Source organism: Caballeronia sp. 11_S32, assembly GCF_056930355.1.
Genome location: NZ_JBXOWH010000003.1, coordinates 1 through 57170 on the forward strand (window position 1 = coordinate 1; position 57170 = coordinate 57170).

General features: G+C 62.3%; 48 protein-coding genes, 2 tRNA genes and 5 rRNA genes (1 of these 55 running past the window's edge). 30 read left to right on the top strand and 25 right to left on the bottom strand.

Annotated elements, in window-relative coordinates; genetic code table 11:
• Positions 1-56: 56 nt before the first annotated feature.
• The 6 genes from rrf (AC1Z32_RS11435) to AC1Z32_RS11460 form a co-directional block, all read right to left on the bottom strand.
• Positions 57-170 (bottom strand): 5S ribosomal RNA (gene rrf / locus AC1Z32_RS11435).
• 172 nt (positions 171-342) lie between these two features.
• A 23S ribosomal RNA gene (locus AC1Z32_RS11440) occupies positions 343-3229 on the bottom strand.
• A gap of 287 nt (positions 3230-3516) precedes the next feature.
• A tRNA-Ala gene (locus AC1Z32_RS11445) sits at positions 3517-3592 on the bottom strand.
• A gap of 45 nt (positions 3593-3637) precedes the next feature.
• A tRNA-Ile gene (locus AC1Z32_RS11450) sits at positions 3638-3714 on the bottom strand.
• A gap of 62 nt (positions 3715-3776) precedes the next feature.
• Positions 3777-5308, bottom strand: a 16S ribosomal RNA gene (locus AC1Z32_RS11455).
• The 16S, 23S and 5S rRNA genes sit together here with 2 tRNA genes alongside, the layout of an rRNA operon.
• 469 nt (positions 5309-5777) lie before the next feature.
• Positions 5778-6554, bottom strand: a complete 777-nt coding sequence (locus AC1Z32_RS11460; RefSeq protein ID WP_483478827.1) for an enoyl-CoA hydratase — start codon at positions 6552-6554, stop codon at positions 5778-5780.
• Between the two features lie 139 nt (positions 6555-6693).
• Between AC1Z32_RS11460 and paaN the strand changes: the two genes are divergently transcribed.
• The 4 genes from paaN to paaK all read left to right on the top strand — a co-directional run bounded on the left by paaN (position 6694) and on the right by paaK (position 11179).
• Positions 6694-8403, top strand: coding sequence for a phenylacetic acid degradation protein PaaN (gene paaN, locus AC1Z32_RS11465; RefSeq protein ID WP_483478828.1), 1710 nt, complete (start codon positions 6694-6696; stop codon positions 8401-8403).
• Between the two features lie 159 nt (positions 8404-8562).
• A complete protein-coding gene (gene paaG, locus AC1Z32_RS11470) occupies positions 8563-9354 on the top strand; it encodes a 2-(1,2-epoxy-1,2-dihydrophenyl)acetyl-CoA isomerase PaaG (protein ID WP_483478829.1) in 792 nt (263 codons plus the stop codon).
• A gap of 64 nt (positions 9355-9418) precedes the next feature.
• A complete protein-coding gene (gene paaI / locus AC1Z32_RS11475) occupies positions 9419-9805 on the top strand; it encodes a hydroxyphenylacetyl-CoA thioesterase PaaI (RefSeq protein ID WP_483481609.1) in 387 nt (128 codons plus the stop codon).
• Positions 9806-9874: 69 nt separating this feature from the next.
• Entirely contained in the window at positions 9875-11179 is a 1305-nt protein-coding gene (gene paaK / locus AC1Z32_RS11480; protein ID WP_483478830.1) for a phenylacetate--CoA ligase PaaK, read from the top strand.
• A gap of 70 nt (positions 11180-11249) precedes the next feature.
• Here paaK and mltA read toward each other — a convergent pair whose 3' ends face one another.
• Positions 11250-12491 carry a murein transglycosylase A gene (gene mltA, locus AC1Z32_RS11485; RefSeq protein ID WP_483478831.1) on the bottom strand — a complete coding sequence of 414 codons (1242 nt, stop codon included), beginning with the start codon at positions 12489-12491 and terminating at the stop codon, positions 11250-11252.
• A gap of 97 nt (positions 12492-12588) precedes the next feature.
• Positions 12589-12963 (bottom strand): Co2+/Mg2+ efflux protein ApaG, encoded by a 375-nt coding sequence (gene apaG / locus AC1Z32_RS11490; protein ID WP_062610650.1) that lies wholly within the window; start codon positions 12961-12963, stop codon positions 12589-12591.
• Between the two features lie 220 nt (positions 12964-13183).
• Here apaG and rpe point away from each other — a divergent pair, with 220 nt between their 5' ends.
• The 8 genes from rpe to AC1Z32_RS11530 all read left to right on the top strand — a co-directional run bounded on the left by rpe (position 13184) and on the right by AC1Z32_RS11530 (position 20374).
• Positions 13184-13879 (top strand): ribulose-phosphate 3-epimerase, encoded by a 696-nt coding sequence (rpe, locus tag AC1Z32_RS11495; RefSeq protein ID WP_483478832.1) that lies wholly within the window; start codon positions 13184-13186, stop codon positions 13877-13879.
• Entirely contained in the window at positions 13876-14616 is a 741-nt protein-coding gene (locus AC1Z32_RS11500) for a phosphoglycolate phosphatase (RefSeq protein WP_483478833.1), read from the top strand. The genes rpe and AC1Z32_RS11500 overlap by 4 nt, the downstream gene beginning before the upstream one ends.
• Before the next feature lie 372 nt (positions 14617-14988).
• On the top strand, positions 14989-16485 hold the full coding sequence (trpE, locus tag AC1Z32_RS11505; RefSeq protein ID WP_483478834.1) for an anthranilate synthase component I: 1497 nt from the start codon (positions 14989-14991) through the stop codon (positions 16483-16485).
• A 12-nt stretch (positions 16486-16497) separates the two neighbouring features.
• The gene (locus AC1Z32_RS11510; RefSeq protein WP_483478835.1) at positions 16498-17082 is read left to right on the top strand and encodes an aminodeoxychorismate/anthranilate synthase component II; all 585 of its coding nucleotides are present in this window, start codon (positions 16498-16500) and stop codon (positions 17080-17082) included.
• A 4-nt stretch (positions 17083-17086) separates the two neighbouring features.
• Entirely contained in the window at positions 17087-18121 is a 1035-nt protein-coding gene (gene trpD / locus AC1Z32_RS11515; protein ID WP_062610655.1) for an anthranilate phosphoribosyltransferase, read from the top strand.
• Positions 18122-18132: 11 nt separating this feature from the next.
• Positions 18133-18918 carry an indole-3-glycerol phosphate synthase TrpC gene (trpC, locus tag AC1Z32_RS11520; RefSeq protein WP_483478836.1) on the top strand — a complete coding sequence of 262 codons (786 nt, stop codon included), beginning with the start codon at positions 18133-18135 and terminating at the stop codon, positions 18916-18918.
• 20 nt (positions 18919-18938) lie between these two features.
• Positions 18939-19586 carry a CYTH domain-containing protein gene (locus AC1Z32_RS11525; protein WP_483478837.1) on the top strand — a complete coding sequence of 216 codons (648 nt, stop codon included), beginning with the start codon at positions 18939-18941 and terminating at the stop codon, positions 19584-19586.
• A 2-nt stretch (positions 19587-19588) separates the two neighbouring features.
• Complete coding sequence (locus AC1Z32_RS11530; protein WP_483478838.1) at positions 19589-20374, top strand: uracil-DNA glycosylase; 786 nt, start codon at positions 19589-19591, stop codon at positions 20372-20374.
• A gap of 54 nt (positions 20375-20428) precedes the next feature.
• On the opposite strand, the gene AC1Z32_RS11535 is transcribed toward AC1Z32_RS11530, so the two are convergent.
• The 4 genes from AC1Z32_RS11535 to AC1Z32_RS11550 all read right to left on the bottom strand — a co-directional run bounded on the left by AC1Z32_RS11535 (position 20429) and on the right by AC1Z32_RS11550 (position 25110).
• The gene (locus AC1Z32_RS11535; RefSeq protein WP_483478839.1) at positions 20429-21025 is read right to left on the bottom strand and encodes an FMN-dependent NADH-azoreductase; all 597 of its coding nucleotides are present in this window, start codon (positions 21023-21025) and stop codon (positions 20429-20431) included.
• A gap of 154 nt (positions 21026-21179) precedes the next feature.
• A complete protein-coding gene (locus AC1Z32_RS11540; RefSeq protein ID WP_483481610.1) occupies positions 21180-22979 on the bottom strand; it encodes a M61 family metallopeptidase in 1800 nt (599 codons plus the stop codon).
• 161 nt (positions 22980-23140) lie between these two features.
• Positions 23141-23872, bottom strand: coding sequence for a DsbC family protein (locus tag AC1Z32_RS11545; RefSeq protein WP_483478840.1), 732 nt, complete (start codon positions 23870-23872; stop codon positions 23141-23143).
• A gap of 65 nt (positions 23873-23937) precedes the next feature.
• A complete protein-coding gene (locus tag AC1Z32_RS11550; RefSeq protein WP_483478841.1) occupies positions 23938-25110 on the bottom strand; it encodes a UbiH/UbiF family hydroxylase in 1173 nt (390 codons plus the stop codon).
• A 199-nt stretch (positions 25111-25309) separates the two neighbouring features.
• Between AC1Z32_RS11550 and ychF the strand changes: the two genes are divergently transcribed.
• From ychF to AC1Z32_RS11570, 4 genes are all read left to right on the top strand, one after another.
• Positions 25310-26404, top strand: a complete 1095-nt coding sequence (gene ychF, locus AC1Z32_RS11555; RefSeq protein WP_483478842.1) for a redox-regulated ATPase YchF — start codon at positions 25310-25312, stop codon at positions 26402-26404.
• A 167-nt stretch (positions 26405-26571) separates the two neighbouring features.
• Positions 26572-26868 (top strand): DUF3761 domain-containing protein, encoded by a 297-nt coding sequence (locus tag AC1Z32_RS11560; RefSeq protein WP_483478843.1) that lies wholly within the window; start codon positions 26572-26574, stop codon positions 26866-26868.
• 134 nt (positions 26869-27002) lie between these two features.
• Positions 27003-28670: an energy-dependent translational throttle protein EttA gene (ettA, locus tag AC1Z32_RS11565; protein WP_483478844.1), complete on the top strand. Its 1668-nt coding sequence runs from the start codon at positions 27003-27005 to the stop codon at positions 28668-28670.
• Between the two features lie 151 nt (positions 28671-28821).
• Entirely contained in the window at positions 28822-29949 is a 1128-nt protein-coding gene (locus tag AC1Z32_RS11570) for a DUF748 domain-containing protein (RefSeq protein ID WP_483478845.1), read from the top strand.
• A 24-nt stretch (positions 29950-29973) separates the two neighbouring features.
• Here the strand turns inward: AC1Z32_RS11570 and AC1Z32_RS11575 are convergent, their stop codons facing one another.
• The 4 genes from AC1Z32_RS11575 to AC1Z32_RS11590 all read right to left on the bottom strand — a co-directional run bounded on the left by AC1Z32_RS11575 (position 29974) and on the right by AC1Z32_RS11590 (position 33351).
• The gene (locus AC1Z32_RS11575) at positions 29974-30597 is read right to left on the bottom strand and encodes an HAD family hydrolase (protein WP_483478846.1); all 624 of its coding nucleotides are present in this window, start codon (positions 30595-30597) and stop codon (positions 29974-29976) included.
• Entirely contained in the window at positions 30594-31145 is a 552-nt protein-coding gene (locus tag AC1Z32_RS11580) for an isochorismatase family protein (protein WP_483478847.1), read from the bottom strand. Before AC1Z32_RS11580 ends, AC1Z32_RS11575 begins: the two co-directional genes overlap by 4 nt.
• A 10-nt stretch (positions 31146-31155) precedes the next feature.
• Positions 31156-32943 (bottom strand): aminopeptidase P family protein, encoded by a 1788-nt coding sequence (locus AC1Z32_RS11585; RefSeq protein ID WP_483481611.1) that lies wholly within the window; start codon positions 32941-32943, stop codon positions 31156-31158.
• Positions 32944-33078: 135 nt separating this feature from the next.
• Complete coding sequence (locus tag AC1Z32_RS11590) at positions 33079-33351, bottom strand: hypothetical protein (RefSeq protein WP_483478848.1); 273 nt, start codon at positions 33349-33351, stop codon at positions 33079-33081.
• 374 nt (positions 33352-33725) lie between these two features.
• On the opposite strand from AC1Z32_RS11590, the gene hemA reads away from it, so the two are divergent.
• The 6 genes from hemA to AC1Z32_RS11620 all read left to right on the top strand — a co-directional run bounded on the left by hemA (position 33726) and on the right by AC1Z32_RS11620 (position 38937).
• Entirely contained in the window at positions 33726-35021 is a 1296-nt protein-coding gene (gene hemA / locus AC1Z32_RS11595) for a glutamyl-tRNA reductase (protein ID WP_483478849.1), read from the top strand.
• A gap of 97 nt (positions 35022-35118) precedes the next feature.
• The gene (gene prfA / locus AC1Z32_RS11600; protein WP_483478850.1) at positions 35119-36201 is read left to right on the top strand and encodes a peptide chain release factor 1; all 1083 of its coding nucleotides are present in this window, start codon (positions 35119-35121) and stop codon (positions 36199-36201) included.
• Positions 36198-37034 (top strand): peptide chain release factor N(5)-glutamine methyltransferase, encoded by an 837-nt coding sequence (gene prmC / locus AC1Z32_RS11605; protein ID WP_483478851.1) that lies wholly within the window; start codon positions 36198-36200, stop codon positions 37032-37034. The genes prfA and prmC overlap by 4 nt, the downstream gene beginning before the upstream one ends.
• 86 nt (positions 37035-37120) lie before the next feature.
• A complete protein-coding gene (gene grxD, locus AC1Z32_RS11610; protein ID WP_062610670.1) occupies positions 37121-37432 on the top strand; it encodes a Grx4 family monothiol glutaredoxin in 312 nt (103 codons plus the stop codon).
• Between the two features lie 10 nt (positions 37433-37442).
• A complete protein-coding gene (locus AC1Z32_RS11615) occupies positions 37443-38042 on the top strand; it encodes a UbiX family flavin prenyltransferase (protein WP_483478852.1) in 600 nt (199 codons plus the stop codon).
• A 109-nt stretch (positions 38043-38151) separates the two neighbouring features.
• The gene (locus AC1Z32_RS11620; protein ID WP_483478853.1) at positions 38152-38937 is read left to right on the top strand and encodes a DODA-type extradiol aromatic ring-opening family dioxygenase; all 786 of its coding nucleotides are present in this window, start codon (positions 38152-38154) and stop codon (positions 38935-38937) included.
• 57 nt (positions 38938-38994) lie between these two features.
• On the opposite strand, the gene AC1Z32_RS11625 is transcribed toward AC1Z32_RS11620, so the two are convergent.
• The gene (locus tag AC1Z32_RS11625; RefSeq protein WP_483478854.1) at positions 38995-40587 is read right to left on the bottom strand and encodes an APC family permease; all 1593 of its coding nucleotides are present in this window, start codon (positions 40585-40587) and stop codon (positions 38995-38997) included.
• 450 nt (positions 40588-41037) lie between these two features.
• Between AC1Z32_RS11625 and AC1Z32_RS11630 the strand changes: the two genes are divergently transcribed.
• Positions 41038-41241 carry a cold-shock protein gene (locus AC1Z32_RS11630; RefSeq protein WP_016346375.1) on the top strand — a complete coding sequence of 68 codons (204 nt, stop codon included), beginning with the start codon at positions 41038-41040 and terminating at the stop codon, positions 41239-41241.
• 71 nt (positions 41242-41312) lie between these two features.
• Here the strand turns inward: AC1Z32_RS11630 and AC1Z32_RS11635 are convergent, their stop codons facing one another.
• The gene (locus AC1Z32_RS11635; protein WP_483481612.1) at positions 41313-42563 is read right to left on the bottom strand and encodes an Hsp70 family protein; all 1251 of its coding nucleotides are present in this window, start codon (positions 42561-42563) and stop codon (positions 41313-41315) included.
• 205 nt (positions 42564-42768) lie between these two features.
• Between AC1Z32_RS11635 and AC1Z32_RS11640 the strand changes: the two genes are divergently transcribed.
• On the top strand, positions 42769-44256 hold the full coding sequence (locus tag AC1Z32_RS11640) for an MFS transporter (protein ID WP_483478855.1): 1488 nt from the start codon (positions 42769-42771) through the stop codon (positions 44254-44256).
• Positions 44257-44259: 3 nt separating this feature from the next.
• Here the strand turns inward: AC1Z32_RS11640 and AC1Z32_RS11645 are convergent, their stop codons facing one another.
• Together AC1Z32_RS11645 and AC1Z32_RS11650 are read right to left on the bottom strand one after the other, a co-directional pair.
• Positions 44260-44856, bottom strand: coding sequence for a nitroreductase family protein (locus tag AC1Z32_RS11645; protein ID WP_483478856.1), 597 nt, complete (start codon positions 44854-44856; stop codon positions 44260-44262).
• Between the two features lie 67 nt (positions 44857-44923).
• Complete coding sequence (locus tag AC1Z32_RS11650) at positions 44924-46207, bottom strand: MFS transporter (RefSeq protein WP_483478857.1); 1284 nt, start codon at positions 46205-46207, stop codon at positions 44924-44926.
• Positions 46208-46338: 131 nt separating this feature from the next.
• Between AC1Z32_RS11650 and AC1Z32_RS11655 the strand changes: the two genes are divergently transcribed.
• Both AC1Z32_RS11655 and AC1Z32_RS11660 read left to right on the top strand, forming a co-directional pair.
• Positions 46339-46986: a TetR/AcrR family transcriptional regulator gene (locus AC1Z32_RS11655; protein WP_483478858.1), complete on the top strand. Its 648-nt coding sequence runs from the start codon at positions 46339-46341 to the stop codon at positions 46984-46986.
• Positions 46983-47537 (top strand): DUF1415 domain-containing protein, encoded by a 555-nt coding sequence (locus tag AC1Z32_RS11660; RefSeq protein ID WP_483478859.1) that lies wholly within the window; start codon positions 46983-46985, stop codon positions 47535-47537. Before AC1Z32_RS11655 ends, AC1Z32_RS11660 begins: the two co-directional genes overlap by 4 nt.
• On the opposite strand, the gene AC1Z32_RS11665 is transcribed toward AC1Z32_RS11660, so the two are convergent.
• The gene (locus tag AC1Z32_RS11665; RefSeq protein WP_483478860.1) at positions 47538-48413 is read right to left on the bottom strand and encodes a class I SAM-dependent methyltransferase; all 876 of its coding nucleotides are present in this window, start codon (positions 48411-48413) and stop codon (positions 47538-47540) included.
• Between the two features lie 375 nt (positions 48414-48788).
• Here AC1Z32_RS11665 and AC1Z32_RS11670 point away from each other — a divergent pair, with 375 nt between their 5' ends.
• Positions 48789-49109: a hypothetical protein gene (locus AC1Z32_RS11670; RefSeq protein ID WP_061125643.1), complete on the top strand. Its 321-nt coding sequence runs from the start codon at positions 48789-48791 to the stop codon at positions 49107-49109.
• Between the two features lie 48 nt (positions 49110-49157).
• On the opposite strand, the gene AC1Z32_RS11675 is transcribed toward AC1Z32_RS11670, so the two are convergent.
• Complete coding sequence (locus AC1Z32_RS11675) at positions 49158-49856, bottom strand: FadR/GntR family transcriptional regulator (RefSeq protein ID WP_483478861.1); 699 nt, start codon at positions 49854-49856, stop codon at positions 49158-49160.
• A gap of 244 nt (positions 49857-50100) precedes the next feature.
• On the opposite strand from AC1Z32_RS11675, the gene AC1Z32_RS11680 reads away from it, so the two are divergent.
• The 3 genes from AC1Z32_RS11680 to AC1Z32_RS11690 all read left to right on the top strand — a co-directional run bounded on the left by AC1Z32_RS11680 (position 50101) and on the right by AC1Z32_RS11690 (position 54191).
• The gene (locus AC1Z32_RS11680; RefSeq protein WP_483478862.1) at positions 50101-51225 is read left to right on the top strand and encodes a mannitol dehydrogenase family protein; all 1125 of its coding nucleotides are present in this window, start codon (positions 50101-50103) and stop codon (positions 51223-51225) included.
• Positions 51226-51351: 126 nt separating this feature from the next.
• Positions 51352-52635, top strand: a complete 1284-nt coding sequence (locus tag AC1Z32_RS11685) for an MFS transporter (RefSeq protein WP_483478863.1) — start codon at positions 51352-51354, stop codon at positions 52633-52635.
• Positions 52636-52649: 14 nt separating this feature from the next.
• Complete coding sequence (locus AC1Z32_RS11690; protein ID WP_483478864.1) at positions 52650-54191, top strand: UxaA family hydrolase; 1542 nt, start codon at positions 52650-52652, stop codon at positions 54189-54191.
• A 61-nt stretch (positions 54192-54252) separates the two neighbouring features.
• Here the strand turns inward: AC1Z32_RS11690 and AC1Z32_RS11695 are convergent, their stop codons facing one another.
• From AC1Z32_RS11695 to AC1Z32_RS11705, 3 genes are all read right to left on the bottom strand, one after another.
• Positions 54253-55887 (bottom strand): NAD(P)/FAD-dependent oxidoreductase, encoded by a 1635-nt coding sequence (locus AC1Z32_RS11695; RefSeq protein ID WP_483478865.1) that lies wholly within the window; start codon positions 55885-55887, stop codon positions 54253-54255.
• 144 nt (positions 55888-56031) lie between these two features.
• A 5S ribosomal RNA gene (gene rrf, locus AC1Z32_RS11700) occupies positions 56032-56145 on the bottom strand.
• Positions 56146-56317: 172 nt separating this feature from the next.
• Positions 56318-57170, bottom strand: a 23S ribosomal RNA gene (locus AC1Z32_RS11705) (it continues 2034 nt past the right edge of the window).

Consider the following 57170-nt stretch of genomic DNA (forward strand, 5'->3'; position numbering starts at 1 on the left):
CCCCAAACGCAAAAACCCCACCTTTATGGGGTGGGGTTTTTGTTTCAGCATGAGGAGCCTGACGATTACCTACTTTCACACGGGTGATCCGCACTATCATCGGCGTGGAGTCGTTTCACGGTCCTGTTCGGGATGGGAAGGGGTGGTACCGACTCGCTATGGTCATCAGGCATGACTTGTTGCTGTGTCGCGGGTTCGCGCTACAGCCAATCTGGGAAGAAGTAGAAGTGTTTGGGCAGTGACTGCGGGCACAGGCGTCACTCAACCAGCGTTCCCCTACGGGGACTTGTCCCAGTCAGCGCTAAAGCGCTAACTTGAGACTGACGCAAACACACTGGTTATAGGATCAAGCCTTACGGGCAATTAGTATCAGTTAGCTCAATGCATTACTGCACTTACACACCTGACCTATCAACGTCCTGGTCTGGAACGACCCTTCAAGGGGCTCGAAGCCCCGGGGATATCTCATCTTAAGGCGAGTTTCCCGCTTAGATGCTTTCAGCGGTTATCTCTTCCGAACATAGCTACCCGGCGATGCGACTGGCGTCACAACCGGTACACCAGAGGTTCGTCCACTCCGGTCCTCTCGTACTAGGAGCAGCCCCCTTCAAATATCCAACGCCCACGGCAGATAGGGACCAAACTGTCTCACGACGTTTTAAACCCAGCTCACGTACCTCTTTAAATGGCGAACAGCCATACCCTTGGGACCGGCTACAGCCCCAGGATGAGATGAGCCGACATCGAGGTGCCAAACACCGCCGTCGATATGAACTCTTGGGCGGTATCAGCCTGTTATCCCCAGAGTACCTTTTATCCGTTGAGCGATGGCCCTTCCATACAGAACCACCGGATCACTATGACCTGCTTTCGCACCTGCTCGACTTGTCGGTCTCGCAGTTAAGCACGCTTATGCCATTGCACTATCAGCACGATTTCCGACCGTACCTAGCGTACCTTCGTACTCCTCCGTTACACTTTGGGAGGAGACCGCCCCAGTCAAACTGCCTACCATGCACTGTCCCCGACCCGGATCACGGGCCAAGGTTAGAACCTCAAACAAACCAGGGTGGTATTTCAAGGACGGCTCCACCAAGACTAGCGTCCTGGCTTCATAGCCTCCCACCTATCCTACACAGATCGGTTCAAAGTCCAATGCAAAGCTACAGTAAAGGTTCATGGGGTCTTTCCGTCTAGCCGCGGGGAGATTGCATCATCACAAACACTTCAACTTCGCTGAGTCTCGGGAGGAGACAGTGTGGCCATCGTTACGCCATTCGTGCAGGTCGGAACTTACCCGACAAGGAATTTCGCTACCTTAGGACCGTTATAGTTACGGCCGCCGTTTACCGGGACTTCAATCAAGAGCTTGCACCCCATCATTTAATCTTCCGGCACCGGGCAGGCGTCACACCCTATACGTCCACTTTCGTGTTTGCAGAGTGCTGTGTTTTTATTAAACAGTCGCAGCCACCAGTTTATTGCAACCCTTTCACCCTCCTGGCGCAGGCCAGTCAAGCTACAAGGGCGTACCTTATCCCGAAGTTACGGTACCAATTTGCCGAGTTCCTTCTCCCGAGTTCTCTCAAGCGCCTTAGAATACTCATCTCGCCCACCTGTGTCGGTTTGCGGTACGGTCATTATTAGACTGAAGCTTAGAGGCTTTTCTTGGAACCACTTCCAATTGCTTCGCTTCCGAAGAAGCTCGCGCCACACCCTTGAATTACGTGCCCGGATTTGCCTAAGCACCTTCTCCAATGCAGCGACCGGGACGTCCAACACCCGGACAACCTTCCGCGATCCGTCCCCCCATCGCATCTAACAATGGTGCAGGAATATTGACCTGCTTCCCATCAGCTACGCATTTCTGCCTCGCCTTAGGGGCCGACTCACCCTACGCCGATGAACGTTGCGTAGGAAACCTTGGGCTTACGGCGAGGGGGCTTTTCACCCCCTTTATCGCTACTCATGTCAGCATTCGCACTTCCGATACCTCCAGCATGCCTTTCGACACACCTTCGCAGGCTTACGGAACGCTCTCCTACCACACACGTATCTTTCAACGTGTATCCGCAGCTTCGGTGACTGGCTTGAGCCCCGTTACATCTTCCGCGCAGGACGACTCGATCAGTGAGCTATTACGCTTTCTTTAAAGGGTGGCTGCTTCTAAGCCAACCTCCTGACTGTTTTAGCCTTCCCACTTCGTTTCCCACTTAGCCAATCTTTGGGACCTTAGCTGGCGGTCTGGGTTGTTTCCCTCTTGACACCGGACGTTAGCACCCGATGTCTGTCTCCCGTGATTGCACTCTTCGGTATTCGGAGTTTGCTATGGCGTAGTAATCCGCAATGGACCCCACAACCATGACAGTGCTCTACCCCCGAAGGTGATACACGAGGCACTACCTAAATAGTTTTCGGAGAGAACCAGCTATTTCCAAGTTTGTTTAGCCTTTCACCCCTATCCACAGCTCATCCCCTAACTTTTCAACGTTAGTGGGTTCGGTCCTCCAGTACGTGTTACCGCACCTTCAACCTGGCCATGGATAGATCACTTGGTTTCGGGTCTACGCCCAGCAACTGATCGCCCTATTCGGACTCGCTTTCGCTACGCCTGCCTTAATCAGTTAAGCTCGCTACTGAACGTAAGTCGCTGACCCATTATACAAAAGGTACGCCGTCACCCCTTACGAGGCTCCGACTGTTTGTATGCATGCGGTTTCAGGATCTATTTCACTCCCCTCCCGGGGTTCTTTTCGCCTTTCCCTCACGGTACTGGTTCACTATCGGTCGATCACGAGTATTTAGCCTTGGAGGATGGTCCCCCCATCTTCAGACAGGATTTCACGTGTCCCGCCCTACTTGTCGTACCCCTAGTTCTTTCATACTGTTTTCGCTTACAGGGCTATCACCTGCTATGGCCGCACTTTCCAGAGCGTTCAGCTAACAATACAAATAAAGAGTACAGGCTGCTCCCATTTCGCTCGCCACTACTTTGGGAATCTCGGTTGATTTCTGTTCCTGCGGTTACTTAGATGTTTCAGTTCACCGCGTTCGCTTCACATAGCCTATGTATTCAGCTATGGATACTCCATTAGGAGTGGGTTTCCCCATTCGGACATTTGTGGATCAAAGCTCGTTTGCCAGCTCCCCACAACTTTTCGCAGGCTACCGCGTCCTTCATCGCCTGTGATCGCCAAGGCATCCACCACATGCACTTGTTCGCTTGACCCTATAACGAGTGTGTCTGCTTGCGCGTCTTCACCACGTCATAGGCTGAGTATTCGCGTTGTGCCGTATTCCAAGTCATCATTAAGATCACTTTTCATACTTGATACAATCACTACCCTGAATCGTTAATCACGCCCATCTCTAAGCGCTTTCGCGATTCTCTTTACTACTTCTTCCAGATTGTTAAAGAACGTTTAGCCGATAGGTGCACTTCTATACCTACAGCATCAACTGGCTTCAATCGCCAATGCACAGGATTCAATGATTTGAACACTGTGCATTGAGGATTGGTGGAGGATGACGGGATCGAACCGACGACCCCCTGCTTGCAAAGCAGGTGCTCTCCCAGCTGAGCTAATCCCCCGTGTATGCCTGACTTCGACTCCGTCTCTCATCAGCACGCCCCGGGTGGTGGGTCTGGTTGGATTCGAACCAACGACCCCCGCCTTATCAAGACGGTGCTCTAACCGACTGAGCTACAGACCCTTAGCCTGTCTTAACCACAGCCGATAAGCGTGAGCACTTGATAGTGTCGTGCGAAGCTCGAGAAAGGAGGTGATCCAGCCGCACCTTCCGATACGGCTACCTTGTTACGACTTCACCCCAGTCATGAATCCCACCGTGGTAAGCGCCCTCCTTGCGGTTAGGCTACCTACTTCTGGTGAAACCCACTCCCATGGTGTGACGGGCGGTGTGTACAAGACCCGGGAACGTATTCACCGCGGCATGCTGATCCGCGATTACTAGCGATTCCAGCTTCACGCAGTCGAGTTGCAGACTGCGATCCGGACTACGATCGGTTTTCTGGGATTGGCTCCACCTCGCGGCTTGGCAACCCTCTGTTCCGACCATTGTATGACGTGTGAAGCCCTACCCATAAGGGCCATGAGGACTTGACGTCATCCCCACCTTCCTCCGGTTTGTCACCGGCAGTCTCCTTAGAGTGCTCTTGCGTAGCAACTAAGGACAAGGGTTGCGCTCGTTGCGGGACTTAACCCAACATCTCACGACACGAGCTGACGACAGCCATGCAGCACCTGTGCGCCGGTTCTCTTTCGAGCACGTCCACCTCTCAGCAGACTTCCGGCCATGTCAAGGGTAGGTAAGGTTTTTCGCGTTGCATCGAATTAATCCACATCATCCACCGCTTGTGCGGGTCCCCGTCAATTCCTTTGAGTTTTAATCTTGCGACCGTACTCCCCAGGCGGTCAACTTCACGCGTTAGCTACGTTACTAAGGAAATGAATCCCCAACAACTAGTTGACATCGTTTAGGGCGTGGACTACCAGGGTATCTAATCCTGTTTGCTCCCCACGCTTTCGTGCATGAGCGTCAGTATTGGCCCAGGGGGCTGCCTTCGCCATCGGTATTCCTCCACATCTCTACGCATTTCACTGCTACACGTGGAATTCTACCCCCCTCTGCCATACTCAAAGCCTGCCAGTCACCAATGCAGTTCCCAGGTTAAGCCCGGGGATTTCACATCGGTCTTAACAGACCGCCTGCGCACGCTTTACGCCCAGTAATTCCGATTAACGCTCGCACCCTACGTATTACCGCGGCTGCTGGCACGTAGTTAGCCGGTGCTTATTCTTCCGGTACCGTCATCCTCCACCGATATTAGCGGCGAAGTTTTCTTTCCGGACAAAAGTGCTTTACAACCCGAAGGCCTTCTTCACACACGCGGCATTGCTGGATCAGGGTTGCCCCCATTGTCCAAAATTCCCCACTGCTGCCTCCCGTAGGAGTCTGGGCCGTGTCTCAGTCCCAGTGTGGCTGGTCGTCCTCTCAGACCAGCTACAGATCGTCGCCTTGGTAGGCCTTTACCCCACCAACTAGCTAATCTGCCATCGGCCGCCCCTATAGCGCGAGGTCCGAAGATCCCCCGCTTTCTCCCTTAGGTCGTATGCGGTATTAATCCGGCTTTCGCCGGGCTATCCCCCACTACAGGACACGTTCCGATGTATTACTCACCCGTTCGCCACTCGCCACCAGGGTTGCCCCCGTGCTGCCGTTCGACTTGCATGTGTAAGGCATGCCGCCAGCGTTCAATCTGAGCCAGGATCAAACTCTTCAGTTCAAACCTGTTACTGTTTTCGGGTTCCATGAACCCGGTCGCTCACTCAACGTACTGACGATGATTAATCTGTCAAAAGACAGAAAAACCTTCCTCTGATACTTCGTGTGAGACTCTTGATTACTTTTGCTATCGCCTCAGCCCCGAAAGACTGAAACCGCACTCGCCATCAAGCGCCCACACTTATCGGCTGTTAGTTTTTAAAGAGCACATCGCAAGGGCTTGACTACCTGCCGTCTTGCGTCGCTGCGTTATCAGCAGCAGAGAAACGAGATTATGAAGAACGTTTCCAGATCTGTCAACAAGAATTTGAAGCCTTCGTTTCTTGTCGAGCGCGCCAGGAGCCTTCTACAACCTTCTCCAAGCACATGCCGAAACTATCTTTCCCGCTTCCTTCGCGTTCATCGAATCGCGAAGGAACGGAATTCTAGTCAGTGAGATCGCGAACCGCAAGCGCTTTCTCGAATAAAGATCACCGATGTTTGAAGACTGGCTTGCGCTTCTCGACGAACGCCGCCATTCCCTCCTTCTGATCCTCCGTGGCGAACAGTGAATGGAACAGGCGTCTCTCGAAATGCACGCCTTCCGCGAGCGTCGTTTCGTACGCACGGTTGACCGCCTCTTTGGCCATCATGACAGCCGGCAAGGAAAAGCCGGCGATGATCGTCGCCGCCTCGATGGCCTCATCGAGAAGACGCTCCGCTCCGACGACGCGCGACACCAGTCCAGCGCGCTCGGCCTCGGCCGCATCCATCATGCGCGCGGTCAGGCACATATCCATCGCCTTGGCCTTCGAAACTGCGCGCGGCAAGCGCTGAGTGCCGCCCGCGCCTGGGATCACGCCGAGCTTGATCTCCGGTTGACCGAATTTGGCCGTATCGGCGGCGATGACGATGTCGCACATCATCGCGAGTTCACAACCGCCGCCGAGGGCAAAGCCGCCCACCGCCGCGATGATCGGCTTGCGAATCGTCCGAATCGTCTCCCAGTTGCGCGTGATGTAGTCGCCCTTGTAGACATCCATATAAGAGTAGCTGGCCATCATGCCGATGTCCGCCCCCGCGGCGAACGCCTTTTCGCTGCCGGTCAGCACGATCGCGCCGATGTTCTCGTCGGCGTCGAAAGCCTTGAGCGCGACGCCCAGCTCATCCATCAACGCGTCGTTCAGCGCGTTGAGCGCCTTCGGACGGTTCAGCGTGATAAGTCCGACCCGACCGCGCGTTTCCACCAGCAAATTCTCGTAAGCCATCCACTCCTCCCTTTCCTATCCTCAGGTAAGCCCTAATGAAAAGACGTCGTCACAGCATCTCGATAATGCTACCATCACCAACCAACCGGTCGGTTAATTATTCGGCCCGGCACTTTCCTTTCGTTCTCTTCTCGCGACCATGACACATCCGCTATTCACGAAGCACGAAGCGACGCTCGACAAAGCGCTCGCAGCCATCGAAACGCGCGGCTACTGGAGCCCGTTTGTCGAAATGCCGAGTCCCAAAGTGTACGGGGAAACGGCCAATGCCGACGGCGAGGCCGCGTTCAAGGCACATCTCGGCAAGACGTTCGAACTAGATCAGCCGACCACCGGCGAAACCGTCGGCAAGGAACGCTCGCCGTTCGGCATCGCGCTGGACATCCGCTATCCGAAGGCCGATCCCGACGCGCTCATCCGGGCCGCCGCCGATGCGCAGGCCGGATGGCGCGCCGCCGGGCCGCAGGCGTGGGTCGGGGTGAGCCTCGAGATCCTGGCGCGGCTGAATCGCGCGAGCTTCGAAATCGGCTACAGCGTGATGCATACGACCGGCCAGGCCTTCATGATGGCCTTCCAGGCGGGCGGCCCGCACGCGCAGGACCGCGCACTCGAAGCCGTGGTTTACGCATGGGATCAACTGCGCCGCATTCCCGCCGAAGCCCACTGGGAAAAGCCGCAGGGTAAAAATCCGCCGCTTGCGATGCAAAAACGCTTCTCCATCGTTCCGCGTGGCACGGGACTCGTGCTCGGCTGCTGCACGTTCCCGACGTGGAATGGCTATCCCGGCATGTTCGCCGATCTCGCAACGGGCAACGCCGTGATCGTGAAGCCGCACCCCGGCGCGATCCTGCCGCTCGCGATCACAGTGCGCATCGCGCGCGAAGTGCTCCGCGAAGCTGGTTTCGACCCGAACGTCGTCACCCTGCTCGCCACCGAACCCAATGACGGCGCGCTGGTCCAGGACCTGGCCGTGCGCCCGGAAATCAAGCTGATCGACTTCACCGGAAGCACGCAAAACGGCACCTGGCTCGAACGCAATGCGCATCAGGCGCAGGTCTACACCGAAAAGGCGGGCGTGAATCAGATCGTCATCGATTCCGTGGACGACATGAAGGCCGCCGCGCGCAACATCGCCTTTTCGCTGGCCCTGTATTCCGGCCAGATGTGCACGGCGCCGCAGAACCTCTACGTTCCGCGCGACGGCATTCGCACCGCCGAAGGTCAACTGAGCTTCGACGACGTCGCGAAAGCGCTCGCGGGCGCCGTCCAGAAGCTGGCGTCCGATCCGGCACGCGCCGTCGAACTCACGGGCGCGATCCAGAACGAGGCTGTCGTGGAACGCGTCGCCGAAGCGCGCAAACTCGGCGAAGTACTGGTCGACAGCCAGTCCCTCGCCCACCCGGCATTTCCTGGCGCTCGCGTGCAGAGCCCCCTCATGCTCAAGCTCGATGCGCGCACCGATGAAGCCAAATTCACCAAGGAATGGTTCGGCCCGATCTCGTTCATCGTCGCGACCGATTCGACTGAGCAATCGCTCGAACTCGCCGGCTCGATCGCAAACAAGCACGGGGCTCTGACGCTCTCGGTCTACAGCACCGACGACAAGGTGATCGAAGCCGCGCACGAAGCAGCCATTCGAGGCGGCGTCGCGCTCTCGATCAACCTCACGGGCGGCGTATTCGTCAATCAGACGGCTGCGTTCTCGGACTTCCACGGCACGGGCGCGAATCCGGCCGCCAATGCTGCGCTCTCCGATGCCGCTTTCGTAGCGAACCGCTTCCGTGTGGTCCAGAGCCGGGTCCATGTTGCACCGAAGGCCGCGCCCGCGGAAGCCGGCCAAACGGCATAAGCCAATCGACACAAAAAGGTGCGGGGCCGAATCGCCGTGCAAACGGCTTATGCCATTCGGCCTAATGGAAAGCAGCCGGGCGCGCGACTAGTATCGGAATGTAAGGAAAGCAGGCCGACACCAGCCGTCGCGGCCGAATTCGGCGACAGAGGAGAAGCAATGACAGAGAAGTCCGTGTTGTTCCGCGTCGACGGCGAGACGCGCGTCGCGACGTTGACGCTCAATCGTCCTGACAAGCTGAACAGCTTTACGCGCGAGATGCATCGCGAGTTGAACCAGGCGCTCACCGAGATCGAGGCGGGCAACGCGCGCGCGCTGGTCATAACCGGCGCCGGCCGCGGATTTTGCGCGGGTCAGGATCTGGCGGACCTGGACTTCACGCCCGGTTCAATGTCGGATCTCGGCAGTCTGATCGATGAATACTTCAATCCGCTCGTGCGCAGGCTTCAGGCCATGCGGCTGCCGGTGATCGCCGCTGTGAACGGGACGGCGGCAGGCGCCGGGGCGAACCTGGCGATGGCGTGCGATCTCGTCATCGCGGCGCGTTCGGCGAGCTTCATTCAGGCGTTCGTGAAGATCGGGCTCGTGCCGGATTCGGGCGGCACATGGCTTTTGCCACGCCGCGTCGGTGAAGCGCGCGCACTTGGCCTCGCGCTGACCGGCGAGAAACTCGGTGCGGAGAAGGCGGAGGCCTGGGGAATCGTATGGCGCGTCGTCGAGGACAGCGAGTTGCAGCAGGCCGCCGCGCAACTTGCCGCGCAACTGGCGCAGCAGCCGGCACGTGCGGTCGTCGCGATCAAACAGGCGATCCGCGCGAGCGCCAACAAGACGTTCGACCAGCAACTCGATCTCGAACGCGATCTGCAGCGCGAGTTGGGCGCGTCGCACGACTATATCGAGGGTGTTGCCGCGTTCAAGGAAAAGCGCGCGCCGCGCTTCGAAGGTCTGTAAAAACCGAATCACTCTGGAGAGACCTGTGACGCCACAACAACTGGCGGAAGCTACCGCCAAGGCCATGTATGAAGCGGACGCGTGCTCGCGCGCGCTCGGCATCGAGTTGATCGAAGTGCGGCCGGGTTACGCGCGGCTGCAAATGGACGTGCGCCCTGATTTCCTCAACGGCCATGCGATCTGCCACGGCGGCCTGATGTTCACGCTGGCAGACTCCGCGTTCGCTTTCGCCTGCAACTCGTACAACATCAGCACGGTCGCGGCGGGCTGCTCGATCGAGTTCCTGCGCCCGGTGCAAGGCGGCGACCGATTGACCGCGGAGGCGATCGAGCAGACGTTGAGCGGCCGAACCGGCATCTATGATATTCGCCTGACGAATCGCGAGGGCGAGCCGGTCGCGATGTTCCGCGGCAAGTCCGCACAGATCAGGGGCACCGTGATCCCCGCGTGACGGAACGCGCATATGTAACGGACGCGGCATGAAAAAGCCGCGCCGCACATCAGCATCAAGGAGACAGCAATGACCACACCGCTGCCGCTCGAACCAATCGAGAAGGCAAGCCGCGATGAACTCGCGGCTCTGCAGCTCGAGCGCCTCAAATGGTCGCTCAAACACGCCTACGAGAACTCGCCCGTGTATCGGCGCAAGTTCGACGAAGCCGGCGTCCATCCGGACGAAGTCAAGTCGCTTGCCGATCTCGCGCGCTTCCCGTTCACGACCAAGAAGGATCTGCGCGACAACTACCCGTTCGGCATGTTCGCCGTGCCTCAGGAGCGCGTCTCGCGCATCCACGCGTCGTCGGGCACGACGGGAAAGCCCACGGTCGTCGGTTATACGGCGCAGGATATCGACAACTGGGCGAACCTCGTCGCGCGCTCGATCCGCGCGGCCGGCGCGCGGCGCGGCGACAAGGTCCACGTGAGCTACGGCTACGGACTCTTCACCGGCGGGCTCGGCGCCCACTACGGCGCGGAGCGCGCGGGACTCACGGTCATTCCCTTCGGCGGCGGCCAGACCGAGAAGCAGGTGCAACTGATTCAGGACTTCCGGCCTGACATCATCATGGTCACGCCGAGCTACATGCTGTCGATCGCCGACGAGCTCGAGCGACAAGGCGTCGATCCGGCGAGCTGTTCGCTGCGCATCGGCATTTTTGGCGCGGAGCCGTGGACGAACGACATGCGCCGCGCCATCGAGGTGCGCATGGGGATCGACGCGGTCGACATCTACGGGCTCTCGGAAGTAATGGGGCCGGGAGTCGCATCGGAATGCGCGGAGACCAAGGACGGCCCGACGATCTGGGAAGACCACTTCTATCCCGAGATCATCGATCCCGAGACGGGAGAAGTCATGCCCGATGGCGAATTCGGTGAGCTCGTGTTCACCTCGCTCACAAAGGAAGCGCTGCCGATCATCCGCTATCGCACGCGCGATCTGACGCGTCTTCTCCCCGGAACCGCCCGCACGATGCGGCGCATGGAGAAGATCACCGGCCGCTCCGACGACATGATGATCGTGCGCGGCGTCAACGTTTTCCCGACGCAGATCGAAGAACTGCTGTTGAAGCGCCCCGTGCTCGCCCCGCACTATCAGATCGTGCTGACGAAGGAAGGACCGCTCGACGTCCTGACGCTGAACGTCGAACCGTGCCCGGAGTCGGCGACCGATGGCGCCGCGCTGGAAAGCGCGAAGGCAGCGCTCGCTTATGACATCAAGGCGCTGATCGGCGTGAGCGCAATCGTGAACATACTCGATGTGAACGGCATCGAACGCTCGGTCGGCAAGGCGCGACGCGTGATCGATCGGCGCAACATGAAGCCCTGAAGTAGAAAAGCTCGCGGGCCGCATTCATCGGCCGCGAGCTTTTTCTGCTCTGCGAGAAGATCCCGGAAAATCAGGAATTCGGCAGCAGCAGCCACATCCTGCCGCCCTGCTTCATGCGCCCTGCCAGGTCGCCCGCATCGTCGCCGAGCCCCCAGAAGTAGTCCGCGCGCACGCCGCCCTTGATCGCCGTGCCGGTGTCCTGCGCGAACACGAGGCGGTTCATCGGCTGGTTGCTAAGCGGGCGCGTCGTCTGCAGGAAGACGGGTGTGCCGAGAGGAATCGCCGATGGATCGACGGCGATCGAACGTTCGGGCGTCAGCGGCACGCCCAGCGCGCCGACCGGGCCGTCACCGAGGCTCGCGATCACCGCATCGTTCGCCGGCATCTCGCGGAAGAACACGAAGCGCGGGTTGACGTCGAGCAGCGCATCGACGCGCGCCGGGTTCGCCTTCGCCCATGCCTTGATGCCTTGCATCGTGGCCTGTGCAGGCGTGAGCTCGCCGCGATCCAGCAATTCCCTGCCGATGGACCGATACGGCTGATTATTCGTCCCGCCAAAGCCGACACGCATCACACTGCCGTCTTCCATCGTGACGCGTCCCGAACCTTGCACCTGCAGGAAGAACGCCTCGATCGGATCGTCGACCCATACGAGTTCGTTGCCGTTCAAGACGCCCGAACGTTCGAGCTGAGCGCGCGGGGGCAACGCTGAACCCGCCTTGTAGCGATACGGCCAGCGATACAGCGCGTACTGATACGGCCCGTGGCGCGTGCGCGAGCCGCGCAGAAGCGGCTCGTAGTAGCCGGTGACGAGACCGTCGAGCGTGCCGTCCGTATTGGCCAGCTGGAACGGCGTGAAATAGGTTTCGAAGAAGCTGCGCGCCGCCGACATGTCGAGGTCGTCGAGCCGCTGCGCCGCCGTGCACGCCTTCTGCCAGTTGGCCTGCCGCGCGAGCCGGCTGCAGTTCTGGCGCAGCGCCGCCGTCGCGCCGATGAGCGAATCGTCCTGCCAGCCCGGCACCTGCTGCCAGCTGACCGCCGTCAGGCGCGACGCGGCGCGCTGCCCGGTGATGATCGGCGTGCCGGTCGCCGTGGACGCCCCCGGCTTCACGTAATTGCCGCCTCCGCACGAGGCGAGCAGGACAGCGGTTGCAATCGATGCGGCCCAGGCCGCTGCTCGTGCGGCCGGCCGCACGAAACGCATACAATGCTCGTTCTTGATGGGAACCGCCATGTCTGATCTGTTCGACGAATATCCAATGCTTATATTTGCGCTCGAGTCGCTCGTGGCGCTCGCCTTGCTGATTTTCATCGTCGTGTGGACGGCATCGGGCAAGAAGAAGAACCAGAACCGCTCGAACGATCCCGCGAAACGGCCCTGATACGCGCCGCGTGCCGCCAGTTCCTGCTCAATGGAGCGTGCGCGGCATATGCAACGCGAATTCCGCTACGGGCGCCTCGAAACGCTCGCCATCTTCGGCCACGCAGAAATACTCGCCGCGCATGGTGCCGACCGGCGTCGCGATCACGGCCCAGCTCGTGTATTCGAACTGTTCGCCCGGAGGCAGAAGCGGCTGGTGCCCGACCACGCCGAGCCCCTTCACTTCCTGCACGTGATTGTTGCTGTCAGTAATGATCCAGTGCCGCGCGATCAACTGAGCCGCGACCTGGCCGGTGTTGCGGATGGTCAGCGTATAGGCGAATGCGTACTGTCGGCTGTCCGGGTCGGACTGTTCCGGGAGATACCGCGTCTCCACGGAAACGCTGAATTCGTACTGGCTCATCGTCATTCCAATTCCGATTCGATTGGCCGCTGCGCCGCCGGATACGCACGCGCGGGCGCGCCGCTATTGGTCTGGCATTCTGCTTGATGCGCGCCCAGCCCGCAACACGATTGGCGCCCCCGCGCCACAGCCGCGCGGCATCCATTGGCCATTTGGACGAAGGACTCGATGGAAAACGCGGGTTAGAATCACCGCTTTAGGCCGCTACCCGCATACGTCCATGGCGCAATTTCATATCGCTCCCAGCATCCTGTCCGCCGACTTCGCCCGCCTCGGCGAGGAAGTCCGCAACGTCGTCGCCGCCGGTGCCGACTGGATCCACTTCGACGTCATGGACAACCACTACGTGCCGAATCTGACGATCGGCCCGTTGGTGTGCGAAGCCATCCGCCCGCACGTGGATGTGCCTATCGACGTGCATCTGATGGTGCGCCCGGTCGACCGCATCGTGCCCGATTTCGCGAAGGCCGGCGCCAATGTGATCAGTTTCCATCCGGAAGGTTCGGATCACATCGACCGTACGCTGTCGCTGATCCGCGATCACGGCTGCAAGGCGGGCCTCGTCTTCAACCCCGCGACGCCGCTCAATTACCTCGATCACGTGATGGACAAGATCGATCTCGTCCTGATCATGTCGGTCAATCCGGGCTTCGGCGGACAGTCCTTCATTCCCGAAGCGCTCAACAAGCTGAGAGAAGCGCGCACGCGCATCGATGCTTATCGCGATCGCACGGGCCGCGAGATCCATCTCGAAGTGGACGGCGGCGTGAAGATCGACAACATCGCGGAAATTGCGGCGGCCGGCGCGGACTCGTTCGTCGCGGGCTCGGCCATTTTCGGCAAGCCCGACTACAAGCAGGTGATCGACGCAATGCGTGCGGAACTGGCGAAGGCCGAAGCGGGAGCGAAAGCATGAGCGAGATCACAGCGGCGCAGACGCCTTTCGTGAATCGTCCGATTCGCGCGGCCATCATCGACCTCGACGGCACCATGGTCGACACCGCGGACGATTTCGTCGCCGCGTTGAACGCGATGCTCGCGCGCATCGGCATCGAGCAGCCGGTCACGCGCGATGAAGTCACGGACTATGTGGGCAAGGGATCGGAGAATCTGATCCGCAGCGTGCTTGCGGTGCGGCTGTCGCCGTCGCAGGCGGCCGCGCAATTCGACGACGCGCTCGCGATCTATCAAAGCGAATACGCGAAGGTCAACGGCAAGCATTCGACGCTCTTCCCCGAAGTGAAGGAAGGCCTGCAAGCGCTGCGCGAGAGCGGCATTGCGCTCGCGTGCGTGACCAACAAGCCGCATCGATTCGCCGTCGAGTTGCTCGCGCACTTCGGCATCGCGGATTTCTTCAAGGTGATTCTCGGTGGCGATTCCCTGCCCGCGAAAAAGCCCGATCCCCTGCCTATGCTCACCGCATGCGAACGACTGGACGTCTTGCCGCGCGAGACCGTCGCGGTCGGCGATTCGGAGAACGATGCGCTCGCGGGCCGCGCCGCCGGCCTCGCGACCTTGACCGTTCCGTACGGCTACAACCATGGGAAGCCTGTACAGTCGGTGAAATCCGATGGTATAGTTTCCTCGCTGCGCACGGCAGCACTGGCGATCGCCGCCACTTTGGCGCCGCCTGACACCACACTGACTGAATAAGTCCATCCATTCATGTTTCTCAACAGAAAACGGAGTCTGAGCAGCATCGACCGGGGAGCCTGGCCCTGGCGTCGCTGGTCGCGCTAACCTCGCCCGAGGTACGCTGAAGCCATATCGCGTCGTGCTTCATCCGCTTCAGCATCCGTTTTTTGTTTCGCTGCGCAACCCTGCGCCGTTTCCGTTGATTCGTCGTATATCGAGCCTCGCTCAGGCACGCGTCGTGTAGTGCCGCGCGAGTCGTCCGCTCCGCTTCAGTAATTCGAAGCGGCCGGACCGCCGTATGCGATCATCACGAGATTCGACCGTCCGCAGCGCCCTGCACTCCCCGATGCCGCGCTACCCTGAAAGCGCGCGTCGCTCAAGGATCGCAACATGACCGAACTCGAATTCCAATCGCTGGCGAACGAAGGCTATAACCGCATTCCGCTCATCGCCGAAGCCCTCGCCGACCTCGAAACGCCACTCTCGCTCTATCTCAAGCTCGCGCAGACCGAGCGCAACGGCGCAAACTCGTTCCTGCTGGAATCCGTCGTGGGCGGCGAGCGCTTCGGGCGCTATTCGTTCATCGGCCTGCCGGCTCGCACGACCGTGAGCGTGCAGAACGGCAAGTCGCAAGTCATCACCGACGGCAATGTCGTCGAAACGGACGAAGGCGATCCGCTCGCGTTCATCGAGCAATATCAGAAGCGCTTCAAGGTCGCGACGCGGCCGGGATTGCCGCGCTTTTGCGGCGGTCTCGCCGGTTACTTCGGCTATGACGCGGTGCGCTACATCGAGAAGAAGCTCGCGCACAGCGCGCCGCCCGACGATCTCAATCTCCCCGACATTCAACTGCTGCTGACGGAAGAAGTCGCCGTCATCGACAACCTCGCGGGCAAGCTCTATCTGATCGTCTACGCCGATCCGACCCGACCCGAAGCCTATGCGAAGGCGAAGCATCGGCTGCGCGAACTGCGTGCGCGTCTGCGCGTGACGGTGCAGCCGCCGGTGACGTCATCGAGCGTGCGCACCGAAACCTTCCGCGAGTTCAAGAAAGACGACTACCTGAACGCGGTGCGCAAAGCCAAGGAATACATAGCGGCGGGCGAATTGATGCAGGTGCAGGTCGGCCAGCGCCTCATCAAGCCGTTCCGCGATAACCCGCTTTCGCTGTATCGCGCGCTGCGTTCGCTGAATCCGTCGCCGTACATGTACTACTACAACTTCGGCGGCGAAGTGCATGTAGTCGGCGCGTCGCCGGAAATTCTCGTGCGTCAGGAAAGGCGCGCGGACGATCGCATCGTCACGATTCGCCCGCTCGCCGGCACGCGGCCGCGCGGCAACACCCCCGAGCGCGACGCCGAGCTCGCCACCGAACTGCTGAACGATCCGAAGGAAGTCGCCGAGCACGTGATGCTGATCGACCTCGCGCGCAACGACGTCGGCCGCATCGCGCAGACGGGTTCGGTCGCGGTGACGGACAAGCTGGTCATCGAGAAGTACTCGCACGTGCAGCACATCGTGAGTTCGGTCGAAGGCAAGCTCAAGGAAGGCATGAACAACTTCGACGTGCTGCGCGCCACGTTCCCGGCGGGCACGCTCTCCGGCGCGCCGAAGGTCCGCGCGATGGAGCTCATCGACGAACTGGAGCCGATCAAACGCGGCCTGTACGGCGGTGCAGTCGGCTATCTCTCCTTCAGCGGCGAAATGGATCTGGCCATCGCGATCCGCACTGGCCTCATCCACAAGGGCAATCTCTATGTTCAGGCGGCTGCGGGCGTCGTCGCGGATTCGGTGCCGGAATCCGAATGGCAAGAGACGGAGAACAAGGCGCGCGCCGTGCTGCGCGCCGCCGAGCAAGTGCAAGACGGCCTCGACAGCGACTTCTGAGGAGACAAGACCATGCTGCTGATGATCGACAACTACGATTCGTTCACCTATAACCTGGTCCAGTACTTCGGCGAACTCGGCGAGGACGTGCGCACCTATCGCAACGACGAAATCACGCTCGATGAAATCGCGAAGCTCAATCCCGAGCGCATCTGCCTCTCGCCGGGACCGAGCAACCCGCAGCACGCGGGCATCACGCTCGACGTGCTGCGCCAATTCTCCGGCAAGCTGCCGATTCTCGGCGTCTGCCTCGGCCACCAGGCGATCGGCGAGGCGTTCGGCGGACGCGTCGTGCGCGCGCAGACCATCATGCACGGCAAGGTGAGTCAGATCGAAACAGACTGTAAAGGCGTGTTCGCCGATCTGCCGAAACACTTCAACGTGACGCGCTATCACTCGCTGGCAATCGAACGCGAATCTTTGCCCGACTGTCTGGAAGTGTCGGCCTGGACGCCTGACGGTGAAATCATGGGTGTGCGCCACAAGGAACTGGCGGTCGAAGGCGTGCAGTTCCATCCCGAATCGATTCTTTCCGAGCACGGCCATGCGCTGCTCGAAAATTTCATCAAGAACACTTCGACCGGCAAGCGGGCCTGAGAACATGACCATCACCGCACAAGAAGCGCTGCAGCGCACGATCGAGCATCGCGAGATCTTCCACGACGAAATGCTGCATCTGATGCGCCAGATCATGCGCGGCGAGATGTCGCCCGTCATGGCCGCCGCGATCATCACCGGCTTGCGCGTGAAGAAGGAAACCATCGGCGAAATCACCGCTGCCGCGACCGTCATGCGCGAGTTCGCGAATCACGTCGAAGTCGAGGACAACTCGAATTTCGTCGATATCGTCGGCACGGGCGGCGACGGCTCGCACACGTTCAACATCTCCACCGCGTCGATGTTCGTGTCGGCGGCGGCGGGCGCGAAGGTCGCGAAGCACGGCAACCGCGGCGTGTCGAGCAAATCGGGCAGCGCGGACGTGCTCGAAGCGCTCGGCGTCAACATCGATCTGACACCGGAACAAGTGGCCGCGTCGATTGCCGAAACCGGCATGGGCTTCATGTTCGCGCCGAATCATCATCCGGCGATGAAGAACATCGCGCCCGTGCGCCGCGAGCTCGGCGTGCGAACCATCTTCAATATTCTCGGGCCGCTGACGAATCCGGCCGGCGCGCCGAATCAGCTCCAGGGCGTGTTCCATGAGGACCTCGTCGGTATTCAGGTGCGCGTGATGCAGCGCCTCGGCGCGAAGCACGTGCTCGTCGTGTACGGCAAGGACGGCATGGACGAAGTCTCGCTCGGCGCGGCGACCAAAGTCGGCGAACTGAAGCACGGCGAAGTGACCGAGTACGAGATTCATCCCGAGGACTTCGGCCTGCAGATGGTGTCGAACCGCACGCTGAAAGTGCAGGACGCGCAGGAATCGAAGGCGATGCTGCTCGGCGCGCTGAACAACAAAGCGGGCGTCGCGCGCGAGATCGTCACAATGAATGCGGGCACCGCGCTTTATGCTGCGGATGTCGTCGATTCGATCGAAGCGGGCATGGCCGCCGCGCGCGAGGCGATCGAAAGCGGCGCGGCGCGCGAGAAAATCGAAGCGCTCGTGAAATTCACGCAGCAGTTCGCGAAGAAATAACGGAAGCCAACATGAGTGACATTCTGGATCGCATCATCGCGGTCAAGCGCGAGGAAATTCGCGCAGCCGAACAAAGCGCGCCGCTCGAAGAGCTGAAGCTCGAAGCCAGTTCGCGCGATCTGCGCGATTTCGTCGGCGCGTTGCGGGCGAAGCATGCGGCCGGCCAGGCCGCCGTGATCGCCGAGGTGAAGAAGGCGAGCCCGTCGAAAGGCGTGCTGCGTGAACACTTCGTGCCCGCCGATATCGCGCGCTCGTACGAAAAAGGCGGCGCTGCGTGTCTTTCGGTGCTCACCGACGTCCAGTTCTTCAAGGGCAGCGTCGCGTATCTGGAGGAAGCGCGCGCCGCGTGCAGCCTGCCGGTGCTGCGCAAGGACTTCATCATCGATCCGTATCAGATCATCGAAGCGCGCGCGATGGGCGCGGACTGCATCCTTCTGATCGCCGCCGCGCTCGAGCTCTCGCAGATGCAGGATCTCGAAGCGTACGCGCATTCGCTCGGGCTCGCGGTGCTCGTCGAAGTGCACGACGCCGACGAACTGCGCGACGCGCTCACGCTGAAGACGCCGCTCATCGGCATCAACAACCGCAATCTGCGCACCTTCGAGACGACGATCGACACGACCATCGGCATGCTGGAACAGGTGCCGGACGACCGCATCGTCGTGACGGAGTCGGGCATTCTTTCGCGTGTCGATGTCGACCGGCTGCGCGCGATGCGCGTGCATACGTTCCTCGTCGGCGAAGCGTTCATGCGCGCCGACGATCCGGGCGCCGAACTCGCGCGCATGTTCTTCTGATTTCACCGGACAGGAGCCGCATGGGCATCGAACGTGAACTGAAACTCGCGCTCGCGCCGTCGCAGCACGACGACGTCGCGCGCTTCTTCGACGAACGCACCGGCGCGGGCAAGCCTATCGCGCTCGCCAACGTCTATTTCGACACGCCGGACTGCGCGCTCGCGAAGGCAAAATCCGCGCTGCGTCTGCGCCGCACGCCCGAACAATGGCTGCAGACTTACAAGACGCTAGGGAAAGCGGTCGCCGGTTTGAGCAACCGCCACGAATGGGAATTGCCGGTCGCGGGCGAGGCGCTCGAAATCGACGCACTGCTCGCGGCCTGCGACAACGACGCCGCGCGCGAGGCGCTGGAGCGCGCCGCGTCCGATCTGATCGCGCTCTTCAAGACGGACTTCAAGCGGCTCGTGTGGGACATCGAGCGCGAGGGCTCGCAGATCGAAGTGGCGCTGGATCTCGGCGAAATCACGGCGGATGTCGATGGCAAGACGCGTCGCGCGGAAATCAGCGAACTCGAACTGGAACTGAAATCCGGTGAAGAAAGCGCGCTTTCGATGCTCGCCGCGGAGTTGCGCGGCGCGTTTCCCGAACTCGTTCCCGAAGACCAGAGCAAGGCGCAGCGCGGCTATCTGCTGCGCGCGCAGCCCGAAAGCAAGAATCGCAACGCCTGAGCATGACCCGACAGACTTCCCTTTTCACCGACACCGAATCCGCGGCGGAGCCGAACTCGACGCTCACGACGCTCGAAAGCCAGTTCGACGCGCTGCCCGCCGACTGGCGCAAGCATCTGAAGCCGTTCATCGACGGCAAGCACTATGCGGCGCTGTGCGCGTTCGTCGATGCCGAGCGCGCCGCCGGCAAGACCGTCTACCCCGCCGATGTCTTCCGCGCGCTGCGTCTCACGAGCCCGGCCGACGTGAAAGTCGTGATTCTCGGCCAGGATCCGTATCACGGCGAGGACAAGGGCGCGCCGCAAGCGCACGGCCTCGCGTTTTCGGTGCCCGCGCCGGTGCGCCCGCCGCCTTCGTTGCGCAACATCTTCAAGGAAATCCACGCGAGCCTCGGCTTTCCCGCGCCCGCGCACGGTTGCCTTGACTCCTGGGCGAAGCAAGGCGTGCTGCTGCTGAACACGTCGCTGACCGTCGAACGCGATAAGGCCGGCAGTCACGCGAAGCGCGGCTGGGAGCAATGCACCGATACGCTGATCCACGAAATGGCGCAGCGTCACGACGGGCTCGTGTTCATGCTGTGGGGCGCGCACGCGCAGGCAAAGCGCGGTCTGATCGAAGGCACGGCGAAGTCGCATTGCGTGCTGGAGGCGGCGCATCCTTCGCCGTTGTCGGCGTATCGCGGATTTTTCGGCTGCGGGCATTTCTCGCTCGCCAACGAATATCTGGCGAAGCACGGCCGCGCGCCGATCGACTGGCGCTTGCCTGTCGAGCCGGAATTGCTGGCGTAAAAAAACCCGCCGAGGTCCGAGACCCGGCGGGTTTTTTCATTCCGGCAGAGAAGCTTACAGCGCGGCAATCGCCTCACGCGCCGACGCCAGCGCCGCGCCGGCGGCTTCCGGCCCCATGTTCAGGCCTTCGGCGTAGATGAAGTTCACGTCGGTCATGCCGAGGAAGCCGAGGAACGACGTGAGGTACGGCGTCTGCGAATCGTGCGGGGTGCCGACATACTTGCCGCCACGCGCCGACACGACATACACCTTCTTGCCCTTGACCAGCCCTTCCGGACCGTTCGCGGTGTAGCGGAACGTGATGCCGGCACGCGCGATCCAGTCGAAATACGCCTTCAGTTGCGACGACACGCCGAAGTTGTACAGCGGCGCCGCGATCACGACGATATCGGCCGCTTGCAGCTCGGCGATCAGCGCTTCGCTCTTCGCGTTGATGGCGGCTTGTTCCGCGCTGCGTTGATCGGCGGGCGTGAAGAACGCGCCGAGCGTGGCGTCGTCGAGATGCGGCAGGCCTTCGGCCAGCAGATTGCGCACGACCACGTTCGCGCCCGGATTGCTTTGTTGCAGCTTCGCGGTCAGTTCGTCCGCGAGCAGCGTCGATTGAGCACCTTGCGAGCGGGCGGCGGAGTTGATTTGCAGAATCGTCGTCATGATGGCTTCCTGTTCCTTAGTCGGGTTTCGGGCGCCTTGGGCGTCCGGCTTAGGAAGCATTCTTCGTTTTTCGGCGCTCGGGAAAAAGCCGTGCGGTCGTGAAGGATCGTTGCATCGGTGGAACAATCCGAACGCGCCCGGCTTTCGTCTGAACTCAGCCTTTCAGCCAGCGCTCGCGCCATTGCTTCGACGGCCCGCGTCCGTCGGCGGCTGTCAGCACGTAGCGCGCGACTTCCGGTCCGTCGAGCTTCAGCTCGGTGCGGCGCAGTTCGTCGCGGCGGAACGCGTGCACTTCCACCTTCGCGCCCGGCAGATAGCGCGACAGCAGCGCGTCGAGATTCGAGCCGGTGACGCGCAGCCCGTCGATGGCCACGAGCACGTCGCCCGCCGACAAACCCGCTTTCTGCGCCGCGCTGCCCTCATGGACGACGGCGAGCGCGCAATCCGCGCCGCCGCGCACGCGCGCGCCGAGCGACGGCTTCACCGACGCGCCGTTGCCCGGCAAATCGGGCGCGAGCGCGATGCCGAACGGCTCGAACAACGCGTCGAGCGGCAGATCGCGCGTGCCGCGCACGCCGTCGCGGAACAGCGCGCGCAGGTCCGCGCCGGTCGCTTCGGCGAAAAGCGCCTCGACCTCTTCCTCCAGAATGCCGCGCGCCTTGCCGTTGTAGAAATCGCGGCCGTAGCGTTGCCACAAGAGGCGCATCACGTCGTCGAGCGATTTGCGGTTGCCGGTTTGCGCTCGGATCGACAGATCGAACGCCAGCGCGACGAGCGAGCCCTTCTGGTAATAGCTGACGATCGCGTTCGGCGCGTTTTCATCGGCGCGGTAGTACTTCACCCATGCGTCGAACGAGCTTTGCGCGACGGTTTGCCTGAAACGCCCCGACCCACGCAGCACGCCGCCGATGGTCTTGCCGAGCAGGCTGAAGTAATCGCCCGTGGAAATGAGGCCGCTGCGCACGAGCATCAGATCGTCGTAGTAGGACGTGAAGCCCTCGAAGAGCCACAGCAGCGACGTGTAATTTTCCTGCGACAGATCATACGGCGCGAACACCGCCGGCTTGATCCGCTTCACGTTCCACGTATGGAAATACTCGTGGCTGCACAGGCCGAGGTACGTGCGATAGCCGTCGGTCATTTCGGGGCGGCCCTGCACCGGAAGGTCCGTGCGGTTGCAGATCAGCGCGGTCGATGCGCGATGTTCGAGCCCGCCGTAACCATCGCTGACGGCGACGGTCATGAACACGTAGCGGTCCATCGGCGCCTTTTTCGTGCGCGGCTCGAAGAGCGCGATCTGCGCTTCGCACACGCGCTTCAGGTCCGCCGCGAGCCGGTTCATGTCGAGATTGACGACGCGCCCCGAAATCACGATGTCGTGCTTCACGCCGTGCGCGGTGAAGCTGCCGAGCGCGAATTCGCCGAGCGTGACGGGATGATCGACGAGCTCGTCGTAGTTCGCCGCTTCATAGGCGCCGAAGCCATAGCGTTTCGTGCCGCGCGCCTCGGCAAGCGCCGTCGCGACGCGCCAGTTGCGGTACGCGCCGCCCTGCGGCGGTTCGATATCGACGATGCAAGGCGCGCTCGACTGCCCTTCCACGGCGAGGAACGTGCTCGTACCGTTGAAGAAGCCGACGGTGTCGTCGAGATGCGCAGCGCGCACCGACATGTCCCACGCATAGACTTCGTAGCGCAGCGTGATCGGGCCGTCGACCGGCGCGGCCTGCCACGCGTGCTTGTCGATTTTTTCGATGGCGACCTTGCGGCCCGCCGCGTTGAACGCCTGCAGCGTCACGATATTGCGCGCGAACTCGCGGATCATGTAGCTGCCGGGAATCCAGACCGGCAGCATGAAGCGCTGGCCCGCGGGATCGGGCTCGGCGACCGTCAGCGTCACTTCGAAGAGATGCGCGGCAGGGTTTTTCGGCACGATGCGGTAGCGGACGGGCTGCACCGTTTGCATGAGCGTAGTCATCTCGATGTCCTTGTTCTTGTTCTGGGCGCACATGAGTTCGCCCGGAGCCTTGTTTCAGTACGCTGCGCGTTCGCAAAAACAAGGCCGTAAAAACACAGGAGGCGCATGACGCGCCTCCCTTCATCATTTCGCGCCGTGCCTCAGCGCGCGGCGGACATTTCCTTTTCGAGCCGGTCGGCGGACATCGCGCCCGGCAGACGCCGGCCATCGGCGAGGAACACGGTCGGCGTGCCGGTGACATTCATCGAGCGGCCGAGCTTCAGATTCTTGTCGATGGCGGTCGTATCGCACGTGCCGGCGGTAGTCGGCGCCTTGTGATCGAGCATCCAGCCTTCCCATGTCGTGCCGCGGTCTTTCGAGCACCAGATCGACTTGGACTTCGCTGTCGAATCGGGCGAAAGAACCGGGAACAGGAAGGTGTAGACCGTCACGTTGTCGACGGACTTCAGCGTTGATTCGAGCTGCTTGCAGTACGGGCAGTTCGGATCCGAGAACACGGCGATCTTGCGGCTGCCGTTGCCCTTCACCACTTTCACCGCGTTCTCGAACGGCAGCTTCGCGAAATCGATCTTGTTGGTTTCAGAGAGGCGCGCCTCGGTGAGATTCTTGCTGGTGCGCGTGTCGACGAGATCGCCGATCAGCACGTAGTTGCCGGTCGCATCGCTATAGACGATCTGCGAGCCAAGGTTCACTTCGTAGAGACCGGGTACGGGCGTCTTCTCGATGCTCTTGATGGTCGCATCGCCCATGCGCGATTCGAGCGCCGCCTTGATCTTGTCCGTGGTTTGATCGGCCTGCGCGGAACAGCCGATACCGAGCGTCATGGCGAGCGCCGCGGCCGTCGCGAGTGCAAATCGAAGAGTGGTTTTCATGCGGTTTCCTGTGAGTCGCCTGAGCGTAGCGCGAGCATCGCCCGTGTGGATATCAATGGACTTTTTCAACCGAGCGCGGCCGACACGAGCCAGCGCTTGACAAGCGGCTGCGCGCCGACGAACGCCATGCCGGTGTTGCGGACCGCGCGCGCGAGCGTGCCCGGCACGGAGAAGAGCCGTTGCAGGCCATCGGTTGCGAACATGAGCTTCTGGATGTCTTCGCGGCGCGCGCGTTCATAGCGGCGCAGCAGAATCGGATCGCCGAGATCGCGGAACGACTCCTTGTTCGCGATGACATCCGCGAGCGCGGCCACGTCGCGCAGGCCGAGGTTCATGCCTTGCCCCGCGAGCGGGTGAATCAGATGCGCGGCATCGCCGACGAGCGCGACGCGCGGCGCGATCAGCCGGTCGACCGTCTGCAATCCGAGCGGGAAACCTTGCGCGGGCGTCACGCAATCGAGCGTGCCGAGCAGGTTTTGCGTGGCCTGTTCGACTTGCGCGGCGAGCTGGGCCGGATCGAGCGCGAGCAGTTCGTCGGCGTGCTCCGTGCGCGCGGACCAGACAAGCGACACGTGTTCGCCCGGCAGCGGCAGGAGCGCGATGATTTCAGTGTCGCGGAACCATTGATACGCCGTCTCGCCGTGCGGCCGCTCGCACTTGAAATTGGCGACGACGCCCGTTTGCCGGTAATCGCGGCGATTCATCTTCGCGCCCATCTGCGCGCGGACCCACGAATGCGCGCCGTCTGCGCCGACGATCAGATCCGTTTCGAGCATTTCGCCGCTCGCGAGCGCGACGTGCGCCGCGTCCGCCTCGACCGTCATGCCCTGCGCGCGCGACTCGAACCATGACAGGCTCGGCTGAAAGCGCAGCGCGGAATCGAGCGATTGCTCGATCAGCGACGATTCCACGATCCACGCGAGCTGCGGCACCGACGCCTGGAACGCCGAAAAGTGCAGTTCCGCGTGCGCATCGCCGAAAACGCGCATGTCGAAGACGGGGCCGAGACGCGCACGATCGAGCGCCTGCCAGACGCGCAAGCGTTCCAGCAGCGTCTGCGAGCTCGACGACAGCGCGTAGATGCGCGAATCGAACGCGGCGCCCGGTGGCAGGCCCGCGGCGCGCGGCGCGATGAGCGCGGTGCGCAGGCCGGATTGGGCGAGCGCGAGCGCGGCTGTCTTGCCGACGAGCCCGCCGCCGACGACGACAGCGTGAAATTTAAGGGAATGCGGAGTCATGCGGGCATTATAGCCGTGGGGTTCGAACCGGTTTCACGGGCGCGGGCGCCGCTTGTGCGCATCGGCGCGGCGGTACAATAGCGGTTTGCCTGGCCGCCGGACGCGGCCGCCGCATGGGCGAAAGTTTTGCCGGCCCATTGCGCACCATTTTTGACGAAACCTGCGCGGCCCGCGCCGTCTCACCAGTTCGAAGGATTCCATGAGCCTCCAATGCGGCATCGTCGGCTTGCCTAATGTCGGCAAGTCCACACTTTTCAATGCGTTGACCAAGGCGGGCATTGCCGCCGAGAACTATCCGTTCTGCACGATCGAGCCGAACGTCGGCGTGGTCGAAGTGCCGGACGCGCGCCTCACGGCGCTCGCCGAGATCGTGAAGCCCGAGCGCATCCTGCCGGCGGTGGTCGAATTCGTCGATATCGCGGGTCTCGTCGCTGGCGCGTCGAAGGGCGAAGGCCTCGGCAACCAGTTCCTCGCGAACATCCGCGAAACGGACGCGATCACGCACGTCGTGCGCTGCTTCGAGGACGAGAACGTGATCCACGTGGCGGGCAAGATCGACCCGATCGCGGATATCGAAGTCATCAACACCGAACTCGCGCTGGCCGATCTGGCGACGGTGGAAAAGGCATACACGCGCTATTCGAAGGCGGCGAAGTCGGGCAACGACAAGGAAGCGGCGAAGCTCGTCGCCGTGCTCGAGAAGGTGCGCGCGCAGCTCGATCAGGCGAAGCCGGTGCGCGGTCTGACGCTGACCGACGAAGAGCAGCTCACCATCAAGCCACTGTGCCTGATCACGTCGAAGCCGACGATGTACGTTGCAAACGTGAAGGACGACGGCTTCGAAAACAATCCGTATCTCGACGCGGTGCGCAAGCACGCGGAAGCGGAAAACTCGCCGGTGGTCGCGGTGTGCGCGGCGATCGAAGCGGAAATCGCGGATCTCGATGATGCCGACAAGCAGGAGTTCCTTGCCGATATGGGCATGAACGAGCCGGGTTTGAATCGCGTGATTCGTGCGGGTTTCAAGCTGCTCGGCTTGCAGACGTATTTCACGGCGGGCGTGAAGGAAGTGCGCGCGTGGACGATTCATATCGGCGATACGGCGCCGCAGGCGGCGGGCGCGATTCACACGGATTTCGAGCGCGGGTTCATTCGCGCGCAGACGATTTCGTTCGATGACTATGTCGCTTATAAGGGCGAGCAAGGCGCGAAGGAAGCCGGGAAGATGCGGGCGGAAGGGAAGGAATACATCGTCCACGATGGGGATGTCATGAACTTCCTGTTCAACGTGTAAGCGTCAAGAACTGTCAGAGCTGCTTGCCTCGCAAAGCGGAGTACCCGATAAAGGGACTCCGCTTTTTTCTTGGACGGACGAGGCAGCGCGCATCGCCCGAGGGATGTTCATCGATGCGCGCACGATAACAACAACGAGAGAACAACAAGATGAAGAGACATACGCCGATGAGCGCGTTGCGCGCGTTCGCGGTCACTGCGCTCGTTGCGACGAGCATGATCTGCGCGCCGAGCGCCTTCGCCTATCGCGGTTATCAGTACCATCCCCAACCCGACGAATCCGACCTCCACACCCACAACCACTACATCAACCGCGACGGCAACATCGTCCACTCCCCCGCGCACACGCGCTCCGGCGCCGTCCTCACAGGCGCGACCGCCCAATGCCGCGACGGCTCCTACAGCTTCAGCCAGCATCACAGCGGCACCTGCTCGCGGCATGGCGGCGTTGCCAGCTGGCAGTGACGGTTTCCCTCGCGAAGTACAATGACGCGTGACCCCGCGCACGCCTGCGGGCACGCGCGAAACCGCGCCACCGAACATCCTCGAGCGCCGAATCAGGCGCACCGCGTCCAAACACCCAAGCAATCACAGACAACATGGCCCAATACGTCTTCACCATGAACCGCGTCGGCAAGATCGTCCCGCCGAAGCGTCAGATCCTGAAAGACATTTCCCTCTCGTTCTTCCCCGGCGCGAAAATCGGTCTGCTCGGCCTGAACGGCTCGGGCAAGTCCACGCTCATCAAGATCATGGCCGGCGTCGACAAGGATATCGAAGGCGAAGCCACGCCGATGCCCAATCTGAACATCGGCTATCTGCCGCAGGAGCCGCAGCTCGATCCGCAGCAGACCGTGCGCCAGGCCGTCGAGGAAGGTCTCGGCGACGTCTTCGAAGCAACGAAGAAGCTCGACGAAATCTACGCCGCCTACGCCGAACCCGACGCAGACTTCGACAAGCTCGCCGCCGAACAGGCGAAGTACGAAGCCATCCTCGCGACGAGCGACGGCGGCAGCCCCGAGCAGCAGCTCGAAGTCGCCGCCGACGCGCTGCGCCTGCCCGCGTGGGACGCGAAGATCGAGCATCTGTCGGGCGGTGAAAAGCGCCGCGTCGCGCTGTGCAAGCTGCTGCTGCAAAAGCCCGACATGCTGTTGCTCGACGAACCGACCAACCACCTCGACGCGGAATCCGTCGAATGGCTCGAACAGTTCCTCACGCGCTATCCGGGCACGGTCGTCGCGGTCACGCACGATCGCTACTTCCTCGATAACGCCGCCGAATGGATTCTCGAACTCGACCGCGGCCACGGCATTCCCTGGAAGGGCAATTACTCGAGCTGGCTCGACCAGAAGGAAGACCGCCTGAAGCAGGAAGAAGCGAGCGAATCCGCGCGTCAGAAAGCGATCAAGAAAGAACTGGAATGGGTGCGCCAGAACCCGAAGGGCCGCCAGGCGAAATCGAAGGCGCGTATTGCGCGCTTCGAGGAACTCAACAGCCAGGAATACCAGAAGCGCAACGAAACGCAGGAAATCTTCATTCCGGTCGGCGATCGTCTGGGCAACGAAGTCATCGAGTTCAAGAACGTCAGCAAGGCGTATGGCGACCGCCTGCTCATCGACAATCTGAGCATGAAGATTCCGGCGGGCGCGATCGTCGGCATCATCGGGCCGAACGGCGCCGGCAAGTCGACGCTCTTTCGCATGCTGACCGGCAAGGAACAGCCGGATTCGGGCGAAATCATCAAGGGGCCGACGGTCAAGCTCGCCTATGTCGATCAAAGCCGCGACGCGCTCGTCAGCGATAAAACCGTGTTCGAGGAAATCTCCGGCGGCGCCGATGTCCTCACGGTCGGCAAGTACGAAACGCCGTCGCGTGCATATATCGGCCGCTTCAACTTCAAGGGCAGCGATCAGCAGAAGCTCGTCGGCAATCTGTCGGGCGGCGAACGCGGACGTCTGCATCTCGCGAAGACGCTCATCGCGGGCGGCAACATGCTGCTGCTCGACGAGCCCTCGAACGATCTCGACGTCGAAACGCTGCGCGCGCTCGAAGACGCGCTGCTCGAATTCGCCGGCTCCGTGATGGTGATCTCGCACGATCGCTGGTTCCTCGATCGCATTGCGACGCACATCCTCGCGTTCGAAGGCGACTCGCATGTCGAGTTCTTCGACGGCAACTATCAGGAATACGAGGCCGACAAGCGCAAGCGCCTGGGCGAAGAAGCCGCGAAGCCGAAGCGTCTGCGCTACAAGCCGATCACGCGCTAAAGCGGCCAAAAAGTCCGATGATATACAGCGCGCCCGTATGCGGGCGCGCGCACGGACATCGGGCACAAAAGTGGCGACTGTGTACGGCGCAGTCGCCACTTTCTATTTTGAGCGGCGCTTTTCAATAAGCCGACACGGGAGACACACGCAGATGGCGGGATCGAGCGCGCGGCGGGGAGCGCTTTGGGCAATCGGCATCGTCGCGGTGCTGGTGGTCGTGCCGATCGGCGGCTGGCTGTTCGTCGTGCATCAGATGAAAGAGCGCATCATCGAGACGCTCGGCCCGAACGGCTCCGTCGAGGAAATCGACGTCGGATTCGGTCATGTGACGCTGTCGCGCGTGCGGCTGCGCGGCCCGCAAGGCTGGCCCGCCAGCGACGCGATGCGCGCCGAGCGCATCGTGCTCGACGTCGACATGCATTCGCTCATCGCGAAACCCGTTCATCTGCGCAGCGTGAGCGTCGACAACTACTATCTGTCGATCGTGCGCTCAGCCGATGGCCGCGTGCGCCTTCTACCGGGACTCAAGGAAGCCGCGCGCGAAGCCGATGCAAAGCCCGACAGCAAGGAGCGCGAGGCGCACGCGCGCGAGGAAAAGATCATCGATCGCGTGTCGTTCGAGCGCGGCTCGATGGAATTCTTCGACAGCGCCGTGCAGGACCCGCCGTATCGCGTGCTGATAGGCGATGCGCGCGCGACCGTCGATCATATTCACCTGCCCGCGCTCACCAGCCGCACCGAGCTCTCGATGACCGGCTCGATCAAAGGGCCGTCGCATACCGGCAACGTGACGTGGGGCGGGTGGATGATCATCGCGAACAAGGACTCGCAGACGCGCGCGACGCTGCGCAACGTCGATGTCGCGACGCTCGATCCGTATCTGCTCAAGAAAGCCGGCGCGAAGGCGGCGGTGACGGGCGGCACGATCGATATGACCGTCGATGCGACCGTCAAGGATTACCGCATCCACGCGCCCGGCACGCTCACGCTGAATCACCTGCAAATCAGCGAAACGGGCAATCCGCTCGACACGTTTCTTTCGATACCCACCAAGGCCGCGATCGCCGCGCTGAAGGACCGCAAGGAGCAGATCAAGCTCGATTTCGTGCTCGACGGCGACTTGCGCGATCCGAAGTTTTCGTTGAGCGAAAGTCTCTCGAAGAAGCTCGCGGCCGGCTTCGCAAAGGCGCTCGGCGTGAGCGCGGAAGGCGTCGCGCGAGGCGCGGGCGATACGGTGAGGGGAATCGGCAACGCGCTGAAGAATCTGCTGGGGCAGTAGCGCGTTGCCTTCGTGGCACAACGGTCAGATCGGCAGATTCAATGCGCGCAGCTTCGTTTCCGTGTCCAGCGCGCCGGTGTAGTGGACACCGTGCCATCCGAGCGCGGTCGCGGTTTCGGCGTTCTTCAGATTGTCGTCGATGAACACGAGCTCGCCCGGCCGAATGCCCGGCATGTGCCGCTCGATTTCCGCGCGCATCAAGGCGAAGATTTGCGGATCGGGCTTGACGAGCCCGACGCGCCCCGACACGACGATCTCCCTGAACTTGCGCAGCACGTCGAAACGCTCCCACGCGTACGGGAAGGTTTCCGCCGACCAGTTCGTGAGCCCGAAGAGCGGCACGTTCGCGGCCTCGAGGCGATCCACGAGCGCGACGCCCTCTTCCAGCACGCCCGACACCATTTCCGGCCAGCGCGCGTAGAACGCGCGAATCAGCGCTTCGTGCTCGGGATGGCGCGCGATCAGCTCGGCGGTGCCTTCCGCAATGGATTGCCCGCCGTCCTGCTGCACGACCCATTCCATCTTGCAGACGTTGTCGAGAAACCAGCGGCGCTCGGTTTCGTCCGGAATCAGCTGTTTGTAGAGATATTCGCGATTCCAGTCGATCAGCACGCCGCCGAAATCGAATACGACTGCCTTGATGGTCATGCAAACTCCGTTTGAATGATGTCGGCCAGAGGAAGCACCTTCACGCCTTTGCCGGACATCGATGAATGCGACCAGACGAAATTCTGGTGCTCGACGATCTTGTCGGCGGCGAGATGAGCTTTATCGGCGGTCGTATGAAGATCCGACGCGACGATCGTCCGGAAGCCGAGCAATTCCGCGCGCCGCGCAGTTGCATTGACGCAGAACTCCGTCGCGTATCCGCACAGCACGACGCTGTCGACGCCCATGTCGCGGAAGCGATTCTCCAGCGCGGTGCCCTCGAACGCGTCGCCCACGGACTTGTGGACCGCGCAATCGCTCGCCTCGCGACTGAGCGCGGCAGGCAACTGCCATGCGTCGCAGCCGCGTGCGAGCGGCCCGTTTGCGTCGCTCTCGTGCTGAACGATGAAAACCGGCGCGTTCGCCCGACGCGCCGCCGCTGTCAGCCGATTGATGCCGTCTATGACTTCCGACGCGCGATACGCGGGCTTCGCGCCGCCGAAAAACATCTGCTGAACATCGACAACGATCACAGCCGTTCTGGTCATGTCGGCCTCGTCAAATCGCCTTCGTCCGCGCTTCGAGCCACGCCAGCGCCTTGCCCGACACGTGCGTCGACACGCGCGCGCGCACGGTCTCGTGATACGCGTTGAGCCACGCGCGCTCGTCCTCCCGCAACAGCGACAAGTCGATGCAGCGCGTATCGATCGGGCACAGCGTCAGCGTTTCGAACTCGAGGAAATCGCCGAATTCGGTCTTGCCCGCCGCCTGGTTCATCACGAGATTCTCGATGCGGATGCCCCATTTGCCCGGCCGATAAATACCCGGCTCGATCGACGTGATCATGCCCTCTTCCATCGCCGTCCACGATTCGGCGGGCGCGTAATGCGAGATCACCTGCGGCCCTTCGTGCACATTCAGGAAGTAACCAACGCCGTGCCCCGTGCCGTGACCGTAGTCCGCGCCCGCTTCCCAGATCGGCGCGCGCGCGATCGAATCGAGCATCGGCGAGCGGATGCCGCGCGGAAAGCGTGCGCGCGACAGCGCCATCGTGCCCTTCAGGACGATCGTGAAATCGCGCTTGTGCTCCGCCGTGATCTCACCGATCGGCACGACGCGCGTGATGTCCGTCGTCCCGCTCAGATACTGGCCGCCCGAATCGATCAGCAGCAAGCCATTCCCTTCGATCACCGCATGCGACGCCTCGGTCGCGCGGTAATGCGGCATCGCGCCGTTGGCGTTGAAGCCCGCGATCGTGCCGAAAGAGAGCGTGACGAAGCCCGGCCGGCGCGCGCGCGCGGCAGTGAGCTTTTCGTCGATGGTGAGTTCCGTGATGCGTTCGCGGCCGAGCGCCTCTTCGAACCACGCGAAGAATTCGGCGAGCGCCGCGCCGTCCTGCTCCATCGTCGCGCGGATGTGGTCGGCCTCCGCCGCGGTCTTGCGCGATTTGGCGAACGTCGACGGATTCACCGCCTCGACGAGCTTCACCGTCCCGGCCACCTTCTCCAGCAGGCCGTGCGTGATGCGGCGCGGGTCGATCAGGAGCGCCGAGCCCGCGGGCAGCGACGCGAGCGCTTCGGGCGCGGCGGCGTACGGCGCCACGCGCACGTTGTCGCGCTTGAGCGATTCGACGAGCGCGGCCGAAACCTTGCCGTCGGCGACGAAGATCGTCGCGTCATCCAGCCCGATGAGCGCGTGCGCGACGAAAACGGGGTTGTAGTTCACGTCGCCGCCGCGCAGGTTGAAGATCCACGCGAGATCGTCGAGCGTCGAAACGAAATGCCATTGCGCACCCTTTACGCGCATCGCGTCGCGCACTTGCGCGAGCTTGTCCGAGCGCGCGACGCTCGCGTGCGGCGCCGCGTGCTCGTAGACGGGCGCTTCCGGCAGGCCGGGGCGCGCTGGCCACACGGAATCGAGCAGATCGAGATCCGTGCGCAAAACGATGCCGCGCGCGGTCAGCGCATCGGACAATGCGCGCGCCGCCGCGACGCCGAGCACCGTGCCGTCGACCGCGACCGTCGCGCCCGAGGGCACGTTGTCCGCGAGCCAGTCGACGTGCGGCGCGGTCTGCTGGCCGCCCATCATCTTCATGAGCGCGATGCCGGTGCCGGCGAGTTGCGCTTCGGCCTGCGTCCAGTAGCGGCTGTCCACCCAGACGCCCGCGAAATCCGCTGTCACCACGAGCGTGCCGACCGAGCCGGTGAAGCCGGAAAGCCATTGACGCCCTTGCCAGCGCTCGGGCAGATATTCGGAAAGATGCGGATCAGCGGAGGGAATGAGCACGGCGGCGAGTTGTTCGCGCGCCATCTGGCCGCGCAGCGACTCGATGCGCCTCGCGAACATGGCGGGCTCGGGAATGGCGGAATCTGCGATGCGATCGTTCATGAAGTCACCTGCTTGAAAGCCCGTGTAGGGCGCAAAGAGCACGAAAAGCACGACGTTCGGCGAGGATCACCCGCCGCACGCCGGAGATAAGGTTCAGCGGCGCGCCGCCAGCCCGACCGTCGTCGTCACGACGAGGAGCGCGAAGACGGAGCATGCCAGCCATTCGAGCGTATCGCCGTCGTGATACACGTCGAGGAGGTTGCCGAGCATGCGCGCGACGATCGTCGCCAGTATGCCAGCGCCGATGGCCGTCCAGATGCGCCCGGCCGGGCCACGCGCGACACGTCCAGCGCGGCGCAGCGGATGCAGCCACCAGCTCGCCGCGCCGATGACCGCGCCCAGGAAAATCAGCCCGATCCAGCCCATCAGCGGCGCCGCTCCATCGGATTGGATAGCTTGCGGAGTCGAGCGTTTCGTAAGACGAGCATGCGTGAACCGGTTCAGTCGATGAAAAGGCGCGCGGCGCCCGGCGTAGCGGATGAGTTTAGGGGCCGGATTCGGCGATGACAAGACTGCGCATTCGCGCCCGCCCAATCCGGTAAAAGCGCCCGGTGCGGCGATAGGCCGCGTCGCGAATCCGCTGCCAAAAGGCCGCTTAGCCAAGCCGGGCGGCCCTGACAGCCAACCGCGGCGCTGTCCGTCCCCAAATGCCACCTATAAATGAAGAAATGCGCAAAACGCTATAATATTGGGCTATCTGAAAGGCCATCGGCTTAGGCCCAAAGCATCAGCCCAAAACAATGCAGCTCCTCACGATCGGAATCAATCACCACACTGCGCCTGTCGCCTTGCGCGAACGCGTGGCGTTTCCGCTCGAACAGCTAAAGCCTGCGCTGGGCGCACTGAAGGACATCTGGCTGGGGCCGCTCGCGAAGGTATCGCCCGAGGCGGCGATCCTGTCGACTTGCAATCGCACCGAACTCTACTGCGCCACGGACGATGCCGCCGCCCGCGAAGCCGCGATCCAGTGGCTCTCGAAGTACCACAGCATCCCCGTTCCCGAACTCGCGCCGCACGTCTACGCGCTGCCGCAGTCCGAAGCCGTGCGCCACGCGTTCCGCGTCGCGTCGGGACTGGATTCGATGGTCCTCGGCGAAACGCAAATCGTCGGACAAATGAAGGATGCGGTGCGCACCGCATCCGAAGCCGGCGCGCTCGGCACGTATCTGAATCAACTGTTCCAGCGCACCTTCGCCGTCGCGAAGGAAGTGCGCACGACGACCGAAATCGGCGCGCAGTCGGTGTCGATGGCCGCGGCGGCCGTGCGTCTCGCGCAGCGCATCTTCGAAAACATTTCCAGCCAGCGCGTGCTTTTCATCGGCGCGGGCGAAATGATCGAGCTCTGCGCAACCCATTTCGCCGCGCAGAATCCGCGTGAGCTGGTCGTCGCGAACCGCACCGCCGAGCGCGGCGAAAAGCTCGCCGGCCGCTTCAACGGCCACGCGATTCCGCTCTCCGAGCTGCCCACGCGCATGCACGAGTTCGACATCATCGTGTCGTGCACGGCGTCGACGCTGCCGATCATCGGTCTCGGCGCGGTCGAGCGCGCGGTGCGTGCGCGCCGCCATCGTCCTATCTTCATGGTCGATCTCGCCGTGCCGCGCGATATCGAGCCGGAAGTCGGCAATCTGCATGACGTGTTCCTGTACACCGTCGACGATCTCGGCGCGATCGTGCGCGAAGGCAACGCGTCGCGTCAGGCGGCGGTCGCGCAGGCGGAAACCATCATCGAAACACGCGTGCAGAACTTCATGCAGTGGCTCGATGCGCGCAGCATCGTGCCGGTGATTCGTCACATGCATACGCAGGCGGACGCCTTGCGCCGCGCCGAAGTCGAACGCGCGCGCAAGATGCTCGCGCGCGGCGACGATCCCGCCGCGGTGCTCGAAGCGCTCTCGCAATCGCTGACCAACAAGCTGATTCACGGCCCGACGCACGCGCTCAACAGCGCGAATCGCGAGGAGCGCGGCCAGCTCATCGACCTGATGAGCGGTTTCTACCGTCACGGCTCGTCGTCCGAATCATCGGAACGTTAGCGGCCTTCTCTTTGCTATTCTCAAATGCTCCGCGCGTCTAGCGCGGCGGCTCCCCGATCGCAGTATTTCCTGGCGCTGACCGCGCCAATTCCGCCCGATGAAAACGAGCATGCAAAGCAAGCTCGACCAGCTTGCAAAACGGCAGGTCGATCTCAACGAAATGTTGAGCCGCGAGGATGTGACGTCCGATATGGACCAATATCGCAAGCTCACGCGCGAGCACGCGGAAATCAGTCCTATCGTCGATCAATACGCGCTCTGGCGTCAGGCGCTCACCGACGAAGCGACCGCGCAGGAACTGCTTTCCGATCCGTCGATGCGCGATTTCGCCGAAGAGGAAATCGGCGAGGCACGCGAGCGCATGGTGAAGATCGAAGGCGATCTTCAGACGATGCTGCTGCCGAAAGATCCGAACGACGAGCGCAACATCTTCATCGAAATTCGCGCGGGCACGGGCGGCGACGAATCCGCGCTGTTCGCCGGCGACTTGCTGCGCATGTATCTGCGCTACGCGGAACGCAATCGCTGGACCGCCGAGACGATGTCGGAAAGCGTGTCCGACCTCGGCGGCTACAAGGAAGTGATCGTGCGCATCGCGGGGCAAGGCGCGTATTCGCGGCTCAAGTTCGAATCGGGCGGGCATCGCGTGCAGCGCGTGCCGGCGACGGAAACACAGGGGCGCATCCACACCTCGGCGTGCACCGTCGCGGTGATGCCCGAAGCCGATGAAATCAGCGAAGTGGTGATCAATCCGGCCGACTTGCGCATCGACACGTTCCGCGCGTCGGGCGCGGGCGGACAGCACATCAACAAGACGGATTCGGCCGTGCGCGTGACGCACTTGCCGACAGGCATCGTCGTCGAATGTCAGGACGACCGCTCGCAGCACAAGAACAAGGACCGCGCGTTGAAGGTGCTCGCCGCGCGCATCAAGGACAAGCAGTATCACGAGCAGCACGCGAAGGAAGCCGCGACGCGCAAGAGCCTGATCGGCTCGGGCGACCGTTCGGAGCGCATCCGCACGTACAACTTCCCGCAAGGGCGCATGACGGATCACCGCATCAACCTGACGCTCTACAAGCTCGAATACATCATGGACGGCGATATCGACGAGCTGATCGGCGCGCTCGTTTCCGAGCATCAGGCGGAGCAGCTCGCGGCGCTCGGGGAAGCGGAGTGAGCACGGCGGCGGATCTTCTACGGGCGTCGTCGCTTTCGGCGCTGGACGCGCGCGTCTTGCTCATGCACGTGCTCGGCTGGCGGCGCACGGAATTGATCACGCGCGATCACGAGCCGCTTGCCGAAGCCGCCGTGGCGCGATTCGAAGCACTTTCCGCGCGACGTCTCGCTGGCGAGCCGATCGCGCAACTGACGGGCAAGCGCGAATTCTTCGGACTCGAATTCGACGTGACGCCGGACGTGCTGATTCCCCGCCCGGAAACCGAATTGCTCGTGGAGCTCGCGCTGGAAGCCATCGCCAATGCGCCGGGCGCACGCGTGCTCGATCTTGGCACGGGCACCGGCGCGATCGCGATTTCGATCGCCCAAGCGCGGCCCGATGCGCGCGTGTGGGCCGTGGATCGCTCGCCGGCGGCGCTCGATGTCGCGCGGCGAAACGCGAGCGCACTGCTCGGCCCGCAACGCGCCGGCGGACCGCTGGCGTTCGTCGAAAGCGACTGGACCGCGAACATGGATCCATCGTTGCTGTTCGAGGCAATCGTCAGCAATCCGCCGTATATCGCGAGCGACGATCCGCATCTCGAACAAGGCGACCTGCGCTTCGAGCCGCGCGGCGCGCTCACCGACGACGCCGATGGTTTGTCGGCGATCCGCGCGATCATCGAGACCGCGCCGTTTCTGCTCGCGAACAGCGGCGCGCTGTGGCTGGAGCATGGCTACGATCAGGCCGAATCCGTGCGGGCGCTGCTCCAGGCGCGCGGCTTCACCGATATCCGCTCGATCCGCGATCTCGCCGGCATCGAGCGTTGCTCCGGCGGTCGCTTCACGGCCTGAGGGCTCGGGCGCTGTCAGCCCGTCAAGGCGAAATCCGCTATCATTTCACCCATCAGTCCCTTCCGACATTCAAGCGCAGGAACGCCATGGATACGCAAGAACGCATCAAGCAAATCGTCGATCAAAACGCGGTCGTCCTTTTCATGAAAGGCACAGCGCAATTCCCGATGTGCGGCTTTTCCGGCCGCGCAATCCAGGTGCTCAAGGCATGCGGCGTCGATCAGATCATGACCGTCAACGTCCTCGAAGACGACGCAATCCGTCAGGGCATCAAGGAATTCTCCAACTGGCCGACCATTCCGCAGCTCTACGTGAAGGGCGAGTTCATCGGCGGCTCGGACATCATGATGGAGATGTACCAGTCGGGCGAACTGCAACAGCTCTTCGCTGCGGCCTAAGTTTTCACCGGTGAGCGCGCCCGCTGCCGCAAAACGACGGCTCATCGTCGCGATTACCGGCGCAACGGGCGCCATCTACGGCGTGCGTCTGCTCGAGACGCTGCGCCGGCAAGGCGGCGTCGAGACGCATCTGCTCGTCTCCAGCGCCGGCTGGCTCAATATCCAGCACGAACTCGATCTCGACAAGGCCACCGTTCACGCGCTGGCCGATGTCGTTCACAGCGTGCGCGATGTCGGCGCGAGCATCGCGTCGGGATCCTTCGCGACCGACGGCATGGTCGTCGCGCCCTGCTCGATGCGCACGCTCGCGAGCGTCGCGCACGGTTTCTCCGACAATCTCATCACCCGCGCCGCCGACGTCGTGCTGAAAGAGCGCCGCCGCCTCGTGCTGCTCGTGCGCGAGACGCCGTTCAACCTCGCGCATCTGCGCAACATGACGGCCGTCACCGAAATGGGCGGCGTGATCTTTCCGCCGCTGCCCGCGTTCTATCAGAAGCCCGCGACCATCGATGAAATGGTGGATCACACGATCGCGCGCGTGATCGATCTGTTCGGTTTCGCGCAGCCGGTCTCGGCGGCGTGGCAAGGTCTGCGCGGCGAAACCGACTGACGCCCCACATTAGCAACAACGGCGACACAATTCGTTGCCGCATGAGCCGTTTATCAACGACGCTCGCGGCCCTACATTGGATGGCAGATCCCACAGGAATTTTGCTGCCATGAGCCGACTGCCCACCGTTTTCATTTCCCACGGCGCGCCGACGCTGCCGATCGATCCGTCGATGCCGTCCGCCGAATTCGCGTCCCTCGGACGAACTCTGCCGCGCCCGCGCGCCATTTTGATGCTGTCCGCCCATTGGGGCACGGCGCAGCCGGTGGCGAGCACGGCTGAACGCCCGGAAACCATCCACGACTTTTACGGCTTTCCGCAGGCCCTCTACGAACTGCGCTATCCCGCGCCCGGCGCGCCCGATCTCGCGAAACGCGCGACCGCGCTGCTCGCCACGCAGGGCATTCCGGCGGCCACGACGGACCACGGCCTCGATCACGGCGCATGGGTGCCGCTCTTGCTGATGTTCCCGGATGCGGACGTGCCGGTCACGCAACTGTCGATTCAGCCGCGCCTCGATGCCGCACATCACTATCGCATCGGGCGGGCCTTGCGCGATCTGCGCGATGACGGCGTGATGATCGTCGGTTCGGGGCAGATCACGCACAACCTGCGCATGGCCGATTTCAGCGCGCGTCCCGAAGACGCCGATCCGCGCGTGACCGAGTTCACCGACTGGTTCGAGAGCCGCATGGCCGAACGCGACATCGACGCCCTGCTCGACTATCGCGCCCGCGCGCCGCACGCCGCGCTGATGCACCCCACCGACGAGCACCTGCTGCCCGTGTTCAGCGCGCTCGGCGCGGCGGCGGACGACTATCGGCTCGGCATCCAGTCGCTCGGCACGTTCCAGCGCGCGCTCGCGATGACGAACTACGTCTTCACCGACGCCTGATCGAAAAAAAGCCCGCCTGATCGCTCAGGCGGGCTTTTCACTGTCGAACCGAAGCGCTCAGGCGCCGACTTCGTGAAGAATGTCGTCGCGGCTTTCGCGTTCGTCGAGATACGTCGTGCGATAACCCGTGTGCACGCCCCAGTAATAGAAGATCAGCGCGAGCACCGCGACCGCGGCCATATCCCAGCCGTACGGCAGAAGCCCGCTGCCGCCGAAATCCTTGCTGCCGATCAGCGACATCACCGCCATCGACGGCAAATAGGTCACGAGCCACCACGCCGCCTTGAGGTCGCGGCCCCAGCCCGCGAATCCCGTTTTGCTCTGATAGTAGAAGTACACGGGCAGCGCGACGACCATCAGCAGAATGATCTCGCCGGTGAGCGGCCATTTCGCCCAGAACAGCACGAGCGACGCGCACACGAATGCGAACGGCGCGATCACGCACATCAGCGGCAGCTTGAGCGGACGGTCGAGATCGGTGGCCGAGCGGCGCAGCGCCATCAGGCTGACCGGACCGGTGAGGTACGAAATCACGGTCGCGACCGAAATTACCGCCGCGAGCGAGCTCCAGCCGCGGAAGAAGAACAGGAAGATGAACGCGACGATCAGGTTGAACCACATCGCCGGACGCGGCACGCCGTAGAACGGATGCACGCTGCCGAAAATCTTCGGCATCGTGTTATTGCGCTGCATCGCGTAGATCATGCGCGTCGTGGTCGCCATGTAGGTCGTGCCGGTGCCGCTCGGGCTGACGAAAGCGTCGACATACAGCAAGATCGCGAGCCAGTTCAGATTCAGCGCGAGCGCCAGTTCCGCGAACGGCGACGCGAAATTGAAATGCGACCAGCCTTTCATGACGTCGCCGGGGCTCACCGCGCCGATATACGCCACTTGCAGCAGCACGTAGATCACGAGCGCGAGCAGAATCGAGCCGATCACGGCGAACGGCACGCTGCGCGCCGGATGACGCGCTTCGCCCGCCAGATTCACCGGGCTCTGGAAACCGTTGAAGCTGAACACGATGCCGCTCGTCGCCACCGCCGTCAGCACGGCCGGCCAGCCGTAAGGCGCAAAACTCGACGTCGTGCCGAAGTTCTCTGCGTGGAAGCCGCTATAAATGAGGCCCGCGATCGTCGCGCCCGGAATCAGGAACTTGAAGATCGTGATGGCGGAGTTCGCGCGCGCGAACACCTTCACGCCCCAGTAATTCAGCATGAAGTAGACGATCACGAGCAGCGCGGACAGCACGAGGCCCATCGGCGTGAGCGATTCGTTGACGAACAGCGCATGCGCCCAGTCATACGGCCAGGTGCTCATGTACTGAATCGACGCCTCGGCTTCGATCGGAATAACTGAGACGATCGCGATCCAGTTGGCCCACGCGCTAATGAACCCGACGAGCGCGCCGTGCGAGTAGCGCGCGTAGCGCACCATGCCGCCGGATTCGGGGAACATCGCGCCGAGTTCGGCATACGTCAGTGCGATCGCGAGGATCACGACCGCGCCGATCACCCACGCGACGATCGCCGCCGGCCCCGCGATCTTCGCGGCCTTCCATGCTCCGAACAGCCAGCCTGAACCGATGATGGACCCGAGGCCGGTCAACAATAGCGCCATCGGGCCGATATTTCTCTGTATCGAACTCTTCAAACTCTTCTCCAGTGTCTCGCGCCGCGCGCGCTTCGCCCGCGGCCTGCCGTGCCGTGGCCGCCGTGGATGCCAGGAAACGATCCCGGCGATCCGGCGATGCCGGTGCAACCCTTAAAGTGGCGCGTAGTTTAACGGTTGCACCTTTCGAATGCAGTGCATACTGGGAAGAAAATCGTCTCAAGTCAGCATTTTTGAGGCAAAACAATTGCAGAATTGCAAGCTTTGTAATGTTTGCTTGCACATCTCAAAAAAACCCTTGGGAGTTGTCGGAAATGAATTGACCGGGCAATCGTTTCGCCGTATAAAGCTTCTTGCAGGATTTCAAGTGGCGAGTGAATTGGTTCTTTCGAGTTCGCCATCACGGTACTCCGGTTGGTCCCATTGCCCCTTCCTTGATTTTCCGCACCCTTGGGCTTCGGCCTTATTCATCAATTTTTTGGAATACGTAACATGGAAACCGGTACCGTCAAATGGTTCAATGACGCAAAGGGCTTTGGCTTCATCACTCCGGATGGCGGCGGCGAAGATCTGTTCGCGCACTTCTCGGAAATCCGCATCGAAGGATTCAAGACGCTTCAGGAAAACCAAAAGGTTACCTACGAAGTGAAGACTGGCCCGAAGGGCAAGCAAGCAGCGAACATCAAGCCGGCCTAAGCCCGCGAGAATTCGTATGAAAAACCCCGCCTAGGCGGGGTTTTTTATTTTTGGCTCCGATCAGTGCGACGTCACGCGAAAACGCGCTGCGCATAGATTCCGAGTCCCTTCGCCACGGTGGCGAGGCGATCGCCGAACACCGGTTGCGCGCCGGGCAGCGCCGCCGACAACGCTTCCGACAGGAACCGCAAGCCGGTCGTGCCGCCCGTGAAGTAGATGGCGCCAACGTCCGCGGGCGCAACGCCGGCGCGCTTGAGCGTTTCCTGCGCCGCCTCGACGATCCGCCGCGTTTCATCCGCGCCGGCCGCGATCAGCTGCGTTTCGTCGAACGAAACGCGCAGCGCCTCTTCGATCTCTTCCATGTCTATTTTGGTCGTGCCGCCCGCGGCGACATCGATCTTCGCTTCTTCCGCGTGCGCGGTCAGCGCATGCCCCAGCCGGCGATCCACGACACGCATCAGCCGATCGTGATGGCGCAAGTCGGTGTAGAGATGACGCATCAGCTGCAACTCGCTCACGCGCTTCGGCGTGTAGACGGTGTTGATCAGATGCCAGGTCGCGAGATCGAAATAGACGCGGCTCGGCAGCTCGCGCCCTTCGGAATCGAGCGCCTGATAGCCAAGCTCGCGCAGCACGGTGACGAGCTCCACGCGGCGGTCGAAATCCGTGCCCGCGACATGCACGCCGTGATGCGCGAGCACGTCGCCCTTGCGCTCCAGATGACGCGCGCGCTCCGGGCCGACGCGCACGAGCGAAAAGTCCGACGTGCCGCCGCCGATATCCGCCACCAGCACGAGCCCTTCTTTTGTCAGACCGGCTTCGTAGTCGAAGGCGGCAGCGATCGGCTCGTACTGGAAGTGGATCTCGCGCAGGCCGACCGCGTGCGCGCACGCTTCGAGCTGCTTTTGCGCGAGATGGTCCGCGCGCGGATCATCGTCGACGAAAAAGACCGGGCGGCCGAGCACCGCGCGTGTGAGCGGCTCGGGCGCGATCGCCTGCGCCTTCTGCTTCAGATGCTGCAGGAAGAGCGTGATGACGTCCGTATATTTGATCGCGGAGCCGTCGCCGAGGTCGGTGCTGTTGTCCGCGAGCGGCGAGCCGAGAATGCTTTTCATCGAGCGCATCAGGCGGCCATCGAAGCCGTCGATGTACGCTTCGAGCGCCGCCCGGCCGTAGGACTGGTTATCCTCGTCGGTGTTGAAGAAAACGGCAGTAGGCAATGTCGTCGCCTCGCCTTCGACGGGCGCAAGCCGGATCGACAAGCCGCCAGGAAGAGCGACAGCGGAGTTCGACGTTCCGAAATCGATCGCGCAATAAGTCATGGGCATCGGCGGCGTCATGAGAAACGCCGCATTCAAACATGGACGGGGTTTTTAACACGTTCCGGCACGCGCATCAACCGCATTGCCGGCATTTTTAAACCATTGAGTTTATTCGACAAAAAGCGGAATGTAACTTGCTCGCCTGACGCGAATTCGTCCACTTTTTCGCGTGCGTGGCTTCAGTCGTGACGCATGCTTCATATCCATGAGCGAAACCGCCGCGCAAGAGGAGAACCGTTTGAACGATAAAGCCAGCGAGCGCACCGGCATCATCGAAACGGATTTGCCCGGGCGCCTCGACCGTCTGCCGTGGGGACGCTTTCATACGTTGATCGTACTCGCGCTCGGCATCACGTGGCTGCTCGACGGGCTCGAAGTGACGCTCGCGGGCGCGGTCGCGAGCGCGCTCAAGACGAGCCCCGCGTTGCAGTTTTCCAATGCGGATGTGGGCATCGCCGGCAGCGCGTATATTGCGGGCGCGGTGCTCGGCGCGCTCGGCTTCGGCTGGCTCACGGACCGGCTCGGGCGTCGCAAGCTGTTCTTCATCACGCTTTTTCTTTACGTCGCCGCTACGGCCGCGACCGCATTCTCGTGGAATCTCGCGACCTTCGTGCTGTTCCGCTTTCTCACGGGCGCGGGCATCGGCGGGGAATACACGGCGATCAATTCGACGATTCAGGAGTTCACGCCCGCCCGCCTGCGCGGCTGGACCGATCTCGCGATCAACGGCACGTTCTGGATCGGCGCGGGCATCGGCGCGGCGGGCTCGATCGTGCTGCTCGATCCCGCCCTGCTTCCGCCCGATTGGGGATGGCGCGCGTGTTTTCTCATCGGCGCGCTGCTCGGGCTCACGATTCTCTTCATGCGGATGTGGGTGCCGGAAAGCCCGCGATGGCTCATCACGCACAATCGCGCGGACGAAGCGAAGCAGGTCGTCGAGGACATCGAGGCGCATTTCCAGCAGCATGGCGTCCCGATTCCCGATACGCCGGTGAAGCCGCTGCGTCTGCACGCGCGCGAAGAAACGCCGCTGCGCGAAGTCGTGCATACGCTCTTCAAGGCACATCGCAGGCGCTCGCTCGTCGGACTCGTGCTGATGACGGCGCAGGCGTTCTTCTACAACGCGATCTTCTTCACGTACGCGCTCGTGCTCACCGATTTCTATCACGTGCCGGGCGACCACATCGGCTGGTATGTGCTGCCGTTCGCGGCGGGCAATTTCCTCGGTCCGTTGCTGCTCGGCAAGCTTTTCGACGTGCTCGGCCGGCGCAGGATGATCGCGTTCACGTATGCGATGTCGGGCGTGCTGCTTACCGTGAGCGGCTGGATGTTCATGCGCGGCATGCTCGACGTGACGACGCAGACCATCGCGTGGATGGTGATCTTCTTCTTCGCTTCCGCGGCGGCGAGCTCAGCGTATCTGACGGTAAGCGAGACTTTCCCGCTGGAGATTCGCGCGCTCGCCATCGCGGTGTTCTACGCGTTCGGCACAGCGCTCGGCGGCATCATCGGGCCGACGCTTTTCGGGCAACTGATCGATACGCACGAGCGCGGCGCCGTGTTCGCGGGCTATCTGATCGGCTCGCTGCTGATGATCGCGGCGGCGGTCGTCGCGGGCGTCTGGGGCGTCGCGGCGGAGCGCAAGTCGCTGGAGGATGTCGCTCGTCCGCTCTCGGCCGCGGACGAGCCTTGAAGCTTATTTGAACGCCTTGTCCCACGCGCCTTCGAACGCGGTCTCGCCCAGCGTCTTGCGCGCGCGCGGCGCGGCTTCACGTTCGCGCAACGCATCGTCGAGCAGGCTCGCGTCGCCGTGATGGCCGATCGCGATCATCGCGATGATTTCGATGTCCGCGGGAATCGAGAACGCGTGACGGAACGCGTCGCGATCGAAGCCGCCCATCTGATGCGTCGCGAGACCCAGCGCGTGTGCCTGGAGCGTGAGCGCCATCGCGGCCGCGCCGGTGTCGTATGTGGCGGTGCGGTTCGGGTCGCCCTTCGGTGTGAGCGTCGATGCCGTCACGCAGACGAGCAGCGGCACGTTCACGTTCCACTTCTGGTTCGACGGCGCGAGCGTGTCGAATGCGCGCTTGAACGCGGCTTCATCGCGATGACGGTCGAACGCGATGAAGCGCCACGGCTGCAGATTGTTCGACGATGGCGCCCAGCGCGCCGCTTCGAGCAGCCGATGCAATAACGCGCGCTCGATCGGCGCATTGGAGAAGGCGCGCGGGCTCCAACGGCCGGCGATCAGTTCATGGATGTCGACATCGGTCGGAGCAGGCTTCGTGGTCATGTTCTGTCCTTGTGTGTTGAAACGGCAAGCGACAAGGATAAACAAGCTCGCGCGCGCGTGCAGACCCTCAGGTCGTGGCAACGCCCATCGAGCGCTTTGCCCGATTGATGCGCAGCACGGTCACGGCCGCGACGAGGCACAGGCCGCCCGAGATCATCGTCGCGACGGTGTAGCTGCCGAGGCTCGAGCGCAGCATGCCGCCGCCGAGCGCCGCGAACGCAGCCCCGAGCTGATGGCCCGCGACGACCCAGCCGAACACGATCGGCGCGGATTCCTTGCCGTAGACATCGGTGGCGAGGCGCACGGTGGGCGGCACGGTGGCGATCCAGTCGAGACCGTAGAACACGGCGAAAAGCGGCAGACCGAAGAAATCGATGCCGAACGCATACGGCAGATAAATCAGCGACAGCCCGCGCAGGCCGTAATACCAGAACAGCAGCACGCGCGCATTGAAGCGGTCCGAAAGCCAGCCGGAGAGCGTCGTGCCGAAGAGATCGAAAATGCCCATCGCGGCGAGCAGCGTCGCGCCTTGCACCTGCGTCATGCCGTAGTCGGAGCACATCGCGATCAGGTGCGTGCCGACGTAGCCGTTCGTGCTCGCGCCGCAGACGAAGAAGCTGAAGAACAGCAGCCAGAAATCGCGCGTCTTGCTGGCCGACGCGAGCGTGCTGAACGCGACCTTGATCGGATTTTTCGGCGGCGGAATCGCGCCGGGCGGCAGGTCGGCCTTCTCGCCGATGGGACGCAGCGAAAGATCCGCGGGACGCTCCGGCAGCAGCCACGCGACGAGCGGCAGCACGATGGCCGCCGCCGCCGCGACGACGAACACGACCGGCCGCCAGCCAAAGTGCTCCGAAAGCGACGCGAGGAAAGGCAGGAACACGAGCTGGCCGGTTGCGGAACTGGCGGTGAGAATGCCCATCGCGAGACCGCGATGCGTGGTGAACCAGCGATTCACGATGGTCGCCGACAGCGTGAGCGCGGCCACGCCCGTCGCGCTGCCGACCATCACGCCCCAGACCAGCACCATTTGCCACGGCTCGGTCATCATCGACGAGATGCCGACGCCCGCCGCGAGCGTCGCGAGCGCGGCGAGCACCGTCGGGCGCACGCCGAAGCGCTGCATCGCCGCCGCCGCGAACGGTCCCGCAAGGCCGTAAAGCGCGAGATTGATCGAAATCGCGAGCGAGATCGTGCCGCGCGACCAGCCGAACTGCTTTTCCAGCGGCAACATCATGACGCTCGGCGTCGCGCGCGTGCCGGCCGCCGCGAGCAATACGAAAAACACGACGCCCACCGCGACCCAGCCGTAATGCACCCGGCCGTTCAGCCGTCTCGCTACCCAATTCATCGCTGCTCCGTTTCGTTGATTGTTGCCGTGGGGCGATATTTCGTTACCGCTCTGTCACATTCAGAGTTGCGAGCTTAGTTACCGATCGGTAACATGTCAAGCATGCAGCAGATTTCTTCGAGGAACCGACTTTGACACGATCGACCGACGGCCAGCCGAAACCTCACGCCCGTCGCGGCGTGCGTACCGACGGCGCGACGGCGCAGGAGCAATTGCTCGACGCGGCGCAGGAGTTGTTCTATCGCGAAGGCATCCGCGCGATCGGCGTCGATGCCGTCGTGGAGCGCGCGGGCGTCAACAAGATGAGCTTGTACCGGCGCTTCGCGTCGAAGGACGAACTCGTCGTCGCGTATCTGGAGCGCATGGACGAAGGATTCCGGCGGCGCTTCGAGGCGAGCATCGCGAAACATCCGGACGAACCGGCGAAACAGATGATCCAGGCGCTCGAGGATCTGGTGAAGCGGGCGTCGTCGCCGGATTATCGCGGTTGCCCGTTCGTGAACATCGCGTGCGAATTCGGCGATCCGGCTCATCCCGCGCGGCAACTGGTCGAGCGCAACAAAAATTATGTGATGACGCGCCTCGTCGAGATTTCGACGGCGGCGGGAGCGGATAATCCCGTTGAACTGGCGGAATCGCTCGCGTTGCTCGTAGACGGCATCTACGCGACGAGCCAGACATACGGCCCCGGCTCGGGCCCGCTGCTCGCGGCGCCGCGCATTGCGCGCACGCTGATCGACGCGGCGTGTCCCGCGCATCGCAAACAGGAAGGTTCATGACTGACAGCAGCACGCGCGACGATGTGATCGCGGCGACTCAGCACTGGCTCACCCGCGCGGTGATCGGCCTCAACTTGTGCCCATTCGCGAAGAGCGTGCATGTCAAAAAACAGATTCGCTATGTGGTAAGCGAGGCGCGCGGCGTCGACGATCTGGTCGTGGAACTGACCGACGAACTTCGTCTGCTGCACGACACCGATCCCGAATCCGTCGACACCACGCTGTTCATCACGCCGCACGCGTTCGCCGATTTCGCCGATTACAACGACGCCCTCTTCTTTGCCGAGCGCCTGCTCGATCAACTGGGGCTCGCGGGCGAGTTGCAAATTGCAAGCTTCCATCCGCACTATCGGTTCGAAGGCACCGCGCCCGACGATATCGACAACTACACGAACCGCGCGCCCTATCCGATCTTTCATCTGCTGCGCGAAGCGAGCATCGATCGCGCCGTCGATGCGTTCCCGGATGCATCGGACATCTACGAACGGAATATCGAAACGCTGCGCCGTCTCGGACACGACGGCTTCAAGGCGTGGATGGACAAATCCTGATCAATGCGCGGGCGTGAAGAAGCGCTCGCGCAATTCTTCCAGCCCGAGCGTTTCGAGCACGTCCGACAGCCTTTGCGCGGGGCGGCCGCGCGGCAGATCCTTGAACTGCGCAACGATGAGCTCGTTTTTCATCGAATGCTCCCAGCCCACGAGCTCCGTTACGCTCACCTGATAGCCGTGCGATTCGAGCTGCATGCAACGCAGCACGTTCGTGATCTGGCTCCCAAATTCCCTCGTATGCAGCGGATGGCGCCACATTTCCGTGAGCACGTTCTTCGAGAGCGAATGGCCCTTGTTCTTGCGCAGCACCGAAGCCACTTCCGCCTGACAGCACGGCACCACGACGATGTACTTCGCGTTCTTCTGCAGAGCGAAGTGGATGGCGTCGTCGGTGGCGGTGTTGCACGCGTGCAGCGCGGTGACGATATCGATCGAATCAGGCAGACGATCCGAATCAATTGATTCGGCCACCGATAGATTCAGAAATGACATCCCTGTAAACCCGAGGCGAGCAGCCAATTCTTCCGATTTCTTTACGAGCTCTTCGCGCGTCTCGATTCCAAAGATGTGTGACCGATCGCGCAGAGTCTTGAAGAAGAGATCGTAGAGAATGAACCCAAGATAGGACTTGCCCGCGCCGTGGTCGACCAGCGATACGGCCCCTTGGCGCGCATGCACCTCGGCAAGAAGCGGTTCGATGAACTGATAGAGGTGATAGACCTGTTTAAGCTTGCGGCGGCTGTCCTGATTCATCTTGCCGTCGCGCGTGAGGATATGGAGTTCCTTCAGCAGTTCGATCGACTGACCTGGACGGATCTCGTGTTTGGTGGAGGGGTCGGGTGTGCCCGGAGCCGACGCGGAGGACTTCCTGGTCATCTTGAAGGTGTGTTGAATAAAAAAAAGCGGAGCAGTTCGCGCCGAATGTGCGCTAACCGCTGGTTCTGCCGTCTCAAAAGGGGAAGTTTACCCAAAAGCGCGAAGACGCTCTTTGTTCCAGCCGCTGATCATCGGCCAATGCGTGTTAGCAAAACGCGTGGAACGGTTTGTGCATCGTCCGACAGTGAGGCCACTGGAAAAGACGACACAGCGTGGCCTCGGGCCGCGTACCGATGCAGCAGGAACAACAAGCTGGTAACAAGCCGCGCCTCGACACGTAGAACGTCGTCACCCGCGCCCAGCCTTGTTACGTAACACCTAACGCACAGCGCGGCGAATGCGACTCGCCTGCGCCATGAACATGAGAGGACGGCGATGGATGCGATCCCGGACAAGAAAGCAGAGAAACAATTTCAGGAGATGCTCGCGGCACTGACCGCGATGCCCGCGTGGAGTGAAAAGCAGCAGCTCGAACTGGAAATGGCCCGAGAGATTTCCGTGGAAATGTTGCGCCTCGCCGAGTCGATGCGCGATGGTTCCACCGACATCGAGACCTGCCTGACGATGCTGAAGTACGCCAAGGTGATGGACTTCGTCCTGACGACGCTCGCCTCGCGCCGGGATATCGCGCCGCAAACGCTGCGCGTCATCTTCAAGCTGGCGGGTCTGAAGGTCGATGAAGCCTATCCGGGCTGACGCGATCGTGGCTCCGAAACCGGCGCGCATCCCGAGCGCGCGCCGGTGTCAGTTCTTGCGCCTCGTCATCAGACGCGCCGCGGACTGACGCATGTGCCGCTGCATGGCGGCCTGCGCCTGTATTGCGTCGCGCGCTTCCAGCGCTTCCAGAATTTCCCGATGCTCGCCGAGCGCGGCCGCCCAGGTTTCCTCCCCTTCGAAGTGCCCACGCAATGTCGACGACAGCGGGCTGTGCCGCTCGTCGTAGAGACTGCCGACCGTGCGCACCAGCACGTCGTTGCCCGTCATCTGCGCAATCGCGATGTGAAACGCGCGATCGGCCGCCATCGGCACCTGCCCGTTCTCGACTTCACGCGCCATCGTCTCGTAGACCGCGCGCAGCGCTTTCAGCTCCTTCGGCTTCGCGAACGGTGCGACGCACGCCGCGATCGCGCCTTCGATCACGCTGCGCGCGTTCATGATCTCGATCGGGCTTTCGCCGAGTTCCGCCTCGGCCGTCGGCGGTTTGGCGGCGGGCGCCGCGACGATATACACGCCCGAGCCCATGCGGATTTCGACGCGCCCTTCGAGTTCCAGCGCGACGAGCGCTTCGCGCACCGATGGCCGCGAAACGCCGAGCGTCTGCGCCAGTTCGCGTTCGGACGGCAGACGCCCGTTCGGTGCGAAATCCTGCTGCTCGATCAGCCCGCGCAGCTTGTCGGCGATCTGTAGATAGAGGCGGCGCGTTTCGACTGGTTTCACGCTCACGTGCTGTCTCCTGCTTTTTTGTCTCGGGGAAAACGTGGATTGTAATCAGCGGAAGGGTTGACGCACCGTGGGGCGGGCGTTTGCCGTTGTCCGGCCGCTTACAAGTGGCTTGACCAATTCTATTTCAAGACACTAGTATGCAATCCGGTAAGGCCAGGTGGCCAATTTTTTTATGGCGATCTGGAACCGTTCCCACACGAATCAGCCCCGTACCGAGCCCTCGCGACGAGCGGCACGCGCAAACATGAACAATCCGATTCTCCAATTCGGCACCAGCCGTTTTCTGCAGGCGCACGTCGATTTCTTCGTAGCCGTCGCGGCGCGCCGCGATCCCGCGTCGGCGCTCGGCAAAATCACTGTCGTGCAGACCACATCCAGCGCCGACAGCCGTGCGCGCGTCGACGCGTTGCGCTCGGCGGGCCGCTATCCGGTGCGCATCCGCGGACTGCAGCGCGACGAAACGGTCGATACGACCATCGAATGCGATTCGATCACCGAGGCTTTGCACGCGAACGAGGACTGGCCGCTTCTGATCGAGCGCATGAAGCGCGACGTGAAGGTGATCGTCTCGAACACGGCCGACGCCGGCTACGCGCTCTTCGACGAAGACACGGCCGATCTGCTCGACGGCCAGCGCACACCGCGCGGCTTCGCGGCGAAGCTGGCGGTGCTGCTCCACGCGCGGTATCAGGCGGGCGCGGCGCCCATCACGCTCCTTCCGTGCGAGCTGGTTTCGCGCAACGGCGACACGCTGCGCGATCTGGTTATTGGCGTCGTGCGCGGCTGGAAGGTCGATGAGGCGTTCATCGGCTATCTGACGAAAGACTGCGTGTGGGTGAATTCACTCGTCGACCGGATCGTGTCGGAGCCGATCCAGCCGGTCGGCGCGATCGCGGAACCGTACGCGCTGTGGGCGATCGAGCGGCAGGCGGGCATGCTGCTGCCGTGCGAGCACGAGGACATCGTCGTCACCGACGATCTCGCGCACTACGAGCGTCTCAAGCTGCTGATGCTGAATCTCGGTCACACGATGCTCGCGGAAATCTGGCGCGCGCGCGACGGCGCCGCCGACATGACCGTGCTCGACGCAATGCGCGATCCGGCATATCGCGAGCCGCTCGAAGCGGTGTGGCGCGACGAAGTGCTTCCTGTGTTCGCGGCGCTCGGCAAGCGCGACGTCGCGGAGGAATACCTCGCGAGCGTGCGCGATCGCTTCGAAAACCCGTTTCTCGTGCATCGGCTTGCGGACATCGCGCGCAATCACGACGAAAAGAAGGGCCGGCGCCTTCAGCCGGTCATCGATCTCGCTCGCGAACTGAAGCTCGATATCGAGCAGAAACGTCTGCGCGACGCACTCGCCGCGCACTGAAGCACCTCGCGAGATCCGCCGAAGAAGCGGACCGCGTTTTCCGAATTCCTTTTGAATCACGACTCACCGCGCCGGCATCGCGGAACGTCGAAATGAATGAAGTGCCGCCCACTGAGGAGACAAACGATGCGCAAAATGCGTTGGGTAGTAATATTTCTGGCTTTTCTGGCGATCGCGATCAATTACATCGATCGCGCGAACCTCGCGGTCGCCGCGCCGCAAATCGAGAAGGCGCTCAACATCGGCCCGGCTGAAATGGGCTTCATCCTGAGCGGCTTCTTCTGGAGCTACGCGCTCATGCAGATGCCGTTCGGCTGGTTCGTCGACCGCGTCGGCGCGCGCATCGCGCTGCCGCTCGCGGTGGGCTGGTGGTCCGTGTTCACGGCGCTGACCGCCGTCGCGACGAGCGTCGTCGGCATGTTCGGCTGCCGCCTGATGCTCGGCGTCGGCGAGGCGGGTGCGTATCCTTCGTGCGCGAAGCTCGTGTCGCAATGGTTCAAGAAGGAACAGCGCGCGTTCGCGACCAGCATCTTCGATAGCGGCTCGCGCGTGGGCTCCGCGCTGTCGATTCCGGTCGTCGCGCTCATCATCAGCACGTTCGGCTGGGAAGCGTCCTTCGTCATCACGGGCGTGATCGGCTTCGTGTGGATTCTCGGCTGGTTCCTGATCTACCGTAACAAGTCGAAGGGCGATCTGACGGGCGAAACGGATGTCGCGCCGGTTCCGGTCGCACCGAGGAACAAGGTGTCGTGGGCGTCGCTGTTCAAGTACCGCACGCTGTGGGGCATGATGCTCGGCTTCTTCTGCCTGAACTTCGTCATCTACTTCTTCATCACCTGGTTCCCGAGCTATCTCGTGCAGGCGCATGGCTTCTCGCTGAAATCGCTCGGCACGCTGGGCACGATTCCCGCGCTGATGTCGATTCCGGGCGGCTGGCTGGGCGGCGTCATTTCGGACTCGCTCTTCAAGCGCGGCTGGAGCCTCACCGCCGCACGCAAGACCTGCATGGTCGGCGGCATGCTGATGTCGTCGGTCATCACGCTCTGCGCATTCGTGACCAATATCTATCTGATGCTCGCGTTCTTCGGCATCGCTTACGCCAGCCTCGCCTTTGCGGCCGCCAGCATCTGGTCGCTGCCGAGCGACGTCGCACCGACGCCGGATCACGTCGCGTCGATTGGCGGTATCCAGAACTTCGCGTCGAACCTGGCGGGCATCGTCATCACGACCTTCACCGGCGTGATGCTCGCTATCACCAAGGGCTCGTTCGTGATTCCGCTGTGTGTCGCGGGCGGCTTCTGCTTCCTCGGCGCGTTCAGCTATCTTGTCATCGTCGGCAAGATCGAGCCGCTCAATCGCGCCGACGACGAGCAAGCCCGGCGCGACGATCGCGCACCTTCCACGGTCTGAGTCTGAGAAAAACCATGTCCACCACATCCACCGACCATGCGGTCATCCGGCTGCATCCCAACGACGATGTCGTGATCGCGACGCGTCAGTTGCTCTCCGGCGCGCGGATCGCGTCGGAGGATCTCGTCGTCGCCGGCCTGATTCCGCCAGGACACAAGATCGCGACGCGCGATATCGCCGCGGGCGCGCCCGTCAAGCGCTACAACCAGGTCATCGGCGTGGCGCGCGAGGCGATCGCGCGCGGGCAGCACGTGCATACGCACAATCTGTCGATGGCCGATTTCGCGCGCGAGCACGAATTCGGCGTCGATCTGCATCCGACGCCGTTCGTCGACAAGCCCGCGACCTTCATGGGCATTCGCCGCGATGACGGCCGCGTCGCGACGCGCAACTTCGTCGGCGTGCTCACGAGCGTGAACTGCTCGGCAACGGTCGCGCGCGCGATCGCCGATCATTTCCGGCGCGACGTGCATCCGGAAGCGCTCGCGGATTATCCGAACGTGGATGGCGTGATCGCGCTCACGCATGGGCTCGGATGCGGCATCGACATGCAGGGCGAAGGTCTCGGCATTTTGCGCCGCACGCTTGCGGGTTACGCGGTGCACCCGAACTTTCATTCGGTGCTGTTCGTCGGCCTGGGATGTGAAACGAATCAGATCTCGGGCGTGCTCGAATCGAGCGGCCTGAAGGACGGCGAAAAGCTGCGCAGCTTCACGATTCAGGACAGCGGCGGTACGAGAAAGACGATCGAGCGCGGTATCGCGATCGTGAAGGAAATGCTCGCGGACGCGAATCGCGTGCAGCGCGAGCCGGTGCCGGCTTCGCATCTGATCGTCGGATTGCAGTGCGGTGGATCGGATGGCTATTCGGGCATTTCCGCCAATCCGGCGCTCGGCGCGGCGGTGGACAAGCTCGTCGCGCATGGCGGGACGGCTATTCTCTCAGAAACGCCTGAAGTCTATGGCGCCGAGCATCTGCTGACGCGGCGCGCGGTAAGCCGGGAAGTCGGTGAAAAGCTGCTCACGCGCATCAAGTGGTGGGAAGAATACTGTGCGCGCAACGGCGCCGCGATGGACAACAATCCGTCGGCGGGCAACAAGGTCGGCGGATTGACGACCATTCTCGAGAAGTCGCTCGGCGCGGTCGCAAAGGGCGGCACGACGAATCTCGTCGAGGTCTATGAGTACGCTCAGCGCATCGATGCCAAGGGCTTCGTCTTCATGGATTCGCCCGGCTACGATCCGATGTCCGCGACGGGCCAGGTTGCATCGGGTGCGAACCTGATCTGCTTCACGACGGGACGCGGCTCGGCTTACGGCTGCGCGCCCTCGCCTTCGCTCAAGCTCGCGACCAACACGGCGCTGTGGGAGCGGCAGGAAGAGGATATGGATATCAACTGCGGCGGCGTGATCGATGGTTCCGCGACCATCGAGCAGCTCGGCGAACAGATCTTCCAGATGATGCTCGATTGCGCGTCAGGCGTGGCGTCGAAGAGCGAGCTGCATGGGTATGGGCAGAGTGAATTCGTGCCCTGGCAGGTGGGTGTGGTGACCTGATTTATCGTTGCGGCTGTATCGATCGGAAGGCGCGTCGCTTGATGGACGCGCCTTTTTCGTTTCAGGCGGTTGCCGCGTGTGCGGCCATCATATTCAACGCTACCGCTTCAGCGACTTCGATCCCGTCGATCGCCGCGGAATAGATGCCACCCGCATAGCCCGCGCCCTCGCCCGCCGGGTACAAGCCTTCGACGTTCATGCTCTGATAATCGTCCTTGCGACGCACGCGCAACGGTGAGGAGGTACGCGTCTCCACGCCCGTCAGCACGGCGTCGTGCATTGCGAAGCCTTTGATCTTCTTGTCGAGTTCGGGCAAGGCTTCACGAATCGCTTCGATCACGTAGTCCGGCAGCGCGGTGCTGAGATCGGTCGGCTTCACGCCCGGCTTGTACGAAGGAGTGACCGAGCCGAGCGACGTAGAAGGTCGACCCGCGATGAAATCGCCGACGAGTTGCCCCGGCGCGCAGTAGTCACCGCCGCCGAGCTCGAACGCGCGCTCTTCCCACTTGCGCTGAAATTCGATGCCCGCGAGCGGGCCGCCAGGGTAATCCTCCGGCGTGATGCCCACCACGATGCCGGCGTTCGCGTTGCGTTCGGCGCGCGAATACTGACTCATGCCATTGGTCACGACGCGCCCCGGCTCCGATGTCGCCGCGACGACCGTGCCGCCCGGGCACATGCAGAAGCTGTACACCGCGCGGCCGTTGCTGCAGTGATGGACCACCTTGTAGTCGGCTGCGCCCAGCCGCTCGTGACCGGCGAATTTGCCGAACCGGCTCCGATCGATCACGCCTTGCGGATGCTCGATGCGAAATCCGAGAGAGAACGACTTCGCTTCCATGTAGACGCCGCGGTCGTGCAGCATCTTGAACGTGTCGCGCGCGCTATGACCGACGGCCAGCACGACGTGATCGCAGCGCAGCGTTTCCCCGGTCGAAAGACGCAGTCCGCGAACCTTGCCGTTATCGATGTCGATGTCCTCGACCCGATGCTGGAATCGCACTTCGCCACCGAGTTGATGAATCTGCGCGCGCATCTTCTCGACCATGCTCACCAGCCTGAACGTGCCGATATGCGGGCGGCTCAAGTACAGGATGTCTTCGGGCGCGCCGGCCTTCACGAATTCGTCGAGCACTTTGCGACCGTAGTGCTTCGGATCCTTGATCTGACTGTAGAGCTTGCCGTCGGAGAACGTCCCGGCGCCGCCTTCGCCGAACTGTACGTTGGACTCCGGGTTGAGCTCGTTCTTACGCCACAAGCCCCACGTATCTTTCGTCCGTTCGCGCACGGCCTTACCGCGTTCGAGGATGATCGGGCGAAAGCCCATCTGCGCGAGGATCAAGCCAGCAAAAAGCCCGCACGGACCCATGCCGATCACGACGGGGCGCAGCATCGTCGAACGCGCCGGTGCCTGGGCGACGAATCGATAGCTCATGTCCGGCGTAACACCCACGTGCGGGTGAGGACGCGCTTCCAGACGCTTCAATACCGATGCTTCGTCCCGCAGTTCGACATCGATGATGTACGTGAGTTTGATGTCGGAGCGTTTGCGTGCATCGTGGGCTCGGCGAAATACATGGAAGCTCACGAGCTCATTCGGATCGACGCCGATCTCTGCGAGACGCGCGTGTACCTCAGGTTCGATAGCTGATTCGGGGTGATCGAGCGAGAGCTTGATTTCGCTTAGACGTAGCATCGGGAAGTCGACGGCACTGGCCGTGCATTTGGAGTACGTGGGAGATTTTAGCGCTTGAGATAGGGGCATCGTTGCTTCGCGATTGCGCCCCCAAACGCAAAAACCCCACCTTTATGGGGTGGGGTTTTTGTTTCAGCATGAGGAGCCTGACGATTACCTACTTTCACACGGGTGATCCGCACTATCATCGGCGTGGAGTCGTTTCACGGTCCTGTTCGGGATGGGAAGGGGTGGTACCGACTCGCTATGGTCATCAGGCATGACTTGTTGCTGTGTCGCGGGTTCGCGCTACAGCCAATCTGGGAAGAAGTAGAAGTGTTTGGGCAGTGACTGCGGGCACAGGCGTCACTCAACCAGCGTTCCCCTACGGGGACTTGTCCCAGTCAGCGCTAAAGCGCTAACTTGAGACTGACGCAAACACACTGGTTATAGGATCAAGCCTTACGGGCAATTAGTATCAGTTAGCTCAATGCATTACTGCACTTACACACCTGACCTATCAACGTCCTGGTCTGGAACGACCCTTCAAGGGGCTCGAAGCCCCGGGGATATCTCATCTTAAGGCGAGTTTCCCGCTTAGATGCTTTCAGCGGTTATCTCTTCCGAACATAGCTACCCGGCGATGCGACTGGCGTCACAACCGGTACACCAGAGGTTCGTCCACTCCGGTCCTCTCGTACTAGGAGCAGCCCCCTTCAAATATCCAACGCCCACGGCAGATAGGGACCAAACTGTCTCACGACGTTTTAAACCCAGCTCACGTACCTCTTTAAATGGCGAACAGCCATACCCTTGGGACCGGCTACAGCCCCAGGATGAGATGAGCCGACATCGAGGTGCCAAACACCGCCGTCGATATGAACTCTTGGGCGGTATCAGCCTGTTATCCCCAGAGTACCTTTTATCCGTTGAGCGATGGCCCTTCCATACAGAACCACCGGATCACTATGACCTGCTTTCGCACCTGCTCGACTTGTCGGTCTCGCAGTTAAGCACGCTTATGCCATTGCACTATCAGCACGATTTCCGACCGTACCTAGCGTACCTTCGTACTCCTCCGTTACACTTTGGGAGGAGACCGCCCCAGTCAAACTGCCTACCATGCACTGTCCCCGACCCGGATCACGGGCCAAGGTTAGAACCTCAAACAAACCAGGGTGGTATTTCAAGGACGGCTCCACCAAGACTAGCGTCCTGGCTTCATAGCCTCCCACCTATCCTACACAGATCGGTTCAAAGTCCAATGCAAAGCTACAGTAAAGGTTCATGGGGTCTTTCCGTCT

What these genes read in the sequence shown, in the direction of transcription:
- AC1Z32_RS11460 (WP_483478827.1), bottom strand. Translation starts at nt 6,554, where the DNA reads ATGGCTTACGAGAATTTGCTGGTGGAAACGCGCGGTCGGGTCGGACTT.
- paaN (WP_483478828.1), top strand. Translation starts at nt 6,694, where the DNA reads ATGACACATCCGCTATTCACGAAGCACGAAGCGACGCTCGACAAAGCG.
- paaG (WP_483478829.1), top strand. Translation starts at nt 8,563, where the DNA reads ATGACAGAGAAGTCCGTGTTGTTCCGCGTCGACGGCGAGACGCGCGTC.
- paaI (WP_483481609.1), top strand. Translation starts at nt 9,419, where the DNA reads ATGTATGAAGCGGACGCGTGCTCGCGCGCGCTCGGCATCGAGTTGATC.
- paaK (WP_483478830.1), top strand. Translation starts at nt 9,875, where the DNA reads ATGACCACACCGCTGCCGCTCGAACCAATCGAGAAGGCAAGCCGCGAT.
- mltA (WP_483478831.1), bottom strand. Translation starts at nt 12,491, where the DNA reads ATGAAAATCAGCAAGGCGAGCGCCACGAGCGACTCGAGCGCAAATATA.
- apaG (WP_062610650.1), bottom strand. Translation starts at nt 12,963, where the DNA reads ATGAGCCAGTACGAATTCAGCGTTTCCGTGGAGACGCGGTATCTCCCG.
- rpe (WP_483478832.1), top strand. Translation starts at nt 13,184, where the DNA reads ATGGCGCAATTTCATATCGCTCCCAGCATCCTGTCCGCCGACTTCGCC.
- AC1Z32_RS11500 (WP_483478833.1), top strand. Translation starts at nt 13,876, where the DNA reads ATGAGCGAGATCACAGCGGCGCAGACGCCTTTCGTGAATCGTCCGATT.
- trpE (WP_483478834.1), top strand. Translation starts at nt 14,989, where the DNA reads ATGACCGAACTCGAATTCCAATCGCTGGCGAACGAAGGCTATAACCGC.
- AC1Z32_RS11510 (WP_483478835.1), top strand. Translation starts at nt 16,498, where the DNA reads ATGCTGCTGATGATCGACAACTACGATTCGTTCACCTATAACCTGGTC.
- trpD (WP_062610655.1), top strand. Translation starts at nt 17,087, where the DNA reads ATGACCATCACCGCACAAGAAGCGCTGCAGCGCACGATCGAGCATCGC.
- trpC (WP_483478836.1), top strand. Translation starts at nt 18,133, where the DNA reads ATGAGTGACATTCTGGATCGCATCATCGCGGTCAAGCGCGAGGAAATT.
- AC1Z32_RS11525 (WP_483478837.1), top strand. Translation starts at nt 18,939, where the DNA reads ATGGGCATCGAACGTGAACTGAAACTCGCGCTCGCGCCGTCGCAGCAC.
- AC1Z32_RS11530 (WP_483478838.1), top strand. Translation starts at nt 19,589, where the DNA reads ATGACCCGACAGACTTCCCTTTTCACCGACACCGAATCCGCGGCGGAG.
- AC1Z32_RS11535 (WP_483478839.1), bottom strand. Translation starts at nt 21,025, where the DNA reads ATGACGACGATTCTGCAAATCAACTCCGCCGCCCGCTCGCAAGGTGCT.
- AC1Z32_RS11545 (WP_483478840.1), bottom strand. Translation starts at nt 23,872, where the DNA reads ATGAAAACCACTCTTCGATTTGCACTCGCGACGGCCGCGGCGCTCGCC.
- AC1Z32_RS11550 (WP_483478841.1), bottom strand. Translation starts at nt 25,110, where the DNA reads ATGACTCCGCATTCCCTTAAATTTCACGCTGTCGTCGTCGGCGGCGGG.
- ychF (WP_483478842.1), top strand. Translation starts at nt 25,310, where the DNA reads ATGAGCCTCCAATGCGGCATCGTCGGCTTGCCTAATGTCGGCAAGTCC.
- AC1Z32_RS11560 (WP_483478843.1), top strand. Translation starts at nt 26,572, where the DNA reads ATGAGCGCGTTGCGCGCGTTCGCGGTCACTGCGCTCGTTGCGACGAGC.
- ettA (WP_483478844.1), top strand. Translation starts at nt 27,003, where the DNA reads ATGGCCCAATACGTCTTCACCATGAACCGCGTCGGCAAGATCGTCCCG.
- AC1Z32_RS11570 (WP_483478845.1), top strand. Translation starts at nt 28,822, where the DNA reads ATGGCGGGATCGAGCGCGCGGCGGGGAGCGCTTTGGGCAATCGGCATC.
- AC1Z32_RS11575 (WP_483478846.1), bottom strand. Translation starts at nt 30,597, where the DNA reads ATGACCATCAAGGCAGTCGTATTCGATTTCGGCGGCGTGCTGATCGAC.
- AC1Z32_RS11580 (WP_483478847.1), bottom strand. Translation starts at nt 31,145, where the DNA reads ATGACCAGAACGGCTGTGATCGTTGTCGATGTTCAGCAGATGTTTTTC.
- AC1Z32_RS11585 (WP_483481611.1), bottom strand. Translation starts at nt 32,943, where the DNA reads ATGTTCGCGAGGCGCATCGAGTCGCTGCGCGGCCAGATGGCGCGCGAA.
- AC1Z32_RS11590 (WP_483478848.1), bottom strand. Translation starts at nt 33,351, where the DNA reads ATGGGCTGGATCGGGCTGATTTTCCTGGGCGCGGTCATCGGCGCGGCG.
- hemA (WP_483478849.1), top strand. Translation starts at nt 33,726, where the DNA reads ATGCAGCTCCTCACGATCGGAATCAATCACCACACTGCGCCTGTCGCC.
- prfA (WP_483478850.1), top strand. Translation starts at nt 35,119, where the DNA reads ATGAAAACGAGCATGCAAAGCAAGCTCGACCAGCTTGCAAAACGGCAG.
- grxD (WP_062610670.1), top strand. Translation starts at nt 37,121, where the DNA reads ATGGATACGCAAGAACGCATCAAGCAAATCGTCGATCAAAACGCGGTC.
- AC1Z32_RS11620 (WP_483478853.1), top strand. Translation starts at nt 38,152, where the DNA reads ATGAGCCGACTGCCCACCGTTTTCATTTCCCACGGCGCGCCGACGCTG.
- AC1Z32_RS11630 (WP_016346375.1), top strand. Translation starts at nt 41,038, where the DNA reads ATGGAAACCGGTACCGTCAAATGGTTCAATGACGCAAAGGGCTTTGGC.
- AC1Z32_RS11635 (WP_483481612.1), bottom strand. Translation starts at nt 42,563, where the DNA reads ATGACTTATTGCGCGATCGATTTCGGAACGTCGAACTCCGCTGTCGCT.
- AC1Z32_RS11640 (WP_483478855.1), top strand. Translation starts at nt 42,769, where the DNA reads ATGAGCGAAACCGCCGCGCAAGAGGAGAACCGTTTGAACGATAAAGCC.
- AC1Z32_RS11645 (WP_483478856.1), bottom strand. Translation starts at nt 44,856, where the DNA reads ATGACCACGAAGCCTGCTCCGACCGATGTCGACATCCATGAACTGATC.
- AC1Z32_RS11650 (WP_483478857.1), bottom strand. Translation starts at nt 46,207, where the DNA reads ATGAATTGGGTAGCGAGACGGCTGAACGGCCGGGTGCATTACGGCTGG.
- AC1Z32_RS11660 (WP_483478859.1), top strand. Translation starts at nt 46,983, where the DNA reads ATGACTGACAGCAGCACGCGCGACGATGTGATCGCGGCGACTCAGCAC.
- AC1Z32_RS11665 (WP_483478860.1), bottom strand. Translation starts at nt 48,413, where the DNA reads ATGACCAGGAAGTCCTCCGCGTCGGCTCCGGGCACACCCGACCCCTCC.
- AC1Z32_RS11670 (WP_061125643.1), top strand. Translation starts at nt 48,789, where the DNA reads ATGGATGCGATCCCGGACAAGAAAGCAGAGAAACAATTTCAGGAGATG.
- AC1Z32_RS11680 (WP_483478862.1), top strand. Translation starts at nt 50,101, where the DNA reads ATGAACAATCCGATTCTCCAATTCGGCACCAGCCGTTTTCTGCAGGCG.
- AC1Z32_RS11685 (WP_483478863.1), top strand. Translation starts at nt 51,352, where the DNA reads ATGCGCAAAATGCGTTGGGTAGTAATATTTCTGGCTTTTCTGGCGATC.
- AC1Z32_RS11690 (WP_483478864.1), top strand. Translation starts at nt 52,650, where the DNA reads ATGTCCACCACATCCACCGACCATGCGGTCATCCGGCTGCATCCCAAC.
- AC1Z32_RS11695 (WP_483478865.1), bottom strand. Translation starts at nt 55,887, where the DNA reads ATGCTACGTCTAAGCGAAATCAAGCTCTCGCTCGATCACCCCGAATCA.